Origin of the sequence: Psychroserpens damuponensis (assembly GCF_000826655.1) — a bacterium.
GTDB lineage: Bacteria > Bacteroidota > Bacteroidia > Flavobacteriales > Flavobacteriaceae > Psychroserpens > Psychroserpens damuponensis.
The window spans coordinates 57,672-115,342 of sequence record NZ_JXJO01000011.1 but is presented as its reverse complement, the minus strand read 5'-3'; the positions used below and the strand labels follow the sequence as shown (position 1 = coordinate 115,342).

At 33.0% G+C, this 57,671-nt stretch carries 44 protein-coding genes (1 of these 44 only partly in view); 20 read left to right on the top strand and 24 right to left on the bottom strand.

Annotated features, from left to right (window positions below):
• Positions 1-102 precede the first annotated feature (102 nt).
• From pdxA to TD29_RS05725, 9 genes are all read left to right on the top strand, one after another.
• On the top strand, positions 103-1,158 hold the full coding sequence (gene pdxA, locus TD29_RS05765) for a 4-hydroxythreonine-4-phosphate dehydrogenase PdxA (RefSeq protein ID WP_040279533.1): 1,056 nt from the start codon (positions 103-105) through the stop codon (positions 1,156-1,158).
• 91 nt (positions 1,159-1,249) lie between these two features.
• Complete coding sequence (locus TD29_RS05760) at positions 1,250-1,792, top strand: YceD family protein (protein ID WP_040279532.1); 543 nt, start codon at positions 1,250-1,252, stop codon at positions 1,790-1,792.
• 8 nt (positions 1,793-1,800) lie between these two features.
• Positions 1,801-2,004: a 50S ribosomal protein L32 gene (rpmF, locus tag TD29_RS05755; RefSeq protein ID WP_040279531.1), complete on the top strand. Its 204-nt coding sequence runs from the start codon at positions 1,801-1,803 to the stop codon at positions 2,002-2,004.
• Between the two features lie 179 nt (positions 2,005-2,183).
• The gene (locus TD29_RS05750; RefSeq protein WP_040279530.1) at positions 2,184-3,179 is read left to right on the top strand and encodes a beta-ketoacyl-ACP synthase III; all 996 of its coding nucleotides are present in this window, start codon (positions 2,184-2,186) and stop codon (positions 3,177-3,179) included.
• A 40-nt stretch (positions 3,180-3,219) separates the two neighbouring features.
• A complete protein-coding gene (gene accB / locus TD29_RS05745) occupies positions 3,220-3,702 on the top strand; it encodes an acetyl-CoA carboxylase biotin carboxyl carrier protein (protein WP_040279529.1) in 483 nt (160 codons plus the stop codon).
• 91 nt (positions 3,703-3,793) lie between these two features.
• Positions 3,794-5,149 (top strand): acetyl-CoA carboxylase biotin carboxylase subunit, encoded by a 1,356-nt coding sequence (gene accC / locus TD29_RS05740; RefSeq protein ID WP_040279528.1) that lies wholly within the window; start codon positions 3,794-3,796, stop codon positions 5,147-5,149.
• 264 nt (positions 5,150-5,413) lie between these two features.
• Entirely contained in the window at positions 5,414-6,520 is a 1,107-nt protein-coding gene (locus TD29_RS05735; RefSeq protein ID WP_040279527.1) for an NAD(P)/FAD-dependent oxidoreductase, read from the top strand.
• A gap of 7 nt (positions 6,521-6,527) precedes the next feature.
• A complete protein-coding gene (gene mtgA / locus TD29_RS05730) occupies positions 6,528-7,232 on the top strand; it encodes a monofunctional biosynthetic peptidoglycan transglycosylase (protein ID WP_040279526.1) in 705 nt (234 codons plus the stop codon).
• Between the two features lie 58 nt (positions 7,233-7,290).
• Positions 7,291-7,740: a 3-oxoacyl-ACP synthase gene (locus TD29_RS05725; RefSeq protein ID WP_040279684.1), complete on the top strand. Its 450-nt coding sequence runs from the start codon at positions 7,291-7,293 to the stop codon at positions 7,738-7,740.
• 251 nt (positions 7,741-7,991) lie between these two features.
• On the opposite strand, the gene TD29_RS05720 is transcribed toward TD29_RS05725, so the two are convergent.
• The 11 genes from TD29_RS05720 to TD29_RS05670 all read right to left on the bottom strand — a co-directional run bounded on the left by TD29_RS05720 (position 7,992) and on the right by TD29_RS05670 (position 22,474).
• Positions 7,992-8,558, bottom strand: coding sequence for a metallophosphoesterase family protein (locus TD29_RS05720; RefSeq protein ID WP_040279525.1), 567 nt, complete (start codon positions 8,556-8,558; stop codon positions 7,992-7,994).
• A 92-nt stretch (positions 8,559-8,650) separates the two neighbouring features.
• The gene (locus TD29_RS05715; protein WP_040279524.1) at positions 8,651-9,199 is read right to left on the bottom strand and encodes a tetratricopeptide repeat protein; all 549 of its coding nucleotides are present in this window, start codon (positions 9,197-9,199) and stop codon (positions 8,651-8,653) included.
• 525 nt (positions 9,200-9,724) lie between these two features.
• The gene (locus TD29_RS05710) at positions 9,725-10,639 is read right to left on the bottom strand and encodes an ABC transporter ATP-binding protein (protein WP_040279523.1); all 915 of its coding nucleotides are present in this window, start codon (positions 10,637-10,639) and stop codon (positions 9,725-9,727) included.
• Positions 10,640-10,708: 69 nt separating this feature from the next.
• Positions 10,709-12,877, bottom strand: coding sequence for a prolyl oligopeptidase family serine peptidase (locus TD29_RS05705; protein WP_040279522.1), 2,169 nt, complete (start codon positions 12,875-12,877; stop codon positions 10,709-10,711).
• Positions 12,878-12,969: 92 nt separating this feature from the next.
• Positions 12,970-15,384 (bottom strand): FG-GAP-like repeat-containing protein, encoded by a 2,415-nt coding sequence (locus tag TD29_RS05700; RefSeq protein WP_040279521.1) that lies wholly within the window; start codon positions 15,382-15,384, stop codon positions 12,970-12,972.
• A gap of 69 nt (positions 15,385-15,453) precedes the next feature.
• A complete protein-coding gene (locus TD29_RS05695; protein ID WP_052466987.1) occupies positions 15,454-17,475 on the bottom strand; it encodes an FG-GAP-like repeat-containing protein in 2,022 nt (673 codons plus the stop codon).
• An 18-nt stretch (positions 17,476-17,493) separates the two neighbouring features.
• The gene (locus TD29_RS05690; RefSeq protein ID WP_040279520.1) at positions 17,494-18,858 is read right to left on the bottom strand and encodes an Ig-like domain-containing protein; all 1,365 of its coding nucleotides are present in this window, start codon (positions 18,856-18,858) and stop codon (positions 17,494-17,496) included.
• Positions 18,859-19,047: 189 nt separating this feature from the next.
• Positions 19,048-20,037: an aspartate-semialdehyde dehydrogenase gene (locus tag TD29_RS05685; protein ID WP_040279519.1), complete on the bottom strand. Its 990-nt coding sequence runs from the start codon at positions 20,035-20,037 to the stop codon at positions 19,048-19,050.
• Between the two features lie 207 nt (positions 20,038-20,244).
• Complete coding sequence (mscL, locus tag TD29_RS05680) at positions 20,245-20,646, bottom strand: large conductance mechanosensitive channel protein MscL (RefSeq protein WP_040279518.1); 402 nt, start codon at positions 20,644-20,646, stop codon at positions 20,245-20,247.
• Positions 20,647-20,724: 78 nt separating this feature from the next.
• Positions 20,725-21,834 carry an alanine racemase gene (gene alr, locus TD29_RS05675; protein WP_040279517.1) on the bottom strand — a complete coding sequence of 370 codons (1,110 nt, stop codon included), beginning with the start codon at positions 21,832-21,834 and terminating at the stop codon, positions 20,725-20,727.
• Positions 21,827-22,474, bottom strand: a complete 648-nt coding sequence (locus TD29_RS05670) for a thymidine kinase (protein WP_040279516.1) — start codon at positions 22,472-22,474, stop codon at positions 21,827-21,829. The genes alr and TD29_RS05670 overlap by 8 nt, the downstream gene beginning before the upstream one ends.
• 104 nt (positions 22,475-22,578) lie before the next feature.
• On the opposite strand from TD29_RS05670, the gene TD29_RS05665 reads away from it, so the two are divergent.
• On the top strand, positions 22,579-23,313 hold the full coding sequence (locus TD29_RS05665; RefSeq protein ID WP_040279515.1) for a hypothetical protein: 735 nt from the start codon (positions 22,579-22,581) through the stop codon (positions 23,311-23,313).
• A gap of 56 nt (positions 23,314-23,369) precedes the next feature.
• Here the strand turns inward: TD29_RS05665 and TD29_RS17810 are convergent, their stop codons facing one another.
• A complete protein-coding gene (locus TD29_RS17810; protein WP_052466986.1) occupies positions 23,370-26,765 on the bottom strand; it encodes a DUF7933 domain-containing protein in 3,396 nt (1,131 codons plus the stop codon).
• Positions 26,766-26,859: 94 nt separating this feature from the next.
• Here TD29_RS17810 and rsmI point away from each other — a divergent pair, with 94 nt between their 5' ends.
• The 3 genes from rsmI to TD29_RS05645 all read left to right on the top strand — a co-directional run bounded on the left by rsmI (position 26,860) and on the right by TD29_RS05645 (position 29,550).
• Positions 26,860-27,531 (top strand): 16S rRNA (cytidine(1402)-2'-O)-methyltransferase, encoded by a 672-nt coding sequence (gene rsmI, locus TD29_RS05655; RefSeq protein ID WP_040279514.1) that lies wholly within the window; start codon positions 26,860-26,862, stop codon positions 27,529-27,531.
• 81 nt (positions 27,532-27,612) lie between these two features.
• Positions 27,613-28,974 carry a dihydrolipoyl dehydrogenase family protein gene (locus tag TD29_RS05650; protein WP_040279512.1) on the top strand — a complete coding sequence of 454 codons (1,362 nt, stop codon included), beginning with the start codon at positions 27,613-27,615 and terminating at the stop codon, positions 28,972-28,974.
• Positions 28,975-28,980: 6 nt separating this feature from the next.
• Positions 28,981-29,550, top strand: a complete 570-nt coding sequence (locus TD29_RS05645) for a uracil-DNA glycosylase family protein (protein ID WP_040279511.1) — start codon at positions 28,981-28,983, stop codon at positions 29,548-29,550.
• Positions 29,551-30,032: 482 nt separating this feature from the next.
• Here TD29_RS05645 and TD29_RS05640 read toward each other — a convergent pair whose 3' ends face one another.
• From TD29_RS05640 to TD29_RS05630, 3 genes are all read right to left on the bottom strand, one after another.
• Positions 30,033-34,616 carry a TonB-dependent receptor plug domain-containing protein gene (locus tag TD29_RS05640; RefSeq protein WP_040279510.1) on the bottom strand — a complete coding sequence of 1,528 codons (4,584 nt, stop codon included), beginning with the start codon at positions 34,614-34,616 and terminating at the stop codon, positions 30,033-30,035.
• A 4-nt stretch (positions 34,617-34,620) separates the two neighbouring features.
• Complete coding sequence (locus TD29_RS05635; protein ID WP_040279509.1) at positions 34,621-37,467, bottom strand: carboxypeptidase-like regulatory domain-containing protein; 2,847 nt, start codon at positions 37,465-37,467, stop codon at positions 34,621-34,623.
• Between the two features lie 223 nt (positions 37,468-37,690).
• Positions 37,691-38,293, bottom strand: a complete 603-nt coding sequence (locus tag TD29_RS05630) for a carboxymuconolactone decarboxylase family protein (protein ID WP_040279681.1) — start codon at positions 38,291-38,293, stop codon at positions 37,691-37,693.
• Positions 38,294-38,372: 79 nt separating this feature from the next.
• Between TD29_RS05630 and TD29_RS05625 the strand changes: the two genes are divergently transcribed.
• The 4 genes from TD29_RS05625 to TD29_RS05610 all read left to right on the top strand — a co-directional run bounded on the left by TD29_RS05625 (position 38,373) and on the right by TD29_RS05610 (position 43,000).
• Positions 38,373-38,792, top strand: a complete 420-nt coding sequence (locus tag TD29_RS05625) for an OsmC family protein (RefSeq protein ID WP_040279508.1) — start codon at positions 38,373-38,375, stop codon at positions 38,790-38,792.
• 25 nt (positions 38,793-38,817) lie between these two features.
• Complete coding sequence (gene recJ / locus TD29_RS05620) at positions 38,818-40,506, top strand: single-stranded-DNA-specific exonuclease RecJ (RefSeq protein ID WP_040279507.1); 1,689 nt, start codon at positions 38,818-38,820, stop codon at positions 40,504-40,506.
• Between the two features lie 77 nt (positions 40,507-40,583).
• The gene (locus TD29_RS17805) at positions 40,584-41,639 is read left to right on the top strand and encodes an OmpA family protein (protein WP_052466985.1); all 1,056 of its coding nucleotides are present in this window, start codon (positions 40,584-40,586) and stop codon (positions 41,637-41,639) included.
• Positions 41,640-41,728: 89 nt separating this feature from the next.
• Positions 41,729-43,000: an MFS transporter gene (locus tag TD29_RS05610; RefSeq protein ID WP_040279505.1), complete on the top strand. Its 1,272-nt coding sequence runs from the start codon at positions 41,729-41,731 to the stop codon at positions 42,998-43,000.
• A gap of 1 nt (position 43,001) precedes the next feature.
• Here the strand turns inward: TD29_RS05610 and TD29_RS05605 are convergent, their stop codons facing one another.
• Positions 43,002-43,757, bottom strand: coding sequence for a UDP-2,3-diacylglucosamine diphosphatase (locus tag TD29_RS05605; RefSeq protein WP_040279679.1), 756 nt, complete (start codon positions 43,755-43,757; stop codon positions 43,002-43,004).
• Between the two features lie 10 nt (positions 43,758-43,767).
• On the bottom strand, positions 43,768-44,220 hold the full coding sequence (locus TD29_RS05600; protein ID WP_040279504.1) for a 6-pyruvoyl trahydropterin synthase family protein: 453 nt from the start codon (positions 44,218-44,220) through the stop codon (positions 43,768-43,770).
• A gap of 111 nt (positions 44,221-44,331) precedes the next feature.
• Between TD29_RS05600 and TD29_RS05595 the strand changes: the two genes are divergently transcribed.
• Positions 44,332-44,988: a 2OG-Fe(II) oxygenase gene (locus TD29_RS05595; protein ID WP_040279503.1), complete on the top strand. Its 657-nt coding sequence runs from the start codon at positions 44,332-44,334 to the stop codon at positions 44,986-44,988.
• 278 nt (positions 44,989-45,266) lie between these two features.
• Here TD29_RS05595 and TD29_RS05590 read toward each other — a convergent pair whose 3' ends face one another.
• Together TD29_RS05590 and TD29_RS05585 are read right to left on the bottom strand one after the other, a co-directional pair.
• Positions 45,267-46,601, bottom strand: coding sequence for an MATE family efflux transporter (locus tag TD29_RS05590; RefSeq protein WP_040279501.1), 1,335 nt, complete (start codon positions 46,599-46,601; stop codon positions 45,267-45,269).
• Positions 46,598-47,098 (bottom strand): GNAT family N-acetyltransferase, encoded by a 501-nt coding sequence (locus TD29_RS05585; RefSeq protein ID WP_040279500.1) that lies wholly within the window; start codon positions 47,096-47,098, stop codon positions 46,598-46,600. The genes TD29_RS05590 and TD29_RS05585 overlap by 4 nt, the downstream gene beginning before the upstream one ends.
• 58 nt (positions 47,099-47,156) lie before the next feature.
• On the opposite strand from TD29_RS05585, the gene TD29_RS05580 reads away from it, so the two are divergent.
• Positions 47,157-47,954 (top strand): universal stress protein, encoded by a 798-nt coding sequence (locus TD29_RS05580; protein ID WP_040279499.1) that lies wholly within the window; start codon positions 47,157-47,159, stop codon positions 47,952-47,954.
• 8 nt (positions 47,955-47,962) lie between these two features.
• Here the strand turns inward: TD29_RS05580 and TD29_RS05575 are convergent, their stop codons facing one another.
• The 5 genes from TD29_RS05575 to TD29_RS05555 form a co-directional block, all read right to left on the bottom strand.
• Positions 47,963-48,814: an alpha/beta hydrolase family protein gene (locus TD29_RS05575; protein WP_040279498.1), complete on the bottom strand. Its 852-nt coding sequence runs from the start codon at positions 48,812-48,814 to the stop codon at positions 47,963-47,965.
• 1 nt (position 48,815) lies between these two features.
• Positions 48,816-51,578: a PD-(D/E)XK nuclease family protein gene (locus TD29_RS05570; RefSeq protein ID WP_040279497.1), complete on the bottom strand. Its 2,763-nt coding sequence runs from the start codon at positions 51,576-51,578 to the stop codon at positions 48,816-48,818.
• Positions 51,579-51,647: 69 nt separating this feature from the next.
• Entirely contained in the window at positions 51,648-53,006 is a 1,359-nt protein-coding gene (locus TD29_RS05565; RefSeq protein ID WP_040279496.1) for an OmpA family protein, read from the bottom strand.
• 124 nt (positions 53,007-53,130) lie between these two features.
• A complete protein-coding gene (gene kbl, locus TD29_RS05560; RefSeq protein WP_040279495.1) occupies positions 53,131-54,324 on the bottom strand; it encodes a glycine C-acetyltransferase in 1,194 nt (397 codons plus the stop codon).
• Positions 54,325-54,347: 23 nt separating this feature from the next.
• Entirely contained in the window at positions 54,348-57,509 is a 3,162-nt protein-coding gene (locus TD29_RS05555; protein WP_040279494.1) for a UvrD-helicase domain-containing protein, read from the bottom strand.
• A gap of 114 nt (positions 57,510-57,623) precedes the next feature.
• Between TD29_RS05555 and TD29_RS05550 the strand changes: the two genes are divergently transcribed.
• Positions 57,624-57,671, top strand: partial view of a superoxide dismutase gene (locus TD29_RS05550; protein ID WP_040279493.1) — the 5' end (the start) only. The gene runs 561 nt beyond the window's last position; only the first 48 of its 609 coding nucleotides appear in the window; the start codon lies at positions 57,624-57,626; its stop codon lies beyond the right edge, outside the window.

Sequence of the window (57,671 nt, the reverse complement as noted above, 5' to 3'; positions counted from 1 at the left end):
AACGACTTATTTTGTAGAAATTTTAATTTGTAATAAATTTTCTAATGCGTATTTTGGATTAGATTTGTAAATACAAATTTACGCACATTAGAAAACATCTTAATGGAAAAAGATAAAAAAATAAAACTAGGGATTTCAATAGGAGACCTCAATGGAATTGGATCTGAAATTATAATCAAAACTTTTGAAGACAATAGAATGTTAGAGTTTTGTACACCAGTAATTTTTGGTTCAATTAAAACCATGTCTTTTTTTAAAAAACATTTTAAAAGCAACATTAACTTTCATGGTATCAATCATACCGATCAAATTGTAGATGGTAAAATAAATGTTGTTAACGTATGGAAAGACAATGTCAATATTAATTTTGGTGAAGAAGACCTTAAGATTGGAGAATTTTCGGTTAAATCTTTAGAAGCAGCCACAAAAGCATTAAAAAACAATGCTATAGATGTCTTGGTAACCGCTCCAATTCACAAACATAATATTCAGTCTGAAAGTTTTAAATTTCCAGGACACACCAATTATTTAGCCGAAAAATTAGGCGGAAAAAGTTTGATGTTCATGATAACCGATATATTAAAAGTAGGCCTTCTTACAGATCATGTACCTGTAAAAGATGTATCAAGTTATATAACTGCAGAGCTAATTAATGAAAAAATAAATACGGTTTATAAATCGTTAGTTGAAGATTTTCAAATTAGAAAACCTAAAATTGCCGTATTAGGTATTAATCCACATGCAGGAGATAATGGCGTTATTGGAGAAGAAGATGATGCTGTTTTGAGACCAACACTAGAAGCAATTAAAGATAAATTGGTGTATGGACCATATTCGGCAGATAGTTTTTTCGGTTCAGGTAATTATAAAAACTTTGATGCTATAATAGCATCTTATCACGACCAAGGTTTAATTCCGTTTAAAACAATAGCTTTTGGTCATGGTGTAAATTATACAGCTGGATTAAGTAAAGTAAGAACATCACCAGATCATGGCACAGCATTTGAAATTGCTGGACAAGGAGAAGCAGATCATGGTTCATTTAAAGAAGCTGTGTTTAAAGCTATTGAGATTTTTAATAATAGACAAGAATATAATGAGTATTCAAAAAATCCATTAAAAAAAGCGCCTAAACGTCTAGGAAAACCGTCAAGATAGCAAGTTAAAAATGTTATAAACATTTTTTGTTTATAACCCTAGTTTAATTAATTAATATTTATATCTTTGCAGGCTCAAAATGAATGCGATGATGAAGCCTTTAAAGGAATATACTATACCATTTATTGGTCTTAAAGTAGGAAAGCACCATTTTGATTATCAAATTGATAATAAGTTCTTTGAGTGTTTTGAGTATGATGATTTTAATGCTGTAGATGTAAAAGCAAATTTGGTTTTTGAAAAAAAATCAACGTTTTTAGAATTATATTTTGAAATCACTGGCACTGTAAACGTAAACTGTGACCTTACTAATGAACCTTATAACCAAGCTGTTGAGGGTGAATTTAAACTAGTCGTAAAGTTTGGTGAAGAATATAATGACGAATTTGAAGATATACTAATCATCCCACATGGAGAATATGAAATTAATGTGGCACAATATATATATGAGTTAATTATATTATCAATGCCAGCTAAACGTGTTCATCCAGGAGTTGAAGACGGTACATTAGATTCAGACATACTTAAAAAATTAGAAGAATTAAGCCCTAAAAGCTTAAGCGAAAAAGAAGAAACATCTGAGGAAATTGATCCTCGTTGGAATACATTAAAAAAACTATTAACGGATAAATAACATATAAAATGGCACATCCTAAGAGAAAAATATCGAAAACAAGAAGAGATAAAAGAAGAACACACTACAAAGCGTCTGTTCCTACTATAGCTACTTGTCCTACAACAGGAGAAGCACACCTTTACCACAGAGCTCACTGGCACGAAGGTAAATTATATTATAGAGGTCAAGTTTTAATTGACAACTCAGAAAAAGAAGAAAACTTAGCATAAGTATTATGCATGCATATAATAAAACGCTCATTGTTGAGCGTTTTTTTTATGTTTAATTTTTCAGAGTCTAAAAAAACCTTAATTTGCGTGTTAATCACTCAAAAATTAGTAAATTCATTAAAGATTTATCTTTTTTTTACAAATTTCTGCTTTTTTTGAGTTGATATTAAAAATTTAATATGAGTAAAATCACAGCTGCGATTACAGGAGTAGGAGCTTATCTTCCTGAGTATAAACTAACCAACCAGATATTAGAAACTATGGTTGATACCAATGACGAATGGATTACCACTCGTACAGGTATTAAAGAACGACGTATTCTTAAAGAAGAAGGTAAAGGAACCTCCTTTTTAGCGATTAAAGCTGCTCAAAACCTTATTGATAAAAAAGGTATTGACCCTAAAGATATAGAACTAGTAATTGTTGCCACTGCAACACCAGATATGAAAGCTGCCTCAACCGCAGCTTTTACTGCTACAGAGATCGGAGCAACTAATGCATTTTCTTTTGATTTAGAAGCTGCATGCTCTAGTTTTCTCTTCGGAATGTCAGTTGCCTCAAGTTATATTGAGTCAGGTAAATATAAAAACGTCTTACTAATTGGTGCAGATAAAAACTCTTCATTTATAAATTATAAAGATCGAGCAACATGTATCATTTTTGGTGATGGTGCTGGAGCGGTTCTATTTGAACCAAACCATGAAGGTTTAGGTTTGCAAGATGAACTATTACGAAGTAATGGAGAAGGACGAGAGTTTTTACAAGCCACTTATGGAGGATCTTCATACCCAATTACAGAAGATACATTTAACCAAGGTAAACATTATATATTTCAAGAAGGAAAAACCGTATTTAAAAATGCAGTTTTTAACATGGCAGATGTTACAGAACGCATCATGAAACGAAATGACTTAACAAATGATGACATTTCATGGTTAGCGGCTCATCAAGCTAATAAAAGAATTATTGAAGCAACTGCAAATAGAGTATCTCTAGACTCTGCAAAGGTAATGATGAATATTCATAAATATGGAAATACAACATCAGCAACATTACCATTACTATTACACGATTACGAATCACAATTAAAAAAAGATGACAAGATAATTTTCGCTGCCTTTGGTGGTGGATTTACTTGGGGCTCTATTTATTTTAAATGGGCTTATAATTCATAAACAACTTTTTAAACTAACTATTTTAAAACGACTATTAATTATGGATATTAAAGAAATTCAGAACTTAATCAAGTTTGTAGCTAAATCTGGCGCAAGTGAGGTTAAATTAGAAATGGATGATATTAAAATTACCATTAGAACAGGTTCAGATGATAAAGGAGAAACAACAACTTACGTTCAGCAAATACCTGTAAACCAACCAGTAGCTCAAGCATTGCCAACGGCTCCTGCACCAGCTGCAGCACCAGTTGCAGAAGCTCCAGCAGCTTCAGAAGACTCAAAATATATCACAATTAAATCTCCAATTATTGGTACATTTTACCGTAAACCATCTCCAGATAAACCAATGTTTGTTGAGGTTGGTACTTCAATAGGAGAAGGTGATGTACTTTGTGTTATTGAAGCAATGAAATTATTTAATGAAATCGAATCTGAAGTATCAGGTAAAATTGTTAAAGTTTTAGTGGATGATGCTTCTCCTGTAGAGTTTGATCAACCATTGTTTTTAGTAGATCCTTCATAATTTTAAGTTTAGAAGTTTAAAGTTTAAAGTTTAAATCCAAGTCATTTAAACTTATAAACAGCTAAACCAAAAACTCTTAAACTAAAAAAATATGTTTAAAAAAATATTAATAGCCAATAGAGGAGAAATCGCACTACGTGTGATTAGAACCTGTAAAGAAATGGGTATCAAAACTGTAGCTGTATATTCTACAGCAGATGCAGAAAGCTTACACGTTAAGTTTGCAGACGAAGCAGTTTGTATTGGCCCACCATCAAGTAGCGAATCTTACCTTAAAGTATCAAATATCATCGCAGCAGCAGAAATTACAAATGCTGATGCCATTCACCCTGGATATGGGTTTTTGTCAGAAAATGCTAAATTTTCAAAAATTTGTGAAGAGCATGATATCAAATTTATTGGAGCCTCTCCAGAAATGATTGATAGAATGGGAGACAAAGCCAATGCTAAAGCAACAATGCTAGAAGCAGGTGTGCCTTGTGTACCAGGAAGTGAAGGTGTTATAAAAGATTTTGAAGACTGTAAAAAAGTAGCAAAAGAAACCGGTTATCCAGTAATGCTTAAAGCATCTGCAGGTGGTGGTGGAAAAGGGATGCGTGCAGTTTGGAAACCCGAAGACTTACAAAATGCATGGGAATCTGCAAGAGCAGAATCTAAAGCAGCCTTTGGAAATGACGATATGTACATGGAAAAACTCATTGAAGAGCCACGTCATATCGAGATACAAATTGTTGGTGATTCTACTGGTAAAGCTTGTCATTTATCAGAACGTGATTGCTCAGTACAACGTCGTCACCAAAAATTAACCGAAGAAGTACCGTCACCATTTATGACGACTGCTTTGCGTAAAAAAATGGGTGAAGCCGCAGTTAAAGCCGCCGAATATATTAAATATGAAGGTGCAGGAACTGTCGAGTTTTTAGTAGATAAACATCGTAATTTCTACTTCATGGAAATGAATACACGTATTCAAGTAGAACATCCAATTACAGAGCAAGTTATTGATTTTGACCTTATTAGAGAGCAAATATTAGTAGCTGCAGGTGTGCCAATTTCTGGTAAAAACTATACGCCAAACTTACATTCAATTGAGTGTCGTATTAATGCCGAAGATCCATTTAACGATTTTAGACCTTCACCAGGTCGCATCACAACACTTCATGCACCAGGAGGTCATGGTGTGCGTTTAGACACACACGTTTATGCAGGTTATGTGATTCCGCCAAACTACGATTCTATGATTGCAAAGTTGATTACCACTGCGCAAACTCGTGAAGAAGCCATCAATAAAATGAAACGTGCTTTAGACGAATTCGTCATTGAAGGTATAAAAACTACAATTCCTTTTCATAGGCAATTGATGGATCATCCAGATTATTTAGCAGGTAATTATACCACTAAATTCATGGAAGATTTCACCATGCAACCTATCCAAGAAGAAGATTAAATATAGACTCCGAAATTAACGTTTCGGAGTTTTTTTTTATATCACATAATTTTCGCAAAGTGTAATCAATAGAATTTGGCTGTTACCCTTTTCCGCAGAAAGCTTCAAAGCGTCAGGCTATTCGCTAAATCTTTTTTGAAAAAGCAAAAAAGGATATCGCTTCTATCCTTAACAGAGACGACTGCCACAAGACAGATTCTAAATTTTAAGACCTAGCAATCCAAAAATCACTATTTTTACTCAATAACCTAACTAACAACGCTATTGAATTTAAGTTACTGGGAAATACAATCATGGCTCACCAATATTGATTACACAATCGTTGGAAGTGGAATTGTTGGACTCAATTGTGCCCTACAACTTAAAAAACGCTTTCCTAAATCTAAAATTCTAATTCTAGAAAAAGGCATGTTGCCACAAGGAGCGAGTACAAAAAATGCTGGATTTGCATGTTTTGGAAGTTTAAGTGAAATGGTTGATGACCTTAAAACACATACCAACCAAGAGGTTTTTAATTTGGTGAAAAACCGTATTGAAGGCTTGCAACTATTACGAGAAACTTTAGGCGACACTACTATAGACTATCAAGAACTTGGCGGTTACGAGTTGTTTACGAATACAGATTTATTACAGCTATGTCAAGATAAAAAGCAAGATATTAATACACTATTAAAACCATTATTTAAACAAGAAGTATTTAGTTTTAAGTCTAATCCATTTGGATTTAAAAAGTGCAATCCTATCTTGGGTTTTAATCAATTTGAAGGTCAAATTGACACTGGTAAAATGATGATGTCGTTAACACAGTTGGCACTGCAACAAGGTATCATAATACTTAATAATATAACTGTAGAAAATGTTTCTGAGACGAACCAATTAGTACATATTAAAACAAATCAGTTTGAATGTACTACCTCCAAGCTACTCATTGCAACAAATGGCTTTGCTTCTACATTAAACATTTCCGAAGTCAAACCAGCAAGAGCTCAAGTACTCATCACTAAACCTATAAATAATTTGCATATCAAAGGCACGTTTCATTTAGATCAAGGCTATTATTATTTTAGAAACATTGACAATAGGATACTATTTGGAGGTGGTCGAAATCTAGATTTTAAAGGAGAAGAAACGACATCTTTATCTCAAACAGATCTCATACAAAATAAACTAGAAGACTTATTAAAACACACCATTTTACCAAATACACCCTTTGAAATTGATCATAGATGGAGTGGGATTATGGGAGTTGGTCCGCAAAAAAAACCAATAGTAAAACAACTTTCAAATAATGTATACTGTGGAGTTAGATTAGGAGGAATGGGAGTTGCCATTGGGAGTTTAATAGGAAAAGAATTAGCAGATCTATTGTAGTATATTTATGAAATTCATCAAGCGTTTTTTCAAATTTATAGTCAAAACTCTATTGTGGTTGTTTGTGTTCTCTATACTAATTGTGGTTGTTTTTAAATGGGTTCCTGTGCCAATAACGCCTTTAATGGTGATTAAAAATATTGAACAAACCGATGCTAGTAAAAAAGGTTGGGAGCATGACTGGGTGTCCATTAATGAGATTTCTAAACACGTTCAACTCGCTGTAATTTGCAGTGAAGATCAACACTTTTTAGTACATCATGGATTTGATGTAAAGGCTATAGAAAAAGCTTACGAACACAATAAAAAAGGAAAAAAATTAAAAGGAGCAAGTTCCATTAGTCAGCAAACCGCTAAAAACGTTTTTCTTTGGCCTCAACGCAGTTGGTTGCGTAAAGGTTTAGAAACCTACTTTACGTTTTTAATTGAGTTAATTTGGAGTAAAGAACGCATTATAGAAGTCTATCTCAACAGTATTGAAATGGGTCCAGGGATTTACGGTATTGAAGCGGCATCTCAATATTGGTTTAAAAAAACAGCTTCTAGTTTATCTAAAAGGGAAGCTGCTGCAATTGCTTCTATTTTGCCAAACCCAATGCGATATAAAGCAAATCCAGCAACCGCTTATATTGAAAGTCGCAAAACATGGATAATCAAACAAATGAATTATTTCGGACCATTAAAGTACCCAAATCAAGATGATAAAAATTAATTTTATCCTGCAAGGTTTTTGATACCTCGTAGGTATAATGACCATTTTAAATATTCAAATGAAATTAAAAGAACTATTATATAATCACTGTCAATTATTTATTGATAACCGTTTTAAAACAATTCAAAACACTATTAATGAAATTCAAGACTCATTAACTACCGAAACCAAAAGCTCAGCAGGTGATAAGCATGAAACAGGTCGTGCGATGTTGCAATTAGAGCGTGAAAAAGCCGGACAGCAATTAGCCGAAATTCAAAAAGTAAACCACATATTATCAAAAATTGACATTTCTAAATCTTCGGAAATTGTAACTCTAGGAAGCATCGTCTATACAACACAAGCTAATTATTTTGTAGCCATAAGTGCAGGAGAAGTTACGGTTGAGAATGAAAAGTTTTATGCGATTTCTGCGATTACACCAATTGCACAATTGATTATTGGAAAACAAAAAGGTGAGCTAATTTCTTTTAGAAATTTAGAATTTGAGATTACAAAGGTCGTGTGACAATATAAAAAGCAGACCAACCGAAGTTAGCCCACTTTTTTCCTTTCTAAGGTTGCATTTTTATTTTATATATGCTTTGCTTTAGTCTCGCTTTACTCTCGTTTTTACAGTTTCAAGAGGTGAAATACCTTTCAGGATAAAATTAAATTTATCGATCTCGCGTAAGCGATTGAAGCATTGTTGGAGCTCCTCAAAGAGAGCGACTGCGAAAAGCGCGACCCAAACGTTTTGGTTTGGGTTACGCCCAAATATTACTTGTTTTTAAATGGTGGTTCCCAAATTTTTTTACTCATAATAGTTTTGACTTCATGGTAAGTTAACGGGTAAAAATCGTGACAATCTACACCTACATCAAAACTGTTCATGGTAGGATCATCTTGCAATGTACCATGTGAATGACCGTAGAGATGCCATGTGCCTCTAAAGCTGGATCGCCAAACTCGCATTGCGTAATGCAAGAGGATGATTTTTTGCTTGCCATTTGGAGCATGTGCATCATTGACATTAAGCTCGAAGTAATCTTTAATCCATTCAAACCGGTTAGGATTGGCTAAGGCAGCACCTTCGTGATTGCCTCGTATTAAAAATATTTTTCCGTTTAATTGCTCCAGGACTTCTCGCATTCGCTCTGCTTTACAGAGTCCGAAATCTCCTAAATGGTAAACCTTATCATGTTTATTGACACGACTGTTCCATCGTTTTATGAGCTCTTGATCCATTTCTTCTACACTACCAAATGGACGATTGGTGAATTTTATAATATTCTCATGACCAAAGTGATGATCTGAAGTGAAATATGTGTTTCTTGTTTTATTCATGTTTTCTATTTCCCATGAAAGTGGGAATCTCTTTATTTAAACTTACAAGGTTTTTGCTTTGACTTGGTTTAGCAACTAATCTCGTAGGTTGATTATTTTTTCTTCTTTTTATGCTTCCTTTTTTTCTTCTTTTTAGATTTGGAAGCCTTTGTTTTATTTGGTTTTAATTTGTGGTTTATGCGTTCTATTTCAGAATCTATAAACGAACTAAAACTGTTATTGTAAACAAACAACTTTGCTTTTTTAAAAGTTTTTAATGCTTTTTTATACGTTTCTTGGCATTCAAAAAGTTGCGCTTGTAAAACTAAAAGTTCTCCTTTTTGTACGGCTTTGACGGTAAGTGCAAAATCTATTAGTTTTTGCGCTTCGTTGAAATCGTGGTTCCAGATTAAGACCAAAATATACGTTGGATAGACTTTTATAAAATCCATTTTATTTGCTAATGCCTCAGCAAAATAGTATTTGGCTTTCTCGTAATCTCCAAACTGCTCTGCTTGTAATCGTCCCATGAGGTATAAGGCATAAACGTTATTACTCTCGTATGACAGTGCGTAGTTTAGATTTTCTACGGTTTCTTCTAATTCGTATGGATAAGCATCTATGGCTTTTAACACGTAGTTGTTTAACAAATTCGTGTCCATTATATTTTATTTTTTTTATCCTGAAATTATTTTCAGGAGATAATTAATTTTAAAGAATGTGAAACCTCTCAACTTTGCTCGAGGTGACAAATTCACTCAACTTTGTAATACCTGTTTTGGAGGAGGTTGAACCGGTGTGGTTAAGGATGAGATCCTGAAATACATTCAGGATTTAAAAAAAAATCCGAAACAGTTTTTAAGTGGCTTCGGATTTTTCATTTATAATTTTATAAAGTTTATCTAACGATAATCGCGAAGCATCACAAAAGGCGATATTCCTTTTGGATTGTTTTGATATGTTACAAATAAACTCATGTGTTTTAATTTTTAATTCTACTTCTTTTACTGTGTTTTGGTTGCACTCTAACTACACTTAGTGACCAATTGTTTTTATGTTGCTGCGTTGCAAAGATTTACATTTATTTTTGACTTTTCAAAATTTATTTTTTGTTTTTTAGAAAATCAGCTTACATAATACGAAGTATTATATTTTTTTTAAAAAAGCAAATATTAGTGTTTTAAATTTTACTTTTTACGTATTTCTAGGTATACATTCTCATCTTTTTCGAGACGATTTTCACTTTCAAAAAGTACTTTTTGTTCATTTAAAATGGCTTCAACTAAATGATAATTTCCTTTAAAATAACTTTTAATTACAGTTGCGTTTAAATTTGAATTATCAACAACTTGTAATTGATTTGCATATACAATGTTGTTATTTATAATATTAAATTCTCCAAAAAATGATGCAATTAAGGGTGTTTTTGGATTGTTGTATAGCGCTTGAGGTGTATTATAAATTTCTATTTTATTTTCATTGAGAAGTATCATATTATCTGCAAAGCCAAGAACGTCATTATTGTCATGAGTGGCGACGATACACGTGATGTTTTTGTCTTTAAGATATTTAAAAACATTACGTCTAAGCGATTGTTTTTTAAAATTATCAATATGACTAAAAGGTTCGTCTAATAATATAATTTCGGGTTGTTTGGCTAAAGCTCTCGCTAATGCTACACGTTGTTTTTGTCCGCCAGAAAGCGTTTTAACTTTTGTTTTTGCAAAAGGTGTGAGTTCTACAACATCTAATAATTCTGCTGTTCGTTTTTTCTTTTCGTTGGGAAAAAAATTGGAGAGGAACTTGCCGATATTTTCTTCTACCGAAATAAATGGCATGAGATCAAATTCTTGAGCCACGTATTTCATAAAATCGTAACCTACTACAAGATTATGTTTTGGACCAAGGATTTCAGTATCTTTCCAGTAGATATTTCCGAAGTTAAGATCAAATTCACCATACAACACTTTTAAAAGCGTGCTTTTACCCGAACCGCTTTCGCCAATAATTGCTAGGTTTTCACCTTGAGCTACATTAAAAGTTAAGGCTTTTAAAATGGTGGTTTTATTATAAGAAAATGTGAGGTTTTTTACGTTAAGCATAGTGTTGTAAAAATACTATAAAAAAAGTCGCTCTTTAATAGAGCGACTTTAAAATATATATAGTGAATTTTAGCCTTTTACTTTTTCTTTAGTATCACTTGGGAGTACTTCAAACCCCATATTGAAAAGCGTGAATCCAAAAATATCGGCATATTGCTCGATAGTTTTAGATACAGGAGTTCCTGCTCCATGACCTGCATCTGTTTCAATACGAATTAGTGTTGGGTTGTTACCTGTTTGCTTGTCTTGTAACTCTGCTGCAAATTTAAAACTATGCGCTGGTACAACACGATCATCATGATCTCCTGTAGTGACTAAGGTTGCAGGATATTGCACACCTTCTTTTACATTATGTACTGGAGAATAGCCTTTGAGGTATTCAAACATTTCTTTATTATCATCTGCAGTACCATAGTCGTAAGCCCATCCTGCACCAGCTGTAAATGTATGGTAACGTAGCATGTCTAAAACACCAACTGCCGGTATGGCTACCTTCATCAAATCTGGACGTTGTGTCATTGTAGCACCAACTAATAGACCTCCATTTGATCCACCTCTAATGGCTAAATAATCACTAGATGTGTAGTTTTTAGCAATTAAATATTCGGCGGCTGCAATGAAATCATCAAAAACGTTTTGTTTTTTTAATTGTGTTCCTGCATCATGCCAAGCTTTACCATATTCTCCACCACCTCTTAGGTTTGGAACTGCATAAATACCACCTTGCTCCATCCAAACCGCATTTGCGATGCTAAACGACGGTGTTAAACTCACATTGAAACCACCATATCCATATAGTATGGTTGGGTTTTTACCATCAAGTTCTAATCCCTTTTTATGCGTTATAATCATTGGTACTTTTGTACCGTCTTTAGAGGCATAGAATACTTGTTTACTTTCATAATCTTCAGGATTGAAATCTATTTCTGGTTTTACAAATACCTTTGAAGCTCCAGTTTTAATATCATATTTATAAATACTACCAGGAGTTACATAGTTTGTAAATGAATAAAATAATTCTGTATCTTCTTTTTTAGCACCAAAACCTCCAGCGCTACCCACACCAGGAAGTTCTACTTCTCTTACTAATTTTCCGTCGTAATCATATTGCATAACCTTAGAAACTGCATCTACCATATATTCTGCAAAGAAATAGCCACCACCTGTTGATGGACTTAGTACATTTTTAGTTTCTGGGATGAAATCTACCCAGTTTTCTGGAGTTGGATTGGAGGCGTCTACCGTTACAATTTTTTTATTAGGAGCATTGAGATTGGTTACTAAATATAGTTTGCTACCAACATTTTCAATTGGATATGTGTCACTATTGGTGTGATCTACTACTGTTATTAAAGAACTATTTGGTTTTTCAAGGTCCTTAATAAACAGCTTGTTTCCAGATGTTGAAACACTAGCAGTTATCACGAGGTATTTATTATCTTCGGAAACTCTACCGCCTACATAACGGTGTTTTTGAGCAGCTGTACCGCCAAAAATGACAGGATCATCTTTTTGAGATGTTCCTAATTTATGGTAGTATAATTTGTGTTGATCTGTTTTAGCAGATAGTTCGCTGCCTTTTGGTTTGTCATAACTAGAGTAGTAAAACCCTTCATTTTTATACCATGACATACCACTAAATTTAACATCGATTAAGGTGTCTTCTACAATCTTTTTAGTTTCGGTATCCATGATGAGAATTTTTCTCCAATCACTTCCTCCTTCGGAAATAGCATACGCCAAGGTTTTGCCATCTTTTGAAAAACTTGCGCCTCCAAGAGAGATGGTGCCTTCATCGTTAAAGGTGTTTGGATCTAAGAAAACTTCGGCTGTTTTAGGATCTTCTCCTGTTTTATAGCGATAAATAACATATTGGTTTTGTAAACCATCATTTTTGTAGAAATAGGTATAGTCTCCTTCTTTAAATGGTGAACCTACTTTTTCGTAATTCCAGAGTTTTGATAAACGTTCTTTTAATTCTTCACGGTATGGAATATTATCTAAATAGCCATAGGTAGACACGTTTTGAGCTTTAACCCAATCTTCAGTTTCGCTACTTTTATCGTCTTCAAGCCAACGGTAAGGATCTTTAACTTCTGTTCCGAAGTAATTGGTAATTGTATCTACTTTTTTAGTTTCAGGATAATTGACCACAATATCTTGTTTTTGTTCTTTAGCTTCTTCTTTACAGGCACTAAGCGCTAGAATGGCTAGTATTACTAATGAAATGTTTTTCATAATGTATGGTATGATTAGTTGTTCTACCAAAAATAAACAAAAAAGCCTCTACTAGTTCATGTAGAGGCTTTTTTAGGATATTGTTAAGAAGTTTACTTTTTTATAAACTTCTGACTTTTAATTTTGTTTCCTGATACGATTCTTATAATATAATGACCTGTATTAAGAGCACTTACATCAATTGTATTTTGGTTTAATTTAGAATTCATGATTCGTCTACCATTGATGTCAAAAATTGTATAGATTGCATCTTGTAAGTCTTCAGTACTTGAGATATTTAATTCATTTACTGTAGGATTAGGATAAATTACAAGGTCATTTACAAAAGAGTTTTCTAAAGTAAGGGTTGCACCTTCAACAACTTCAAGAGGTGTGTTAATGGCAGGATCTGTAATAATGTCTATTACACCAGATGGCCAATAAATTGTGATATGATCAATTTCTGTTTCAGTGCCAATTCCGAAGTGTGTATTTAAAGTACTCATGAATTCAAAACCTTCTCCACTTCTAACATCTCTAATTTGTGTACCGTTGCTTGTAGTAAGTTCTACACGAGCTCCAATACCATCAATATTACTAATGACACCTACAGTATTAATTGTAATCCAATTATTAGGTGTGGTAAGGTTCCAATAAATTGTACCGTTGTAATAGGCATCTATAAAACCATCACTATTTAAATCACCAAAAGATCCGTTTTTATAGTTTAATTGATTGTCATCAGAATCTTCAAATGTTAAATCACCTTTTCCGTAGAGAATAGTACCATTACAAAGAATGTCTAGGTAGCCATCATTATCGATGTCATAGCTTACATTTTCATGACCTGTTGGTGCTCCACTAACACCTGCACCAGCTGTTACATCAAAGAATACACCATTGCCATCATTTCTCATTAATTTATGATTACCAGAACTTGCACCTACAAATAAATCCATGTCGCCATCATTATCATAATCTCCCCAAGATGAAGACCACGTTTGCATTGGGTCATCTAACTGTAAAATTGCTGAATTTTCTGTATAGGTGCCATCGCCATTATTGGTAAGCATAATATTTCTTCTCCTGTTTGTTTCACCACCACATTTAGCAATAAACATATCCATATCTCTATCATTGTCATAATCAATCCAAATAGATCCATAATTTCCACCAGACGCATAATCTCCTAAATTTACAGGAGCGTTTGGTGTAACGCTAGATTGGTAGTATGTTAAATCACCATTACCATCATTTATGAAGTAAACATTTGGTGCAACATCATGGCAAACAAAAGCATCTAAATGACCATCATTGTTAATGTCTATAAAGTTTGAGCGTTGAGAAAACACATATTCTGTTGTAGATGATTGAGTAAAACCAGTTCCATCACTGTTTGATTTCATGAAAGTAACTCCACTACCAGCACCATATAATAAATCGGTTTGACCATTTCTGTCATAATCTGCTGCAGCCATACTCCATCCAGGTAAATAATCTGCGTTTGGTGTAGGGATATTAACTTCATTAAAACCTCCAGTTGCTAGTTGATAGTGTACATTAACATTAGTTGAAGATGCAGAAACAATATCATCTAAATGGTCACCATTCATATCTACAACTGTTAAATCGTAATTTCCAATTGACATGTTTTGTGTTGAAAAGTTAACACGTGCATCTACTAATGTTGTAAAAGTTAATGGTCCAATCCAGTTACTGTAATCTGTACCACCACAATAACCTCTTACATACACCTCATAAGCTGTAGATGAATTTAAACCAGAAAGCAAATAAGGATTATTAGAAGATGTAGGAGTTCCCGATCCAGAAGGTAATCCAGAACCAGGATTTTGTACAACGATTTCCCAGCTCGTTTCGGTATCTCCTGGAAGCCAATAAACATTGGCAGCATTTGTATTTATATCAGCGACACTAAGGTTTGAGATGTTAGGACACGCAGGTGGAATTTGCGAAGCAATAGTTGGAGAGTTAAAACAAAAACCCCATCCCCAAATATCGTTATCATCGTAAGAAATTCGATATTTAAAATTGCTTAGTTGATTTGATGAAAATGAAGAGATATTTAAAGCTGTTGAATTATAAACGTCATGTAATCCAGAACAAAAATTATTAGTAGGTGGATCTTGCGTACCAGATAATTCATCTCCCCATATTACCCATGATGCGATATCAGCATCCCAATATTGTACGGATAAAGTTTCTCCAATATCATTAAAAACGTAATTAGAACTTACAGAAATCCAGGTTTCATTAGCATTAAAAGCAGCTGTTAAATCTATAATTGGAGATTCTGCGGCAATATCATCATTGTGACCATTTTGTGCATCATCATCATCATATGAAAAATTAGCACTTATTGTAGGATTTGCTTCAAATACATCTGTAGATGTTAAATAATTACCAGTGATTGTCCAATTTGAATTAGGCCAATTTGCTGGTTGATTTAAGGTTTGTGAAAAGCCCCAAAAAGCACTACATAGAAATAGTATAAGTGTAATTTTTTTCATAGTTGATTGATTATAGTTGATAAAAGTAATAAAAAAGCCTCTAAATTGTTAACTTAGAGGCTCTAATATTTAGTATTTGATAAATTTTTGACTTTTTATTGAAGAGCCTGAAACAAATCTAAGGATATAGTTACCTGGAGTTAATTTTGAAATATCAATTGTTGTATCTAATAGTTTAGAATTCATGACTCTTTTTCCCGTGATGTCAAAAATGGTAAACATCATGTTTTCATTTAGCTCTAAAGAACTAAAATTTAAAACATCTTTTGCAGGATTAGGGTATATCACCAAATCATTAGTTAGAGAGTTTTCTAAGCTTAATGTGTCTCCTTCAATAATTTCTAAAGCACCATTAATTGTTGGATTATTAATAGTATCAATTACACCAGATGGCCAATATACTACTACACTGTTAATTGTAGTGTCAGAACCAATACCTACGTGTGTGTTTAGGGAATTCATATATCTAAATCCGTCACCACTTTTAACGTCTCTAATTTTAATACCTGAGGGTGTATGAACTTCAACACGTGCACCAATACCATTAATATTACTAACCGTTCCTATTGTGTGTATTTTGATCCAGTTGTTATTGCTTTCGGCATTGTTAAGATATATTGAACCTGAGTTAAATGAATCAATATAACCATCGTCATTTAAATCTCCATATGAACCAGAACCAGGAAAAACACTAGTATAGACATTAAACGTCATGTCTCCATTTCCAAATAAAATATTATTGCCAGACACTAAATCTAAATGACCGTCATTATCAAAATCAAAAGTTACAGTTTCTGTTGAGTTACTAGTTAATGCACTTACTCCAGATCCTGTTGTTGTATCTACAAATATACCATTATCATTTCTCATAAGTTTATGATCACCAGCACTAGCTCCTACAAAAACGTCCATATCACCATCACTATCAAAATCTCCCCAAGCTGCAGACCAAGTTTGCATTGGATCTGCTAACCCAATTGCGGCAGCGTTTTCAGTATAGTTTCCATTACCATCATTTGTATACATGACATTGGTACGACGAGCGACTTCTCCACCGCATTTAGCTATAAATAAATCTAAATCTCTATCATTATCATAATCTATCCAAATAGAGCCATAATCTCCACCTGAAGAATAATTTCCTAATTCATAAGGAGCACTTGGGTCGTTAGATTGGTAATATGAAAGGTTTCCACTTCCATCATTGATATAGTAAACATTAGGTGCAACATCATGACACACAAAAGCATCAAGATTACCGTCATTATTTATATCTGAAAAGTTTGAACGTTGAGAAAAAATATCTTCAGGACCAGAGATTTCAGTAAAACCAGTACCAGTACTATTCGCTTTCATAAACGTTACACCGCTTCCACCACCATACAATAAATCTGTATAGCCATTTCCATCGTAATCAGCAGCAGCCAAACTCCAAGATGGAAGGTTATTTGCATTTGATGTTGTTATGTTTTTAGTTGTAAAACCACCACCACTATTTTGTTCTCTAATATTCACATTGTTTGAAGATATTGTAACCAAATCATCAAGGAAATCTCCATTCATATCTACAACGGCAATTTTATAACTTCCTGAAGCACCAGAGCTTTGTGCATCAAAGGTCACTGGCAATGGAGGAGGAGGTGAATAGTTAATAGCTTCTAAACAGAATGCGACATCTGAATTTGATGCATAATCATAAATTTGTATGATTAATTCATCACCAATATTCCAACCATATACGTTTTCGGTTACAAAAGTAGTAGAACATGCAATTTCATTTGTTCCTGATGAGTCCCAAACTACAATACCAGGATCTCCTGGGCTTTCAGATGAGAAAAATAAACCTGTATGTGTTGCTGTCCATGTAAAGAATTGATCATTTTCAGATGGAGTACAAGACCCTTGAACTCCACTGTCGGTTGTACCATCTGTAGTAAAAGCTAAGTAGAAACTTGGTGAAGAACACCCAGTTCCTTCTGGAGATGGTGTAATTGGAATTGCACCACTGACAACATCATTTACGGGTTGCCCAAATGATGGAATGCAAAATGCAATTCCTAAAATGGTTAGTAAGAGTAATTTTGATTTCATAATTGTAATAATTTTAATTTATTGACAGTCTCCGCTAAGAGAATTTATCCATTCTTCTATTAATCGAACACCTTCATCGTGTTTGAGTGTTCTTCCTAGTAAGGGCATCCTGTTTTGTTCTTCTATTGATGAAACTCTATATCTTAATACAGATGCTTCTAAATTTCCAGGTGCAATAATATGAGATGTGCCTTCAATTTGCGTGTCTGGTTGTACACATACACCTTTGTTGGTGTCATCTTCATTTTCATGAAAAGCAAAACGCATTGGTCTATATTCACAATAACTTTCTTCTGAGTGACAATGCGCACAATTAATATCTAAATATGAGCGTAATCTTAAGTTTAAATCTAATGTGTCATCTTCCCAGTTAACAGTTGAAACAATTGAAGTTGGAAGATTGTCTTCTAAATAACCAATCTCGATCATTTTTTGAAGTTGATTAGCGGTACTGCCATCAGGATAATTTAAATCTCTGTTTAAATTTTGTGGTTTAGGGCCAATTGGTACAGGAGTTCCAAACTTATTATGGCAAGTAAAACACTCATTTCTTGAAGGAACTCTATAGGTTACGGTATTTGTGATACCATTTTCTATCCATTCTAGATTTTTAAAACTTCCAGCGTTAGTAAATGTTGCTTCTGTTTGTTCGTCATTCCAAACATATTTGGCAAAATCCCAACCTTCAGCAGTCATATACATTAATCGTGTTTCAATAATAAAGGTTGTATTGCTTGGTTGTACATTATCATAATAAAAGTTTTTGATAATTACAGATCCAACAGGGAAATCTAAAGGCGTAAAATCACTATTGTAATTGGCTTTTGTTCCTTCAGGCATCCATATAAAACGTTTTTTATGTGCGTAATCTGTAAATAGTGTAGAGTTTAAATCATATGGCATAACACCATTTACTGGATTTAAATTTTTTAAATCACCATTAAAAAAATTATATTCTGAGAGTGTAGCGTATGGTACTTCTCCTAAATTAAAACTTACAACAGGAGAGACTGTGATATTAACTGTTCCATTTCCGCAGTTATTATTAGAATCACAAATTGTATATTGAAAGGAGTCATTACCAATATAATCTATATTTGGCGTGTATTGAATCACATCATCTGATGGATTATTTGGTGTTGTATTAGGGTCTAAAATTTGCGTTGTACCATTTTGAGGTGCTAGAGCAATTAATGATCCACTGTTAGGGATATTGAAGTCATTTGCTAATACATCAATTGTAATAGCACTATTTTGAGAGACGTCTACAGCATCAGAATTTGCTTCAATTGTTATGGGTACATAATTATCATCATCACTACAAGAAAAAATACTTAGTGTTAATATTATTATGCTTAAGAATTTTAGGTAATTTCTTAACATTTATAGTAAAATTTGGATAGTAAATATAATTACAAACTAATTGTTAATATAATTAATTAGTCGTAATGCACTTTTTATCAGTCAACAAGAGGTAATTTGTTTATAAATCACATCTTTTTATAAACACTTTGTGTTTGTGCTTATAAAACAAGTTGAGCTGTAAAAACCCTACCAAATTAAATGAAGAATTTACAATAAATTTTGTTTTAATAAGTGCTCAGCAATTTGAATGGTATTGGTTGCTGCGCCTTTTCTAAGATTATCACTTACTACCCATAAATTTAAAGTGTTAGGTTGCGATCCATCACGACGAATTCTTCCTACGAAAACATCATCTTTTCCGTTAGCATAAATTGGCATTGGGTAAGTGTTTACATCAATATTGTCTTGAACCGTAATTCCAGAAGCTTCGTTTAAAAGATGTCTTACTTCTACTAAATCAAAATCATTTTCAAATTCAACGTTTATGGCTTCACTATGACCTCCAGCTGTAGGAATTCTAACCGCAGTTGCTGTAACCGCAATAGTACGATCGTCTAATATTTTTTGTGTTTCTCTTACTAATTTCATTTCCTCTTTGGTGTAGCCATTGTCTTCAAACACATCGCAATGAGGAATTGCATTTTGGTGAATAGGATAAGGATATGCCATTTCTCCCTTTATGCCAGCCATTTCATTTTCTAGTTGCTTAACTGCTTTTACACCAGTTCCTGTAATAGATTGGTAGGTTGAGACGACAATACGTTTGATTTTATATTTTTTATGAAGAGGAGCTAAAGCCACCACCATTTGTATGGTAGAACAATTTGGGTTTGCAATAATTTTATCTTCGGAAGTTAATTGATTTGCATTAATTTCTGGCACAACAAGTCGTTTTGATTGATCCATTCGCCAAGCCGAAGAATTATCAATCACTGTAATACCAGCTTCAGCAAATTTTGGAGCCCATTCTAATGAGGTATTACCTCCAGCTGAAAATAATGCTACATTTGGTTTCATGTCAATAGCGGCTTGCATTCCAACCACTTTGTAATCTTTATTTTTAAATGTAATTAGTTTTCCTATTGAGCGCTTTGAAGCAACAGGTATTAATTCTGAAATAGGAAAATTACGTTCTGATAGAACTTTGAGCATGACTTCGCCAACTAAACCAGTGGCACCAACTACGGCTACTTTCATAAGATGAAATTTTAAGGGATAAAATTATAGTTTTTATTAGATTAAACCATTTAAGAAACATACTTTTTTTGTTAAAAAAATAGATGTTAAATTGAAGTTTATTGATTTAAATCTATGGTTTATAAGAATTCAATAAAAAAACCGCTTCACATGTGAAGCGGTTAAAGTTTACTTAAAATATATAATGTAGCGGTTAGCTATCTAGCATTATTTTTTTAGTGAATCTCTGATTTCTTTTAAAATATCAAGTTCAGATGGTCCTGCTGGAGCTGGAGCTTCAACTGGTGCTTTTGTTTTGTTGTATGCTTTAACAATCATAAATAATACAAAACCAACAATGATTAAGTTGATGATTGAGTTCACCCATTTACCATACATTATTGCATTTTCTGGTTTAGTAATTGTACCATCAGCAGCAACTACGGCTGGAGATAAAACATGTTTCATGTCTGCAAAATCAACTCCTCCTGCAAAATTACCTATAATTGGCATCATGATATCGCTCACAAAACCGTTTACTACTAGTCCTACAGCACCAGCAAGTATCACAGCAACTGCTAAATCAATGACATTACCTGTCATTATAAAATTCTTAAATTCTTTAAACATAATCTTTAATATTTATTAGTTAGATAATTATATGACACTAATGTAGTTAAAAAGTCACATAATTTAACATAAAAAAAACTAATCACTTATAATTAAGCGTTTTACACGCTGAGAAATTGCCGTAATAATTTCGTAAGATATCGTGTTTGCAGATTGTGCAAATTGTGAGGCATTTGGTGTGTTTCCAAAGATTATGACCTCGTCGCCTTCGTTACAATTAATACCTGTAATGTCTACCATAATCATATCCATACAAACATTACCAATGATATATGCTTTTTCACCGTTTATAGTTACAAATCCTTTTTTATTACCGTATTGTCGTCCGATACCGTCTGCATGACCAATAGGAATTGTGGCTGTTTTTTGAGAGCCTTCACTTTTATAAGCTCTGTTATAACCAACGGTTTCTCCTGTCTCTATGTTATGAATTTGAGAAATTACAGACTTTAAAGTTGCAATAGGTTTGAGGTTTTTGTTTTCTTCTTCAGAATTACCATAACCATTTAATCCAATACCAGTTCTCACCATATCTAAATGGGCCTCAGGATAATTTAAAATACCAGAAGTATTTGCTAAATGTAATATAGGTTTATAGCCAATACTTTCGGTAAATTTATCGGAAATTTGCTTAAAACGTTCAATTTGTAATCGTGTAAAATCACGCTCTTTTAGATTTTCGCTTTCAGCTAAATGTGAAAAAATAGACGTCACTTTTATGGACGATGTTTCCGAAGTTATTGCAACCACATTATCCACATCATTTTTGTCAAAACCTAATCTATTCAGTCCAGTATTAAATTTAATATGTACGGGATAATTGTTTTGTTTTTCTTGTGTGGCAGCTGCGATAAACTCTTTTAAAATTTTAGTGCTATAAATACTAGGCTCTAAGCAGCGCTCAATTAATGTTTTGAAATTGATCGCCTGAGGGTGAAGTACTAAAATTGGCTTGGTAATGCCTGCATCACGCAATGCAATACCTTCATTAATATAAGCTACAGCAAAATAGTCTACATGTAAGTTTTGTAAAAAAAGAGCCACTTCACTGGCTTCGCTACCATATGCAAATGCTTTAACAACAGCTAATGTTTTGGTGTTGCTGTTGAGTTTGGATTGAATATACTCGTAATTATGTTTTAGCGCTTTTAAATCGATTTCTAAAACAGTTTCTCTGGCTTTAGACATTTGGTTTACCGTCTTTATTTGGGATTTCTTGAGGGTCGTTGACATTCATTTGAGGTAATTTGTCACTTAGCATAGCCTTATAATATGCGGCACGACTAAGCGGTTCATATTCATCAACTTCGCCTAGCAAAACAAGGGCTTCACTAGTGGCTTTTCTATAGCTGTATTGAGCTAAATTTCCTGTTCTTGTACAAACAGCATGTACTTTAGTAACATACTCTGCAGTTGCCATTAAATTGGGCATTGGACCAAATGGATTGCCTTTAAAATCCATATCTAAACCAGCAACAATAACGCGTATTCCTTTATTTGCTAAATCATTACAAACTCTAACAATTTCATCATCAAAAAATTGAGCTTCATCAATGCCAACAACATCGCAGCCATCTGCTAAAATAGGAATATTAGCAGCAGCAGGCACTGGAGTGGATCTAATTTCGTTAGCATCATGAGAGACTACCATCTCTTCATCATAGCGCACATCAACGGCAGGTTTAAAAATTTCAACCCTCTGTTTTGCAAATTGCGCACGTTTTAGCCTGCGAATTAATTCTTCGGTTTTGCCAGAAAACATTGAGCCACAAATGACTTCAATCCATCCAAATTGTTCTTTCTGATTTACTGTATTTTCGAGAAACATTTTGTAATTTTAACACTAAAACCAACTTAGTGTTCGTTTTGTATAAAGGTGAAGCAAATTTATTAAAAATCAAAAACCTAATCGGGAATAAAAAATAAAAAGTTATGAAGAAGAAGCTCGAAGCCGACTTAATAAGCATTGCACATAGAATTTTAAAACTTAAAGGAAAAGAGGATGTCATAAAACTACATGCTGAAGCTGGTGTTTTATATGAAAAATTGAGCGTTTTAAAATTTGCAAACGAAAATTTTGAAGGTCATTTACCCACAATAGGTAACGATTCTTCTTTTTTTGGAATGTTAGATACCGCATTTAATAATAAAGTAAGTGATAACATTGAGCATGAAGATAAAATTTATGTCAATTTAGATGAACACGAAGACGATGGAATTTATGAACCAGTCATGGAGAAAATCAAAGACATGGTTGCGCAAATGCCACAAGACTCTGAGCAAGTTGATGATATAGTTAAAACAACTATCGCAGAAAAAGAAACACCTAAAACTCATATAGACGATATTACTGCTGGGTTTGAGGATATTCCTGTTTTTGAACCCGTAGATCAAGCCAATGAGAATTTTAGAAAATCTTTAAATGATAAACTCAAAAATGGAGGTTTAAATATTGGTCTCAATGATAAACTCGCTTTTATAAAGCATTTATTTAATGGTAAAATTGAAGATTATGAACGAGTTTTATCTCAATTAAATACGACAAGTACATTTAAAGAAGCCTCACATTTACTTAATGATATCGTAAAACCAGATTATAATAACTGGAGTGGTAAGGAAGAGTTTGAAGAGCGTTTTTTAACAATTGTTGAACGTAAATTTCAATAACAAACAATATCTTTTTTCCTGTGCGATGATTAGCAGGACTCAAAAACTTTAGACGTCTAATAATTGAGGTACAACCAACCAATTAATGGTTTTGCTCCAGTATTTAGATCGAGTATGTAAAAATAAGTTCCAACAGGAAGTATTTCTGATGTTGATGGAATTCCCATATTTGGTGTTCCGTCCCAATCGTTTTGATAATTACTACTTTCATAGACTTGAACACCATATCTATTATAAATTTTTATGGTATTGCCTGGGTAATCATTAATACATTCTATATAAAAGGTGTCATTAAGTCCGTCGTTATTTGGTGATAGTCCATCTGTGACATAAAAACAATTATCTACTATAACCTCAGCATCGTCCATATTATTTGTAGCATCTCTATCTGGTTCATTTAAAGTGAGTAATTGTGCCACGTTTAAAAGTTCTGTACTTGAAGTTATTTGAGCAACAATGGTTAAAGTTTCAAATTGATTGCTCGACAATGCATCAATGGTCCAGGTAAAAGTTGTGTTATTAAATTGTCCTTCGGAAACCGTCGCAGACACAATATCCATCCCATTAGGAAACATATCTAAAATTTCAATATCTGTTGCTATGGTTGTACCTAGATTAGTAGCCGTAATTTGAAACGTTACTTGATCACCAATAGAAGCTTCTTGAGGAGAGACATTTTTTAGAATTTCGATATCCACATTAGATTCATCATCTAGAACGGTTAAAGTTGCATTGGTTTGAGACGTGTCTATATTATTTTGATTTTCAAAATTATTGGTGTCGTTGAGGTAAATACCAGGACTGTTTGATGTCACAACAACACTAAACGAACATGAAGTTACACCTTCCGGAAATATCAAATTTGAAACTCCTGCAAAATTATCACCAGTTGTGCCAATAAATGTTGCCGTACAGCCGTTTTGTGAAACCCATTGCGGTTGTGAAGTTATAGTAATTTCCGAAGGGAAAACATCTGTAAATGAAATGTTACTTTGTGATGAATTATCAGGTAAATTATTTACCGTAAAAGTTAATGTACTTTCTTCTCCAATTGTTATTGTTGTAGGATTATAACTTTTTATTAGTGTAGGAGCAACCACTTGAATATTACTAATTGAGGTATTGGTTTCTGGTGAGACTTCGCGATTATCATTTTCATCAGGTGTTGCTACAGCAATATTATTGTAAGCGCCTCCAAAACTTGGTGCAGTAACTGGTATTCTAATTCTTATAGTTGAGCCGGCATCCATATTTGCAATAGTGCCAGTAACATTATTGGTTGCGAAATCTAGATTGGTAATACATGTTGCATTTCCGTTAGTAACCACACAAGTAGGCGTTCCAGTAATATTAAACACCTCATTTATGGTGTCTTCAAAGTCGATGTTTATAGCATTTGAGCTATTTTCACTGTTTGTAATATCGATAATCCAATCAAAATTTTGATTGACGTTGACTTGAGTAAACTCAGGAAACGTTTGAACGACTAAATCTACACAAGGAGCAAAAAAGGTAACGACTTCGGCTTCATTATCATTGAAATCACTATCTACATTGCTATTGGCATTATTAACATTTACAGTATTGGTCACAGGAATTGCACTAACAGAGCAATCTGTATCCCAAAGTATAGTAAGCTCAAAAGTAACAGAGCTGTTTGCAGGCAAACTCCAATTGTCTTCTGGTAAAATTTCCCAAAAGGTATCAGGTTCTCCTCCTTGAGGTATGCCATCAAACTCGATTCCTATATTGGTATTTAAAAGTTCAAAGCAGGATGCTGTTCCTGTTGTTGATACACAATTTAAAGCGACCAATGTTGCTGTAAAAGGAACAGTTCCTGGTCCAGGAATGAATTCTTGTAACTCAATAAATGTATCTAATTCACTTGGGTTGTTTACGGTTATTTCATAAGTTATTTCTCCTTGACCTGTTGGGTTTTGAGGAGTTCCTCCATTGGGTAATACTGGGTTTATTTGTGTTTTAGTAACATTGAGATTTACAGTTTCACAAGCCGAAGTTGCAGGTAATGATACATAATCGTTTTGAGTATTATTTATAATATTAGAATCTAAAATATCAGACTCTAAAACATTTATCCCACTTCTAATAAGTGCTTGATTGGGCTCAGTACTTGGAGAGCAATCTGGTTCTATAAAAACTGCTATTGTTCTCATGGTAACAGTTGCATCTACTGGCATTATAAATACATCGCTTACCCAAAATATGTCATTAATGCTAATATTAATTTCATCACAAGAAATGCTTCCAGTTGTTCCTATGCATTCCACAGATAAAATATTCCATTCTATTGTAGGCGCTAAATTTTGCAGAAAAAATGACACATTAGCATCTAGAGGTCCATTGTTGCAAATGGTAGTTTCAAAAGTGACTTCTTCATTCCAATTGACTGCAGTTAAAGGGTCTGGATCTGTTTGTATTGTGTCTATGCAAGCATCGGTTGTTTGGCATAATTCAGATTCTAAAAGATTTGTAATTACTGGGTTAGAAAGACTATTACCAGAATTGGTATGATCCAAAGTGATTTCTACTCTACTTTGTACATTTATTGGGTTTAATTCTATAGCACAAGATGGGTCTAAAAATTGATATACAACTTCAAAAGTAATAGATCCACCTGCAGTATAAACATGTGGTGTAGAGTATGTTAATAGGTTTGCAGTGGCGCTTAATAAAACCGGGTTTCCTGAAATTCCAGCAACATTAGGACATTGTGTGCCATTGGTTGCTTCTATACATTCTACAGATAAAAGTTGAACATTAGGCCGACCATAATCCAAATCGGTCAATAAGGTTAACCGTGACTCTATGGCTTCTACAGGAAAATCTATATCACTATTATTAGTAATTGTAAACCTATAAGTTGCTTGAGAATTCCATGATGATATAGGAGTGCCAGGAGCAGGAGTTAATTGTTCATGAGTGATAGAGAAATTGATATCTACATCAATAACATCAATAGAAATTAAGGATTGATTATTGCTAATGTTAGTATCTTCTGTTCCATTTGGAGGCGAAATAACTGCATCTATAGCAATACCACCAACCGTTGAAGGTGCAGTGACTTCAATTTTTATTTCTACACTAGAGTCTGTAGGTAAATTTGCAACTGTTCCTGTTAATACATGTAATGTAGATAAATTAAAACCGCTAGCATTAGAAGCGCCTCCAGTATTATTTTGAGAGCTAATATTGGCAAGGCTTAGATTTTGTAAACCTTCATCCATAGTGATTTCAAACGAGGCGTTAGTAACGGCATTACCCGAATTTATAATCGTTACTATGTATTGAAAATCATCAAAAATTTCAATTTGTGAAATATCAGTTCCTGCCGTACTTTGAGCTTGAGTAACAATTGATAAATCTGTGGTTTGTGCAGTTAGTGTAGCACAGCAAAAAAAGACAAATATAAAGCAGGTTAATCTATTAATCATAAAGCGGATAGTTTCTATAAAGATGCTAAAAAAATGTAATGATTGCGTCAAATAATTGAAAACATTGTAAATTTGAATTGAAATTTTCTTACCAATGAGCAAACTTTTTATTGTACCAACACCTATCGGAAATTTAAAAGACATGACTTTTCGTGCTGTTGATGTTTTAAAAGACGTCGATTTAATTTTAGCGGAAGACACACGTACCTCTGGAAAACTTTTGAAACATTACGAGATTACTACACAAATGCAAAGCCATCACATGCACAACGAGCATAAAATGGTAGATAATTTGGTGCAAAAACTAAAAAGCGGAATTGCAATTGCACTCATTAGTGATGCAGGAACTCCAGCAATTTCAGATCCTGGTTTTTTATTAACCAGAGCATGTGTTGAACACCATATTGAAGTCGATTGTTTACCAGGAGCTACGGCTTTTGTTCCTGCGTTAGTAAATTCTGGATTGCCAAACGATAAGTTTGTGTTTGAAGGGTTTTTACCTGTAAAAAAGGGACGACAAACACGATTAAAACTACTTGCCGAAGAAACAAGAACTATTATCTTTTATGAAAGTCCGCATAAATTAATAAAAACACTCACCAACTTTTGTGAGTATTTTGGAGAAGAACGACCAGTATCTGTCTCTCGAGAATTGACAAAATTATACGAAGAAACCATTAGAGGAACTGCAAAAGAAGTATTAGCACATTATACCAATAAACCACCAAAAGGTGAAATTGTGATTATTGTTGGAGGTAATAAATAATAGTATTTGGGCTAACTTTTAAAGTATTTGCAATACGTTTTGGTGCTTTATTTGAGTAATTTTCATGACTAAATAAAAACCATGGAAAAAACACATTACGACGTATTTATAATTGGGAGCGGCATCGCAGGACAAACAGCTGCCAAAACATGTGCACAAGAAGGACTCTCTGTTGCAATTTCAGATAATAGAGCATTTGGAGGTACGTGCGCTATTAGAGGTTGTGATCCCAAAAAAGTAATGATTCAATTTGCAAATGTGCTACAACACACAAAGCAACTTAGTACATTGGGTATTAAAAAACTACCAAAAATTGATTGGGACACTGTACAGAATTTTAAATCTACATTTACAGATAAGGTGCCAAAGTCTACAGAAAAAGACCTTTTAAAGTTAGGGATAGACTTGTATCACCAATCTCCAAAATTTATTAGCGACACAGAGATCATGGTTGAAGGCAAGCGCATTGTAGCAGATACATTTGTGATTGCTACCGGTTTTGTGCCACGAACTTTAACTTTTAAAGGTGCTGAGTTTTTAAAGACTAGTGATGATATATTAAATTTGAAAAAAATCCCGAAGTCGGCAACATTTATAGGTTCAGGATATGTTGGGATGGAGTTTGCTTTTATGTTATCAACCTTGGGTTGTAACGTCACTATTTTAGAACATGGTGATCAAGCTTTAAGTCAATTTGATTCCTTTTTGGTCAATAAGCTGGTTAAAAGCTTAACCAAAAATGGTGTTAACTTTAAGTTTAATGCCGAGACGATTTCCGTAGAAAAATTAAAAAAGAACCATCGTGTCACTTTTACTCATAAAAATAAAACCAAAACTATAACATCTAGAATGATTTTTAATACGTCTGGTCGTGTACCTGCAACTGCACTTTTAGATTTAGATAAAGCAAAAATTAATGCAGACGGTTCTGGTATACTTGTCAATGATTTTTTACAAAGTACAAGTCATAAAAATGTGTATGCATGTGGAGATGTATCTAGTAAATCGTTGCCTTTAACACCACTTTCTGGTTTGCAAGGTTATATTGTTGGTCATAATATTTGCTTCGGAAATGCGAAAGAATTTAAAGATCCGTTAGTACCATCAGTTGTATTTACGCATCCACAAATGGCAATGGTTGGTTATTCGGAAGAGGAGGCTAAAAAACGATATAAAACTGTAAGGGTTTATAAAGGTGATGCGTCAAATTGGTACAATGCAAAAAAGGAAAATGCAGAGGCTTATGCTTATAAAATTTTGGTAAATGAGCGCACAAATAAAATTGTTGGTGCACATGTATTAAGTTCTCAGGCCAACGAAACTATTAATGTTTTAACCACTGCCATGAATAATAACATGACAGTTGATGCTTTTAAAAAGATGATATTTACCTATCCATCTCAAAGCAATGATCTAAAAAGCATGATGAAAAATGATGACTAACTTATGATGAAAGATGTATTGCATGACATAAGGCAATGCCATATTTGCGAAGCGCATTTACCGCTGGGTCCACGACCTATTGCAACAGGTCATCCCGATTCTAAAATTATGATTATTGGTCAAGCACCAGGAACCAAAGTGCATGCTTCGGGAATTCCTTGGGATGATGCAAGTGGTAAACAATTACGTAAATGGTTAAACGTCACAGATGAGGATTTTTATGACGAAACAAAATTTGCCATCATACCTATGGGTTTTTGTTATCCAGGAAAAGGAAAAAGTGGTGATTTACCACCTCGAAAAGAATGTGCACCTCAATGGCATCAACCTTTATTTAATGAAATGCAAAATGTAGAGTTGGTGATTTTAATTGGGATGTACGCACAAAAGTATTATTTAAAAGACCAAGCCAAACGCACATTAACAGAAACGGTTGCTAATTATAAAGACTACTTACCTCAATATTTTACACTACCACACCCTAGCCCAAGAAATCGATTTTGGTTGACTAAGAATCCTTGGTTTGAGGATGAGGTTTTACCTGAGTTGAAAAGAACAGTTCACACGATTTTATAGCTTGAATTTGACTAATGTCATTTAGAGCGTAGCGAAGAATCTATATTTTTATAATAACCAAGGGTTTTAATTTTTGAGTTATCATAACTATTTCCCCAAATTCCATAATAAATCGTTTCGGCTAATCTAAAACCAATCAATCATATTTTTCGTGATATGGTTTAATACAAAAATTGTTTTAGATTTTGTTGAGCAAACATAAATGAAGAAATTTAACCAGAAAAGGACATTGTAAATAGTTGATTTTTAGAAGTATAATTTTTAGTTTATTACAATGAATTTTAACATTTTAGCGTGATTTTAAGGGACACAATTACACTAATTATTTTTTATGATAGTGTTATCAAGTGTTTAGAGAAATTTTATGCCAGAATTAATAGAAAGTGTAATATTAAAAAAGTCATTTTAACCAAAAAAACCTCCCATTTCCGAAGTAACGAAAATGAAGAGGTTTCAAAACACAATTAAAAATCAACCAACCATTAATTCAAAATGTCAATTGTGTTTCCTGTAATCCAGGTTTTAAATTCGTCGCCATAATACGGATACACTGTACTTGCAGGAGCTTTATAAGTGCCAGCAATATCTGCTTTAAGATCTAATCGAATCGTTTTTGTTTCTTTCGCAGCAAATGATCTCCAATACAAAACTAAGTAGTTATCAAAAATTTCATAGTAAGCTACTTTTTCTTGCTCTAAAAGGGTTTTTAGTTGCCAAGGTTGCGCTGTGGTTCCTGAGGGAATTCCAATAATTGATGTGACCATCCCTAATCCGTCATATTTTAAATTAGTGACATCTATAGTCATGCTCACATTATCTCCTACTTTATAATTAGTCTCTGCAATACTTGTTTTTAAATCTAGAAACTTCTCTTTTGCCGAATCTGGTGTGTAACTATCCCAACCAATAACTAAACTATAAGGGAACGTTGTGTTTTCATTATTAAATGTAATGGCTACGTTTTGTGAACCTTGTTTTATGTAAGTGCCTAAACCATCGATTGTAATTTTACCGTTATTCGTCATTTTTAGTTTAGATGTAAATGAAGTACCATTAATGTTTATTTCTACGGAATCATTGTCTGTAATCATCATCTTTTTTTGCTGTTCTGTGTATGCAATTAATGCTTTTAAAGCCATGGCTGTAGACTGTGTAGATCCAAATCGATTATGACTTCTTTTACTAACTATATGGTCTATACCTTTAGCGATTAACGTATGATCTATTTTGTTTTCTCGTAATAAAGCGAGTACTGTAAAAGCTGTAGTTTCAATATTTTTAGCATTTCCGTAGGACCTTGTAATAGTTTGCTCTACAGGAAGGTTCTCGAAATCGAAATTAGAAATCGCTTGTTTAAGTTCTTTTAATAGGAGTTGCGCATTTTTAGTTTTACCCAAATTGTAACTCGCTAAAGTGAGCATTGCCATTTTGTAAGTATCCTTAGTTTTTAAAGCATCTTTAAAAGCTGTTTCATATTCTAAATTGATGTTTGCAGCTACACCAGACTCGCTAATGGCATACACGATATATGCATTGGCAACGTCAACAGGTGAGCTCGCAAAACTATCATAGCCTCTTTTACTTTTTAAAAACCCGCCTTTACTATCTTTTCTGCTCATGAGCCAATCAACGGTTCTATCAATCATTTTTTGGTCAACACCATCATAAACCCTTTTCATTTCTGTGAATTCTAAAACTCCGTAAGCAGTTAAGGTTTCGTGAGGAGGTGTGTTTCCAAACCATTCAAATCCGTTTTTTGCAGTTTCAAAGCTAATAAGACGTTTATAACCTTTTTTAATAAAATCCAGTGCTTTAGCTTCAATTTCCGGATTGCTTTTTCCAGATTCTTTAAGATATTGGAGCACCATAATATTTGGGTATGTTGATGATGAGGTTTGCTCAAAACAACCATGTGGCGCTCTAATTAGAGATTCAATCCCATCCATAACATCACCAACAACATCTGTATAAATATTAAACTCAGCATGAAGACTACCAGCAACAACACTATTAATATCAAATGTTACGGCTTTTGATTTTGATCCTGAAATGGAGGTTTCTGATGGAAAATACGGACTTAATACAGTCACTTCTTTTTTAATTACATCATTATGATTTTTTGAGCTTACTGAAATATCTATTGTGGTCGTCTTGGCCGTTTTAATTGGGATCACACAAATGGGTTTTAATATAGAGCTATGTGCTTCAATACGCACTTTTTTGTCAAAACCTTCGGCAAGTTTTAAATGTTCGGGTAATGACATTTCTAAATCTGCTTCTATAGCTTCTGAAGTTTCATTGGTAATTGTAACCGGAAGACTAACAGTGTCTTCTAACACCATATAATTTGGAGCTTTAAAATCTACATTTAATAATTTTTTGGTAGCGTAAGTTTCCTGTTCGCGTCCTAAATTACCATTATAGCTTATGCCTTCCGCAGAAATTTTAAAAGAGGTAATGGCATCGTTATTATAAAATTCTAGTTCTGCCTTTCCATTTTCATCGGTTTGTACTACAGGATTCCAATAGATGGTTTGTCTAAAATCTGTACGCTCTTGTGGTACATCATTAGCTACATATTTTGGCATATAAAACTGTCTTGGCTCATAGATACCAATAGGAGCTCTATAATAAAAACCTTCAATAGCATAATTGTTGTATTTAGCATTATTGAGTTTTTTCTTGCCATTATTATTAATATAATAACTGTTGTTTGTTGAGATAACAATAACGCCTCCACTTCCTCTATTTCCATAAATTGCAGTAGCTGCAGCATCTTTTATAACAGACATAGATTTAATATTTGATGAGTTTAAGGTTCTAAATGTAGATTGATCTACAGGAACGCCATCAACAATAAACAAAGGCTCTGTATCGCCATTTAGATTATTTCTACCTCTTATAACAATAGTTGCACTTTGTCCTGGTTGTCCAGAACCGTTGGTTACTTGTACACCTGCAACTTGACCTTGTAATAATTGATCTATTGTATGAACAGGTACATTTTGAATACTCTCACTACTAACTGTGACTACAGAGCTTGTTACTCTACTACTATTAACACTGCCAGCATATCCTGTAATGACTACCGATTCTAATTCAGATAAATCCTCTTCCATGTCTATTGAAGCCACAGCTACTTTTTCTTCAACACTTGCTCTAGGTGATTTATCCTTGGTTATAAATGCTTCGGTCTTTTTTATAGTTCTTTTATTTTGAACATTTACTTGTCTTGCTAACTGTCCTTTTTTTAGCGTATTTGTTCTAATGGTAACCGTTTCACCATCATCACGATAAGCCAATAAAATGAGTGAACGTTCATCTCCAAATTTGAATGAAAACGATCCATCATCTTTAGTATCAAATACTAACACTTTATTGCCAGATTGATCCATTAATAAAAGGTGAGCTGTAGTTGGGTTTCCTTTTTTGTCTACAATAACACCAGTTTGGTTATTGTGTTGTTCTGGTGCAAATTGAGCCGTTTTTAAATCTACTTTTTGATATTTTAAATGACTTCTCCAACCATGAGTGAGCATTACATAATCTAAGGCTTGGGCCGATTTTTTGTCGTCAGGATTAAAGTAAAAACTAGGTTTATGAATTTTCCCTTTAAGTTGTGAAGACATTAATAAATATGATAATATATGATCTTGTTTATCATCTGCAAAGGATAGTAGTTTGTTATCTGCCACAGCAATAGATAGATTTGAAGGTAATGGATTTCCGTTTGAATCGGTTGTTGTGATGCTAAGTTTTACCTTTTCTCGGGTTTGATAATTGGTTTTGTCTAAAGCAATATCAATATTTAATTCTTTGTGCGCATTGACAAAAACCAAACGTTCGGCAACTATATCATTTGTTGAATTTTTGATAGAAAATGTTGTGATTCCCATGGGAAAATCTTCGGTGTTTATCTTTAGTAATTTTTTATCTGCTGAAATTTTCTTCTCTAATAAAACCTCTGTTGCATTAGATATTTCTAAAAATAAAGGCTCTTTTTCCGTAGAAAATAATTTTATTTCTGCTTTAGAATCACGCGTTGTTACTAAAAACCGTGTGCCTTTATTTTGAACGTTTGGCAGCTTTACAATTCGTGTAGACACAAAAGGTGTTTTTAATTTGGCGACGTAATGCTCTCCTTTTTCTGCGGAAATATTAATGCTTCCCATACCGTCATGAAAACTAGAGAATTTAGCTACTGTTTGACCTTTTCCATTAACGATATCTCCACTGACGTCTACAGGTTTTCCAAACTCATTAATGGCTTTAAAAGCGACAGTATTGGTGACACCTGCGATTATTTGTCCGCTTTCAGCAAAAAACTGAAGATCAATAGTGTCTAAAACAACAGGAACAGCTCGAGATATAGACTCTGTACTGCCTTTGTACGACATGAGAACATTTAGTACAACATCAGACGACTCTAAATCTTGAGGCAATGTAAATGTAGGTGTTGCTTTTCCGAAGGTATTAGTAGTAAGGTTTTGAGTGCTTATTTTTGTACCTTTTATGGCAACCTCAAATGTGAGATCTTTATTGGATAGCGGATTATTATCTAAATCTTTTGCTTCAAAATTAGCAATCACTTGAGAGTTTTTACCATACCCTTCTTTCTCAAATTTTAGGTTTAGTAGTAAGTTGGGTTTTACTACTTTTTGAATGGTAATTTGTTTTGTAAAAAAAGTATCTTCACCAAAATTTCGCATCCAATTGGTAAATACTTTCAAGGTGTAAATGCCACCAACCCAATTAGGATCAATATTAAAATCTCCATATACATAACCATCTTTTACGGCTAATTTTAAAGAATTAACTACAGTTCCTCTTGGTGAGATGAGCTGTGCATGTACAATGTCACTCATATGAGAAGTCGTATGGTCTTGTAAAACCACATAAGATTTAAACCAAATGGTTTCTCCTGGAAAATAGAAAGGTCTATCGGTTTGCGTATAGATTTTTTCTATTGGAGCAGGAGTCGTTTTTGAACTTTTAAAAGCAGTTAAAGTACTTGTTAAAAGGCATATTAGAATTACAAATAGAAGCTTGTTTTTTATCGTTTTCATAGCATTATATTTTTACGTTAAGTTTAAAACCAACTTCACTTGTAATTGGCATATTAAAAAAGTTTAAAGCTTGACCAGAAGGCGAGTCGTAGAGATTTCTATAAGGTGATGCACCTTCATAAGCTGTCCAAGTGATAAGGTTATTGGCATAGAGGCTCATATCTATTTGCCTAAAAAATGTGTTTTTATTTTTTTGTTTGAATGTATATGAGAGCGACACCGATTTTAAATTGATATAACTACCATCTTCAATAGCATCTTCATCCACACCAGAAAAACCGTAGCGTACAAACCTATTTTGTGAAATATCATTTTCAGGGTTGTAAAAATCTACAGGAATCGTATTTGGATTACCATTTTGATTAACACCTTGAAATATGAAATTTGTGATGTTTCTATCGTTTGCAGATTGTTGAGACGTCCCAAGGTAATTAAGCGTGTTTTGGGTGCCGTTCCAAACATCACCTCCTTTTTGAAAGTCTAAAACAAGGTTTAAATTAAAATTTTTAAACTCGAAATTATTCTCAAAACCTAAGTTGAAATCTGGTGTAGGATCACCAATAATTTTAGATTGAGCATTTACTAAAGGAAATCCTTGATCATCAATAACAATGTTGTTTTGAGCATCTCTAGTATATGCAGATCCTACAATAACACCAGCTCGCTCACCAACTATAAGGTTTTTAGATACAGTTGAAAACCCAGCAATTGGAATGTTTTGAGCATCGTTATATAATTTTTGAACTCTGGTTCTAGATTTTGAAAATACAATACTGGGTTTGTAATATAATTTATCAATGAGGTAAAATCTCGTGTTAAGGCTCATTTCAAAACCTTTGTTACTAATATCTGCAGTGTTTTGAAGTTTAAAGGCATTATTCTCAAGTACAGGAAAAACAGATCCTTGAGTTTCAGAATTAAAATAAGTAGCTTTAAAATTAAATCCTGAATTTAAAAGATAAAACCTCATAGATGCATCAAATTCATAATGTTTTTTTTCTTCAAGTTGTAAATTCTCAGTTAAGAATAAGTCGTTATTTGCAGTGTATGATAAACTTTGCTCAGGAGTTAATAGCAAACTATTATGACTCATATTATTGTAAAATAAATGAGGCTCATTAACATCATACGATGTTGTTGCAGTGACATAGAATTGGTCTAAAAAATCAATGTAAATTAAGTCTGCCACATCTACTTTAAATTCTAAATATGGTAAAAACAATTTATTATCCTGTAGTGATGATATGTAAGCGTTATTGGCTGCAATAATATCAATACTTTCTTCACTAAAATTAAAAGTCCAAGAGTTGAGCAATCTTAAACTAGTACGATTTAATTGCGTTTTAACAGTATTATTAGATTCAGGGTTTTCAAATGAAAAAGGCATAAACCCATTAGCTTCATTAAAATCATATTGCATATGCTCTGATGAAAAATCAAACTGAGACACACCTTTAATTCTTGGACTATAGTTGTTATTATCAAAAGTAAATTTCAACAAGGCATTAAATACATTCGTTTTAATAGCTTTTGAGCTGAGGTAGCCATCTTCAAAACCCACAGTGTTTGTTGGTAATCCAAAGTTTTGACTGTTTTTATTGTAGGTGTAACTCAGGTTGGTTTCTACATTTATGTCTTCGGAAATGTTAATGTCATTTTGAATCGTAGCAATAAAATAGTTTGTCTTGTCAGTATTTTGATGGTGAGCTAAAAGCCAATTAGGATTATTAAAATTAGAATTAAAACTGCGTTGAGAACTATTAGAAAGTAGATTGCCTTGTGCATTGCTAAACGTTGAAGGTGTAGCCCAAGAATTAAGTAAAGCATTATTTAAAAACCCATTGACGTTAGGTTGGTTGTTTTTATAATTTCCGAATGACACATAACCCAACCAATTTAATCCTTTTTGATGATAAGACCTTCTATTTTTAAATGAGAGTTTTAGATCATTACCACTACTTTTTTCGCTATTAAAAACGTCTTTTAAGGTTGTATTTGTGTAATTGAGTTCTATTTTACTTTTTTGTGTAGAGACATTAAAAAACAAATTGTTTGACGTTTTTATAGCTGTTTTTAATACTGAATTGTCGTAATTAACAGCAGGATTTCCGTTGCCTTCTCCCACAGAAACTAATTGTCCGTTATTATCGTAAGCATAGTTGCTGCCATCAAACTCTAGATTACTAATTTTTGGGCCATATGAAAATAGATTTCCGGTTTCAGCACCTTGAAAGGTTAAATTTCCATTTAGAGTTCCACCTTGTGCATAGGTGTTTTGAAGTTGAGGTAAATTTTTGTCTTTAAAATACTGAATACCAAAAATCGTATTATAGCCAACCTCAAAGAAAATATCTGGATCAAAATAAGTAATATCAACCTTGTCTTTTTTGATATCAATATGTTTTATTCTTTCATATTGAAAATAGTTGTCTTTATTATAGGTAAGGTTTGATTGTTCTAAATTTGGAATATATAAGGTGTTATCATGTTTTTTTTGGATGGCTTTTTTATACGCTTCATTTTCTATAGGTTTTACAGGCACTTCTTCAACCATGTTGTCATGAGATTGACTATCAAATAATTGAGGAGTGACTCTAACTTCGCGAGCTTTCATGCCTACAAAACTGTAAACTAAAGTCTGTCCAACACGACATGGTATTTGATAATAGCCATCAAAATCTGTTTGCACACCTGTTTTGGTTCCTTTTATAATGATGCTCACTCCAGGAAGTGGTAAGCCATCGGTTTGTGATTTTAATGTTCCAGAAACAATGCCTTCTTGAGAAAATAGGCTCGCTGTGATTAGAACAAAGAAGAGTAAAAGATAATTTTTGTGTAGAAGTTGTGTCATGATATAGATGGTTTGATGATTCAAATCTATATCAGGACAACAATTTTAAAAACCAATAATGAGTGAACTGGTGTTTTTAGTTAGGGAAGTATGAAAAACTCCAATTTCCGAAGAAAAAAATAAAAGCTACATAATAAAACACCTACAAGGTTAATAAAAACCTTGCAGGTTAATTATATACATCACATTGAGACAGTGCTAATTGAAGGTCTAGAACTGTGTATTAATATTTAGATCCATCATGTTTGCCAACTTCAAAACCATGCTTACCTAAATATTGATTACCGCTTTCTACAGCACCTTCTTCAATATCTGTTCCCATAGAGTCGTTCCAGCGGTTGAGGTAACCAAAAAGAGAAATGACACCTAACATTTCAACAATTTCACCTTCATCCCAATGCTCATATAAACGCTTTTTAATGTCTGCATTTACAGCATTTGGAACTTGAGAAGCGGCCAAACTAAAATCGAGTGCAGCACGTTCAGCATCAGAAAAAGCACTGTGAGTTCTATACTCCCAAATATTATCTAATTGCTCTTGCTCAGCACCATAACGCTCTGCAGCGCGAATGGCATGTGCTTGGCAATAACGACAACCTGTTGAGTTGCTAGATACCCAAGCAATCATGCGTTTTAAGGCAGAGGTTACGCGACCTTCATTTGCCATAACCGCTTTGTTAAGGTTTATAAATGCCTTTGAAATGGCAGGACGACGTTGCATTGTTAATACCGAATTTGGGCAAAAGCCAAGGGTTTCATTAAAAAATTCTGCTAGCTTTTTTGTTTCAGGATCATGTTCTGCAGATAAAGGAGTGACTAATGCCATAGTTTTGTTTTTTTTAGTAGTATTTTTGAGTATAAAAGTACTCATAACTTCATAAAATCTCAACTTAAAACATATAAAGATGTCACATAAAGTCGTAACACATTGGAAAGGAAATTTACAATTTGAATCTGATAATCCAAGCGGGAAACTCCTCACCATGGATACCTCTCCAGAAAATGGAGGTCATAATTCTGGGTATGCGCCAAAGGCAATGATGTTGTCATCTTTAGCTGGTTGTTCTGGGTTAGATGTAGTGTCGATTCTCAAAAAAATGAAGGTGCCTTTTTCAGATTTTAGAATTGATACCTATGGAGAATTAACCAACGAGCATCCTAAATATTATCATACGGTTGCAGTTGAATATCATTTCTACGGAAATGAGCTAGACCATAACAAAATAGAAAAAGCAGTAAACCTCTCTATCGAGACCTATTGTGGTGTGATGGAAATGTTCCGAAGGTTTGCTGAAGTAAAAACATCGATTCATTACCATAATTAACAGCGATTATTTTCTATATTAGTACATGCGTTGGACACTTAAACCAAAACCAGATTCTAAAACCGTTGAAGATTTACAAAAAGCACTTCAGGTAGATCAATCTGTAGCAAACTTACTCGTACAAAGAGGTATTGAAACGTACGATGAAGCCAAGCGTTTTTTTAGACCCAGTTTTGAAGAATTGCACGATCCATTTTTAATGAAAGATATGGATAAGGCAGTTGCTAGAATTGAAACAGCACTTCTTAACAATGAAAATATTTTAGTGTATGGTGATTATGATGTTGACGGTACAACCTCTGTGGCTTTGATGTCATCATACTTAAAAACAAAATCTGAACAAATTGCGACCTACATTCCAGATCGCTATGACGAAGGTTATGGGATTTCATACAAAGGTATTGACTTTGCTCAGGATAATGAATTTTCATTAATTATTGCATTAGATTGTGGTGTAAAAGCTATTGATAAAGTTAATTACGCTCTAGAAAAAGGTATCGATTTTATTATTTGTGATCACCATAGACCTGGTTTAGAATTACCAAAAGCAGTTGCGGTTTTAGATCCTAAAAGAGACGATTGCAAATACCCATTTAAGGAATTATGTGGTTGTGGAGTAGGGTTTAAATTGATACAAGCATTAGCCTCAAAAGATGGAAAAACAATTGAAGATTTAGGAGAATATCTAGATTTGGTAGCAACTGCAATTGGAGCAGATATTGTACCAATTGTTGGAGAAAATCGTGCGTTGGCCACCTTTGGCTTAGGTATTATAAATACGCAACCAAGACCAGGAATTAAAGCAATTATAGAGCAAGTTAAAAAAGACGTGCTCACCATAACAGATGTGGTGTTTATTGTAGCACCAAGAATAAATGCAGCTGGTCGTATGAAACATGGTAACTATGCTGTGACCTTGCTAACAGAAACTGATGAAGAATTAGCCAAAGCATACGCGAATGAAATTAACGAATTTAATCTCGATAGACGAGAAACAGATCGACGTATTACCGAAGAAGCACTCGTTCAAATTACAGAAAACAAAGAAGAAGATAAATTAACAACCGTTGTTTATGATGAGACTTGGCACAAAGGTGTTATTGGTATTGTAGCCTCTAGATTAATTGAAACGCATTACAGGCCAACCTTAGTGTTTACAAAAAGTGGTGATAAACTCGCAGCATCAGCACGATCTGTAAAAGGTTTTGACGTGTATAACGCTTTAGAGGCTTGTGCAGAACATATTGAGCAATTTGGAGGTCATAAATACGCAGCAGGTTTAACCCTTGATCCTAAAAACTACGACGCGTTCAAACAAGCCTTTGAAGATGTGGTTTCAAATACTATAGATAGAGCTTTACTGACACCAGAAATTAAGGTAGATATGCAAATTAAGTTGCAGGATATTACACCTAAATTTCACCGTATTATAAGTCAGTTTGCACCTTTCGGACCAGGAAATATGACACCAATTTTTATGACTGAGAATTTAAGAGATACAGGTTATGGAAAATGTGTTGGAGAAGACGATAAACATTTGCGATTAACTGCAACTCAAGGTACAGATAAAATAGTCTGTATTGGATTTAATTTAGGAAATAAGTGTGATTTAATAACACATAATAAACCTTTTGATGCTGTGTATTCTATTGATGAAAATCATTGGCAAGGTAATGTGAGTTTGCAATTAAAATTGAAAGATATTAAAGCATAATATTCAGTTTAGCTTTTCGTTTTACACTTATGAAATTAATAATTACTATTATTTTTTGTTGTATTCTGAAATTTTCGTTGGCACAAAATCTAGTTCTAAATCCTAGTTTTGAAGCGCATTCATCCTATAAATGTCTTGTTAATTTAGGAGGTTTTGATCAATCTATTCTAAAATGGTCTATTCCAAATTATGGTTCTACCGATTTTTTTGATTCTTGTAGTCAAGTCATGGGAATTAATAACTACAATGGTTTTCAAAAACCTAAATCAGGTACATCTTATGCTGGGATGTATTTATATACTAATGATAATTATAGAGAATATGTTCAAGGTCAGCTATCAAAAACACTGATAAAAGGTGAAAAATATAAAATGACATTTTATTTAAGCTTAGCAGATAAATCATCATATGTATTAACAGATATTAATGTTTTAATTACAGAAGAAAAGTTAAAACCCTGTTACCATTCTAATCGTTGTGAAAAAGTTATAAAACCATCAAAAGCAACAGAAGGTAAGTTTAAAATGTATTCACATTCCGAAGAAATCTATTTCGCAAACAAAGAAACTTGGATGGAATATTCATTTGAATTTATTGCAGATGGTTATGAGAATTATTTTTCAATTGGAAATTTTTATAGAAACACAAAAACTAAAAAACAAACAGTATTATCAACGAGTGAGTTCTACTTTTCATATTATTATATAGACGATGTTTCTTTAAAATCTTTAGAAAAAGCACAAAAAGAAGCGATTATAGTTGAAGATAAACCTATAATAGAAAACAATACAATTTACACGTTTAAAAATGTGTTGTTTGAGTTTGATAAGTCTAAATTATTACCAAACTCAATTACTGAAATAGAAGATTTATACCAACACCTATTGGTTCATCCAAACCTCAAAGTAGAAATATATGGTCATACAGATGCTGTTGGTTTAGCTACACGAAATGAAAAGTTATCTAATTTAAGAGCTAAAGCGGTTTCAGATTATTTGATAACCTTAGGGCTCAAAAAAAGCAGAATTAAATTTTTTGGCTTCGGAAGTTCAAAACCAGTTGCAACTAATAACACGAAAGAAGGACAAGAATTAAATAGACGTGTGGAGTTTAAATTAATTGATTCAAATTAGTTCCTTTTTAATCTCACAAATTATGAGATTCATCACTTCGCTCGCAATGACATTTTATCTACCTTTGATTAACCTTTAATTATTTAAAATTGTCTAAAAAAGATCCTTACGCAGCATTGCGATACAGAGAGTTTAACATGTTTTTATTAGTACGTTTTGCACTAATTTTTGGTTGGTCTATGCAGTTTATAGTCATAGAGTGGCAGGTTTATGCACTAACAAAAGATCCATTAAGTTTAGGTATTATAGGATTGTGTGAGTTTGCTCCTGCATTTGTAATGGCTTTATTTGCAGGTCATATTGTAGATCAACGAGAAAAACGAAATCTTTTAGCCTTATGTATTGGTGCGTTTTCATTAATTAGTTTTGGCTTATTTTGGTTGACATCGCAAACTGTAATTGAGTCTTGGTCAAAAAATAGTATGTTATATTCAATTTATGCATTAGTATTTTTTGGTGGCTTTTTAAGAGCATTTTTTGGTCCTACTATTTTTTCTTTAGTAGCGCTTATTGTTCCGAAGAAAATATATCCAAACGCAGCAACCTGGAATAGTTCTACGTGGCAAATGGCTCGTGTTTTAGGTGTTGCTTTCGCAGGCTTTTCTATTAGCTGGATTGGTGTACATTGGTCGTTATGTATTGTTTTTGGTTTGGTATTGTTTTCATTTGTTATGATATTTCAAATACCAAGAAAACCCATACTTAATCCAAAAATTGGTGAGAGTATCTCGTCTAGTTTGTCTGAAGGCTTATCTTTTGTTTTTAATACCAAAGCCATTTTAGGAGCTATTACTTTAGATATGGTTTCTGTTTTATTTGGAGGAGCTATAGCTTTAGCAGCAGTATTTGCACAAGATATTTTAAAAGTAGGACCACAAGGTTTTGGAGTTTTGGTCGCTGCACCTTCAGTTGGAGCATTTTTGACGATGTTGGTAACTGCATATATACCAATTAGTAAAAATGCAGGTATGAAATTGCTCGTTGCTATTTTTGGTTTTGGTGTTTGTATTATTGTGTTTGGATTATCATCTATTTTCTGGGTATCAGTTGTAGCATTATTTTTTAGTGGAGTTACAGATGGTGTGTCCATGGTAATTAGACAAACCATTCTTCAAATTAAAACACCAGATCATATGCGTGGTCGTGTATCTTCGGTAAACTCTATGTTTGTTGGTTCTTCTAATGAATTAGGTGCTTTAGAAAGTGGACTTACAGCAAAATATATGGGAACCGTTACAGCAGTCGTTTTTGGAGGTACAATGACTTTGATTACCGTGGTGACTACAGCTTTAGTATCTCCTACCTTTAGGAAATTGGATTTAACTAAGGATATTGAGGAGCATGAGAAGGAAGAAGCTTAACCTACCTATAAGTTTTCAATTCAAATTCTTCACCATCAAAAACACCATAAGTGAAATAGGTAATCCAATCACCTAGATTTACATATTTTGAATTTTGACCTAAATCCAGATCCATTGGCAAATGACGATGACCATACACAAAGAAATCACGATGTTGTTTTTGTAATTCTGATTTACTGTATTGAATAAGCCATTCGTTATCTTCACCTAAATAGGTGGCATCATCATCACCAGAAATGAGCTTATTTTTTACCGATAAATATTGAGCAACTTTCATCCCAATATCAGGATGTAACCATTTAAACAGAAATTTAAACACTGGGTTGGTAAATACCTTTTTCATACGTTTATAACCTTTGTCAAACGGTCCTAAACCGTCACCATGAGCAATATAAAATGTAGTGTTGTTAAATGTGAATTCTTTTGGTTTGTGATATACTGGTATATTGAGTTCTTTTTCAAAATAGCCATTCATCCATAAATCATGGTTACCAACAAAAAAGTAAATAGGAATACCTGAGTCGCTAATTTCTGCTAATTTCCCTAAAGTTCTAACAAATCCTTTAGGTACAACTGTACCATATTCAAACCAAAAGTCGAACAAATCACCTAATAAAAAAATAGCAGCAGCATCTTGTTTTATGTCATCTAACCAAGCCACAAATTTCTTTTCACGAGGTAAAGATGCCTCATGGGTTGGAGCACCTAGATGATTATCACTTGAGAAATAAATTTTCTTTCCTTTAGGAATTGTTATGTTAGTAGGTTTAGTCATTATCTGATGCAAACCACTGCGCATATGAGCTTGCTGTTTCCTGAAGTTTTAAAGAATGTAATACGATATTATTTGGTAAACGTTTTTTAATTTTTGATGCAAAATCAATTACCATCATTTCGCTTGTAGGTTGATAATCAACTAAAAGTACATTGTGATCTCTTGCTTGCAATTCTTTAGCCAATTCTACATGAGGCGTGTTTTTATTAAACACTGTGGCATGATCAAATACGTCTACAATTTCTTCTTTCACAATTTTTTTTAAATCACCAAAATCAATCACCATCCCAAATTTCACATTGGTTTGATCTGATATTGGTTGTCCAATAACTGTGACATCCAAGCGATAACTGTGACCATGAACGTTTTTACATTTTCCGTCGTAACCGTATAAGGCGTGACCTGTTTCAAAAGAAAATTGTTTTGTAATGCGAATGTTACTCATTTAATTGTGTGTTTTCAATGCAAAGATATTCATTTTGTCAAAGTAATTGGTTTTTAGATTACATTTGCGCGCTTTTAACGATAGAAGCTCAAATATTTTTAGATAAAAGTTATGATAGATGTTGCACATGATCAGCTTTTTGCAGAGATTCCTTTTGTTGAAAATCCAGTCTATGAAAAGATAATTCACGACATAGCATTTCAGCAATATAGTATTATTGATGATTTTTTTTCTTCGGAAATCGTCTCACATTTAAGACAGTCTCTTGTAGCTAAACATGAAGATGATCGTTTTAAAAAAGCAGCCATTGGTAATCGTGTTAATGAACATATTATTAAATCTATAAGAGGCGATCAAATTTTATGGATTGATGAAAAAAAAGCCAATCTAGCCGAAGCATTGTTTTTCACACAAATAAACGACTTAGTCTCCTATTTAAACAAAACCTGTTTCATGGGAATATTGCATAAAGAATTTCATTATGCTTTATATCCAAAAGGTACGTTTTATAAACGTCATATAGATACATTTCAAAATGATGACAGACGCAAACTTTCCTTTGTATGTTATTTAAATGACCAAGATTGGACACCTGAAAATGGAGGAGAACTTGTTTTATATTTGGATGATAATGGAGTAGATACCGAAAAAGTGATCTATCCATTTCCTGGACGCATCGTTATATTTGAAAGTCAAATTATTGAGCACGAAGTTAAAGTTGTAGAAACCGAGCGCTTGAGTATAACAGGATGGTTAAAAACAAGATAATTAACGTCTCTTATTACGGTTGTAGAAATATACAATCACTAAAACGATTCCTAAAATTAGAAAGAGTCCGTTTCCGCTAATAAATGACATGAAATCCATAAGGTTATTTTTTAGGTTTATTTTTAAAATATCTGAATAGAAAAAATGCAATAACAACAAGAATCACAAAAGGTAAATACCTACCAATAGTGTAACCAACATTATATCCAGCATCGTAAGCAGATGAATCTTGAACAAGAGTTATTAACAACATAATTTAATTTGATTATAGACCAAAGTTACGTCTTTTGTGAAAGTGACAAAAATAGTTGCCTAAATTTTATGATTAACGGGAAGCCTCTGGCCATGATCCAAACTGTTAATGCAATAAAAACAGCATATAATTTAAGGTCAAAATAATCTAGTAAAAATAATAACGGAATAAATACAAGACCAGTAGAAAGTAAAAGTAAATTTCTTAAAAACTTCATTTTACCTAGGCCTTTAAACATGCCATCAAAAATAAAAGCAAGCGCACATAAAGGTTGCATGGCTAAAACAATCCAAAACACGTTATAAAATTGTTCGAGTACTTTGGGATCTTTAGTGAAAATGAGACCAACAAAATTATAAGCTATTAAGCCTAAAATTGTAAGCAATATACCAACAGCAATTCCGCACTTAATTAAAAAATTACTAAGCTCCACCAGTTTTTTATAATTTTTCTCGCCTAGCAATTTTCCGGAGAGAATATTACCAGCACTTGCATAGCCATCAATTATAAAGGCACCTAAAAACCATAAATTAATAGCAATGGTGTAAGCTGCAATATATTCTGTACCATATGAGGTGGCAAATCTAGTAGCAAAATATAGTGTAGCATTTAAAGCCAAAGTACGTACAAAAAGATTGAGAATCATTAAGGCAAAATGTTTCATTTTTGGGTTTAGCGGAAACGTAACACGCAATGAAATATCTGTCTTTTTAAGTAAAAAGTAAGCTGAGCAAAGCGCCATAATAATTTGAGCAATCACACTTGCATAAGCAGCACCTTCAATATGCATAGGCTTGATGATGCCTTCAATACCATATACAAAAGCAAAATCTAACACAATATTTATAATAGTACCAATAATAGCAATAATCATTGGGTAATACGTATTTTGAAGACCTCTAAAAGTGCCAAAAATGGCAATTGTGAATAAGGTAAACGGAAATCCAAAAACACGAATATTATAATAGGCAACGCTATAATTTAAAATGGTACCAGACGCATTGTAGAGTTTAAAAATTTCCGAAGAAAAAGGTAGCGTCGTAATTATAATGAGAATACTTATAGAGGTAATAATCAATATGGCTTGCGCAGGAAGATTTTTAACATCGTCTAATTTATTGGCTCCAACATGTTGAGAAACGATAGATGAAATGGCACTTCGTGTTTGCCCTAATACCCATATGAGCATAGAAATAAACGTACCAACAACACCAACAGCTGCTAGAGATTCGGCAGCATTGTAATCTACATTACCAATAATTGCAGTATCGGTTAGTGATAAGATAGGCTCTGCAACTCCAGAGATTAATGCAGGAATAGCGAGTTTGTTAATGTTTTTTAAAGTAATATCAGTTTTCACAATACGAGTTCATAACAGTGAAAAGGCAATTCACTTTGTTTAGGAAAAAAAATAGCACCTCGTTTTTGATAGCCACGATGTTCATAAAATTTTTGGTTTCGGTGGTTTTGAGAGAACGTATCTAATCGCACAGACGTATAATGATTGTTTTTTGAGTATGTTTCAGCGTAATTCATTAATTTTTGTGCAAAACCTTGTCTTTGATGTTTTGGGTGTATCGCTAAACGATGAATATAAATATTATTAGTGTTAGGTGTAAGCCAGGTAATGGGTTGGTATTCATTATCCATGTGTGTTGAAATTACTACACAACCTACAATGGTATTTTTTAGTTCTAAAACATAGAGTTCTTGTCTGTCAATATCATTTTTGAAGGCTTCTTTATTTGGGTAATGTGCATTCCATTGAAAAATATTGTTTGTTATCATATGTTTCGCACATGCTTTGGTGATCTCTAGGATAGCCTCAATATCTTTTGGTGTTGCTTTACGTATCATTTTTAATAATTACCTTTACGAAATAGTAAATTACAAAGTTACTTTTAAAAATTTGATTATGAAGTCTATTCTTATTCCTGTTGGGTCCTCTAAAAATGCAGAAAGTCATTTACAATATGCCGTAGATTTTGCACGAGCGTTTGGTGCCAAATTATATGTAGTACAAATTTATAATGTCTATACTAAATCTGGTACAATGATTAAAATAGATCATATTTTAGAACGCGAAAGCATTTCGTTTTTACAAGGACATGTGGCTAAAATAGATACCAAAGGTGTTGAGGTTGTAATAAAAACGTTTAAAGGGAAATTAGTAGATACTTTAGAATTGGCCTGTAAAGCATTAGATGTGGATCTCATTTTGTTAGAACCTAGAACCAATTCTATAAAAGACGAAGTGTACTTAGGTAAAACTTCTGGGAAGATTGTTAAGCAAACAAATATTCCTGCGTTAATTATACCAGAAGGTTATACGTATAGACCAATAATTTATATTCTAATGGCTTTAAAATCGGCGCAAATTAAAAAGCAAGAAGCCTTAAAGCCTCTAAAAGATATTAAGCATCAATTTAAATCTATTGTTAACCTATTACTCGTAAAAACGACGTTTTATAATGAAGGTGATTTTAATGTTAACGAAGATTTAGCAGCTTTGATTACTAAAACAACACATTCTGAAAATCCAACAACATTTCAAGGTGTGTTAGAACATCACCAGGCAAATAAACCAGATTTACTTTGTGTGGTGAGACGTAAACGAGGATTCTTTACCAAGTTATGGGAAAGTAATACTGTGCTAAAAAAGGATTTTCATAGTTCTAGTTTGCCTGTGTTAGTTTTAAGCGGATTGAAATAACATAATCTCTAAACCCCTTTATTTTTTATAAAACCGATGCTTTTTTCAACAACAGTTTGTAGAGCTATAGGTAATTGGTCCTTTTCCCAAGGATGACTCGAGCCAAATACATGATTAGAATCGTCTATGGCAATGAGTAGATTTTTAGTATTCCAAGATTGTAGTGCTTTGGCTTCATCAAAGGGTACTGATGGATCGTCCTTGGCATGAATAATTAATAGAGGAACTTTAATTTCTCTTATAGCAGTTTCAATATGCAAACGCTCTTCATGAGCTTTAAAGTCTTCATAAAATTGATAATTATGTGGCATTTGCTGTTTTGTTCTTCCGTTTAAAACATACTTTACGCCATTTTTTCTCCATTGCTCTAATGCTCCAGTAGTAGCGGTTCTTTTTCCAAAATCACAAATACTAGCCCAAGTGATGAGCTTTGTAATACGTTTATCTTCATGAGTTTTTATGATTGAAATTCCGCCACCTCTAGAATGACCAATTAATGTAATATTTGAGATATCAATCTCATTTTTATGTTCAAATGCTTCGGAAATGAGATGATTTAAAAGGTCGTCTAAATCATGAAGCTCTTTAGTGTAATTATTTTCGGCGAAGGCGTCTAGGTCTGGAAAATCTATTGGGTTATTAACAGTACCACCATTATGAGAAAAATTAAATTTAATAAAAAATAATTCTTGTTTACTAAAATACTCAGCGACTAAATTCCAACTTCCCCAATCTTTAAACCCTTTATATCCATGACAAAAGATAACAATTGGTTTAGGTGTTTTATTAGAATTATAAAATGCATCCCAAACGATTGGCTTTTTATGACCTCTTCGTAAAATTTGATTTTTTTGTATCATCTTACACTTCTTTTTCTATAAAGTTTATGGTCTCGTTGAAGATCTCAGATATTAATTTTTTAAGCTCAATTTCAAATGCATCTAAAGTTTCCGAAGTAATCGAATAATCCTTTGTTTTGCTATTTAAAGAAGGTTTAGTTGCAAATTTTAATAGTCCAAGATTTAAACTTTTAAATGAAATGATGCCTGCCTCAACAGGTAAATTTATTTTATTGTCCTTATACATCATATAAGCATACATAAGGATTTGAAAGCTTTTACTGTATTTATCGTAATCTGTAGTTATATCTTCCCAATCTATAATGTTTACCTGTCCTGGTGCGACCTTACCTGTTTTATAGTCAATTATTCTCAACGTGCCATTGTACTCATCAACACGATCTACTTTACCTGTTAGGTTTACAGTTTTTGATAAGCTTTCTATATAAATTGGGACATCGTTTTTGGTTTCAATCGCTATGATCTTGATGGTGTTTCCCTCTTTAATCGTGTTCAATTCAATATCCAAAAAATTAGAGATATAGCGTTTTGAAATTTCATAAATGATGAGGTTTTTACCACTAGCAATATCACCTTCTTTAAATTCTTGTTTGAAATGATGTGTTACTGTGTCGTCGATTTTTGATCTCATGGTCTTAATGTCATTAGTTTTAAGACTATGACCAACAAGGGGTTTGTAAAAATCTTCTAATGTATTATGAATTACGGTACCTAGAGTATTAAATGCGACACTCTCTTCAACCTCTTCGTATCTTTTAATGCCTAAAACCTTTTCATAATAAAAATCAATTGGGTTTCTCATGTAGTTAGTCAATGAAGAGGGAGAAAACCCTTTAGCAGCAACTTTATTAAGTGTTGCAATCACTTTTGGTGTCTTTTTTACCTGTTGTAATCTGTTTTCTAATGATGGTACTTGTGCAGATACTATATGATGTTTTATAGGGTGTTTCTTTTCAATTTCTAGTTGTGTGATAAACCTACTTTTTTCACCTCCATTTAGTACATCTGGTTCTGTATTATATAAAATGTATGCGGTTTTAGCACGTTGCAGTAAGCGATAGAAATGATAAGTATATACCGCATCCTTCTCTTTATAAGTGGGTAATTGATTTTCTATTTTAACATCAAAGGGAATAAATGAATTATTGCTTTTGCCTGCAGGTAATATGCCTTCGTTTACCGAAGTTATAATGACCGTTTCAAAATCTAAAACTCTAGATTCTAACATACCCATAATTTGTAATCCTTTTAAAGGTTCGCCTTTAAAATCTAAGGTTTCACTTTTTATAAGTTCTCTATACAAACTGAAAAGTGTAGCAATAGAATTAATATGAGTAAAGGAGGTATTTAAAGTATCTAGCGAATTAAATACCTGATTAAATCGGAACAAATATTCTAATGGGAGACGATTACTCGTTTTGTCGTCTTCTAGATTTGATTTAATGTAATAAATGAGTTTAGAGCAGTTTTTAAGCGCTTTTTTAGGTTGATCTTCCCAATTATCAAATAGAATATCAATAAGTTCGTGATGCGTGTTTATTATCTCTTTAATCTCACCAACAGTTAAGTAAACTTTATTATTAAATTGTATATGGTTAATTAATGTTTCTGCGCTATTAGATGTTTCATGTTCAAATAGCGGGTTTACAAAAGGATTAGATAATAGATTGATAATATCCTTGTAATAGAGCTGGCGAGATGTTGTTTTATGAATATTGAAAAGGCTTTCAAATAATGATGCTAACGGAATAGCCTTTAGCGGTAATCCCATTGTAATATTTATGGCTTTTATAGCTTTTGGGATAGAATTAAGTAAGGGGATGAGCAAAGTTTCATCACCAAGGATAACAGCAACATTTTGAAGCGTCTGCTTTTGGTTATAAATAGTTTCTAGTAATTCTCCAACATACTTAATCTGACTTATATTTTTTGGAGCTCCAATAATTTCGATATCTTTTTCTTCGGAATAATGATTTTGAATCCAATTAAAATCATGAGTGTTAAAATAAGGCCATGTTCTTTTATGTGCTCTTGTAAATAATCCTGCATCATGAATTGGGTTTGTAATAAAGGCATCATCAATATCCCAATATATTGTAGCGAGTTCTTGTTCTAACAATTGTTGTATGATGAGTTCTTCGGCTTTATTTAATGCATTAAAACCAACGAATACAAATTTTTTATTTGGGCTAATTGATATGTAATGTTCAATATTGTTTACTGCTTCTTTATAAATTAAACCTTGATATCCCTTTTTTTTAGCACGAAGCTGATTTTGAAATGCGGTATAATATGTTTTTAAGCGATTCCAAAACTGAAGGTAATTTTTAATGTATTGTGTAGGCTCTTCATCTAGAGACCAATGATGGTTTTCAATTTCTTTTATGGCAGCTAAATAATCAAAGATTTTATTCTTTTCGATTAAGTATCGATCTAATTCATTAAAATCTTGAAGTAGAATTTGAGCCCATTTAGAGAACTTATCAAAAGGTTCTATGTGCTCTTTAGGTGTGTGTGTTAAATAAACCTCGTAGAATTCAAAAAGTAACTCAGCATTTGTCGCATACTGAAAATTCGAAAGTGTTTCAACAAACTCTTCTATGGATACAATTTGAGGGGAAAATATAGTTTTTTTAACGTGGCTAGAAATGGCTTGTTTTAAAAATGTCCCAGCACGTTTACTGGGTAACACAAACGTTAGCTGAGAAATATCATCACCTTTGTCTAATAAATCTGTAATAACGTCGTCTATGAATGTTCTCATAGTATAAAAATAAAAAACGCTCCGAATATCGGAGCGTTTTTTCTATAATTTATGTTGTTAATGTGAAACTTATTTAAGTTTTACTTCAACACGTCTGTTTTCTTTTCTACCGTTTCTAGTTTTGTTATTAGCGATAGGGTAATCTTCACCGTAACCATTTGCAGTTAATCTTGCTGCATCGATTCCGTTTGCAATTAAGTAATCTCTTACTGAGTTCGCTCTTCTTTCAGATAATAACTGGTTAGTAGATTTAGAACCTACACTATCAGTATGACCATCGATAGAGAAATCAGCTCTTGGATACTCTTTGAAAATTGCTGTCATTGCAGCTAATACTTCATTAGATTCAGATTTGATAGAAGCTTTACCAGTATCAAATAAGATTGTTCTAGCGTAATCGTTTAAAGTTTTGATAACTTCTGGAGTTGGATCAACTTCTGGGCAACCATTGTTAGCAACAGTACCAGCTTCGTTAGGACATTGATCATCTTTATCTAAGATTCCGTCACCATCAGTATCAGGCCAAGGACATCCTTTGTTAGCAGAAGGACCTTTTTCGTTAGGACATTCATCAACATTATCAGCAACACCATCGCTATCAGCATCAGGACAACCGTTTAAAGCTTTTAAACCTGCAACTGTAGGACAGTCATCATCTTTATCAGCAACACCATCGCTATCTCCATCAGGACAACCGTTAAACTCAGCTAAACCAGCTTGGTTAGGACAATCATCTTTAGAGTCTTCGATACCATCGTTATCAGAATCTGGACATCCGTTGAATGCTTCTAAACCAGGAACATCTGGACAAGCATCATCTTTGTCGTATACACCATCACCATCAGTATCTTTACCACCAAATTTGATAGCAAGACCTACAGTATGTTGCCAGTGACTAGGAAGGTAATCTTCAAAAGCATGTTTGTATGAAGTTTGAGTATTAATACCTACGTTATCTGAGAACCAGAAGTTGATACCAAATGTACCGTTTACAGTACCAGCACCAATATCATCTACCCATGTGTAACCACCACCTGCTCCTAAGTAAGGATCAAGCCAATCTTTATTAATAAGGTTTTTGAAGCTGTAAGATACAGCACCATCTAATGCGTAGTAAGATAAATCGTCAGCTGAAGAATCTCCAATTTTACTAATTTCATTAATAGAACCAGCTGCAGTAAATGTAAAACCACTATCTAAATATCTAGATACAGATAAAGTTGATAATGATGGTAAAATATTCCAGTGATCTTCAGCATTGAAGAATTCATCAAAATACTCACCACGTGGTGCGTCTTCTCCTACAGGATAAAGATCAACTGCATTAGCGCCAAGAACGATTTTCCAAGGATTGTCGCTATCTTGTGCATTTGCATTGAAGCTTAATACTAGCAACAAAGCGAAAAATAATCTGCTAAGATTTTTCATATTCAAAATAATTTAATTTTTAAGTGTTAATTAAAGACAAAAGTAAGTTGTTAAATTTTATTAACAAAACAAATATAAAAAAATATTGGTTAATTGTACTATAAATAGGGAGTTTGGAATTATTTTAAATAATTTCTAAAGCTTTACCTACCTTAATGAATGCAGTAATTGCCTTGTCTAAATGCGCTTTTGTATGTGCTGCTGATAATTGAACGCGAATTCTAGCTTTATCTCTAGGTACAACTGGGAAGAAGAAGCCAATAACATAAATGCCTTCGTCTAACAACATTTTGGCCATCGTTTGTGATAATTTTGCATCATAAAGCATTACTGGTACAATTGCAGAGTCTCCATCAATAACATCAAATCCAGCTTCTATCATTCCTTTTTTGAAATAACTTGTGTTGTTTTCTAGAATGTCTCTCAATGACGTATCGTTAGAAAGCATATCAAACACTTTTATCGAAGCGCCTACGATGGCTGGAGCTAATGAGTTTGAGAATAAATACGGTCTAGAGCGTTGGCGTAAAATTTCAATCACTTCTTTTTTAGCAGTTGTATAGCCACCCATTGCTCCACCCATTGCTTTACCAAGGGTTCCAGTAATAATATCAATTCTACCTAAAACACCTTTTTCTTCAAGGGTTCCTCTACCAGTTTCTCCTATAAAACCTGTGGCATGACATTCATCAATCATCACCAATGCGTCATACTTATCTGCTAGGTCACAAATTTCATCTAGTGGTGCAACTAAACCATCCATAGAAAACACGCCATCTGTGACTATAATCTTAAACCTTGCACCATTTTCATTAGCTGCTATAAGTTGTTGTTCTAGATCTTGCATGTTATTATTTGCATAACGATAACGCGCTGCTTTACATAAACGAACACCATCAATGATTGAAGCGTGATTTAAAGAGTCTGAAATTATAGCATCTTCTTTTCCTAACAAAGGTTCAAAAACACCACCATTAGCGTCAAATGCTGCAGCGTATAAAATCGTGTCTTCGGTGCCGTAGAAATCGGCAATCTTTTGTTCTAATTCTTTATGAATATCTTGTGTTCCGCAGATAAAACGAACAGAAGACATTCCAAAACCATGAGTATCCATGGCATCTTTTGCCGCTTGTATAACATCTGGATGTGAGGATAAACCTAAGTAGTTATTGGCACAAAAATTTAATACTGTTTGCCCTGTAGATAAGGTGATTTCTGCACCTTGAGGTGATGTAATAATGCGCTCTTCTTTAAAAAGACCATCGTTTTTTATAGATTCTATTTCGTTTTGTAAGTGCTCTTGGATTTTTCCGTACATAATTGATTTGATTTTTTACAAATTTAAAATTCTTTTATAACAATTTCGTCGTTAATATAAATAAGAATTTTTTTTATAACTTCAAAATTCATATCCTCTAAAATGTATTGATAATCAAATAGTTGCTCTTTGTGTTTTGCATCTTGTAGTCCAGTTTTGTAATCAATAATTGTAGCTTGATTGTAAGAATTAACAACAACTCTATCTGGTCTAAATAATTTACCAGTTTTAGAGATAATATCTTGTTCATTATAAACCGTATTGGTGGCATCAAAATACGATCGTAATTGTTCATGATTTATAATGCGTGTCATAAGGTTCTCTAGTTCGTCATATTGATCTGTATTAATGATACCTAAACTCAAAAAATGTTCAAGAGCAAAACCAACATCGGCAGCTGTTTTTACATGCGCCATGATGTTGTGAACTAAATCACCACGATTAATGGCCTTTTCTTGTGCAGTATCCCATAAGTAGCCAGAATTTGTAATTATATTAAGGTTGTGGTCTTCTTTTCTAGTAGAAATTAATTGACCTTGCACAATGGTAGTATGTTCCTCTTCTTTTACTTTTTCTTCGGAAGTTTTCCTAGCCTCACCAAAGCTATACTCCAATTGATGATCCTGCCATGCGCCAATAGATTTAAGGTAATTAATTAATAAGCCTGAATAATGCGCTAATTTTTCTCCACTTGTTTTTTTATCGATATCATATTCAGAAATGATATATAATTGCTCAACAGCTCGAGTTAAAACAACATATAAAAGATTTAAGCTATCTAATTCTAATTGCGAACGATAATTGGTGTAAATCTCGGCGCCTAATTCATTAAAAGATTCTAAATCCTCATTCATATTAATATATAAATGTGAGAACCCATTAAAATCATCCTCATTTACACGAAACCATAATTTAGGATTTATATTAAAATAGATGTTTTGATTGGCATACGGAAAAATAACCACAGGAAATTCTAATCCTTTAGATTTATGAATGGTCATAATTTGTATAGCATCCTGTCCAGAAGGTGATACAATACTCAAGCTATCTTTTTTGCGTTCCCAATACTCTAAGAAGCCTTGAAAACTAGCATTGTACTTTTGAGAGTAATCAAAAACTTCATCTAAATAAAACTGTAAATACGCGTTTGAAGTAGTATTCAGTGCAAAACCCCTAATGATACTTTCTATAGCTTCATAAATAGGAAGTTGTAAAAACTCACTAAAGTTAAATTCAAAACCAAAGGTGTTTAGTTTTTCAAAAAAAGAATCATTTTTTAAATGAACAAGATCGTCATAAAATTCATGTGTGTCATCTAATTGTAACTTAGTTTCAGCAATAAAATGTAAGAGCGTAGTTTTTATTGTGTCGTTTTGAGGTTGTAAACTCAATGTGATTATTTTGCTAATAAACTGTACCTCTGGAGAGTTTTTGAGTAATAAACTTTCCGAAGAGATTATATCAATTTTTAGGTCACTTAAATATTCTGCAATTGCAAAACCTTCATTCTTTTTTCTAACAATAATACAAATGTCTTTGAGCTTAAAGCCGTTACTTTGGGCTTTTTTTATAGTGTTTAAAACAGCTTCACATTGTAGGTCATTATTATCTTCATTTTCGGTGTTTAAAAATGAAATATCTACATAACCTGTTTTATTAATTATGACATTTTGATAGGCATTTTTATAAATATGTTGGTGATTTTCATTTGTAAATGCTACATCAGCAATATGATTAAAAAACGCGTTGTTAAATTCGACAATCGTTTTATGACTACGGTAATTATCGGGTAAGTTTTTAACTATTTGTTGTACAGCAAGAGGATGTTCGCTCTCGTTGTAAAGATTGATAAACTGTTCTGCTCGTCCGCCACGCCATCTATAAATAGCTTGTTTTGCATCACCAACCAGCATGGCTGATCCAGTTTCCCCTTTTAAATTTTCACCAGAAACGACATTATTAATTAACGGTATTAAATTTTCCCACTGTAATTGCGAAGTATCCTGAAATTCATCAATAAAATAATGTTTAAATTTTTCTCCAATACGCTCATAAATATATGGAGCTGGTTGTTGGTTTATTTCCGTGTTGATGATGTCATTAAATTCTGAAATTAATAAAATGTCATCTTCATCTTTAATATCTTGAAGCGTTTTACCAATTGCACTTAAAACCGATAAAGGCGTAATGTTTTTTAAGGCGTTTTTTAAGAATTTAATTTGAAATACGGCTGTTTTAGTATCTAAAAAGGCATCGATTAATTGAGGTCGTAACCCTTCAATAGTGTCTCCAACTTGCGCTGATACTCTTTTAGGATATATTGAGCCACCTTCAATTAAATCAACTTGCCACTTTGGTTTAAAAGAAACATTAAAATTTTCTTCAGATAGTTTAATAAAATGTTTTGGTAAATAACTGCTAGAAAAATCATTATGTTCTAATCCTGATTGGTCAATTAAAGATAGTACACCTTGAGCAACCTCAGTTATTTGAGACGTTAATACAGTGCGCTGTTTTTGTATATTCTTTTTCAGTAATTTAAAATCACTTAAAGATTTATCCTTAATTTCATTTAAATACACAATATCGTTTTCTGTAACTAATAGTTTTGCAATGGCATTAAAATCGTACGAAATGTCCCAACTTTTATCATCATCAGTTTTTTCAATTGCAAAATCGACCAAGACTTTTGTGAGTTCGTTATCACTACCAGCTTTATCAATGAGCTTATCAACAGCTTTAGCTAATATAGATGTGGTGTCTAATTCAACTTCAAAATTAACAGGTAGTTTAAGGTCAAATGCAAAAGTTCTAATAAGTTTATGGTTAAACTTATCAATGGTAGAAATATCAAAAGCCGCATAGTTATGCACTATAATTTCTAATAATTCTTTTGATTTTTCTTGAAGGTCTTTTGGAGATATTTGAAGATCTTTACTTAAGTCGGTAAACATCTCGTTAGGACTGTCAATTATTTTTTCTTCGGAAAACGCTCTAAGCATATCAATTATACGCTCCTTCATTTCACCAACAGCCTTATTAGTAAATGTGAGCGCTAGAATATGCCTAAAAGAGAGCTTACTTTTAGATTGAAATAAAAGCCTTAGATAATCCTTAACAAGTGTATAGGTTTTTCCACTTCCTGCCGAAGCATTGTAAATTGTAAATTGAGATTTATTTTGCACGCTTAAAATTATAAAAACTATCTATGAACTCATAGATATTTAATATTTTTAATTGCGCTGTATTATGCTTAAATTTGAATGAATTAAATATTAATTATAAAAACCGATAATATTATGGCTTTCGAATTACCGAAATTAAAATATGCATACGATGCTCTAGAA

Bases quoted from the DNA above. Each gene is read 5' to 3' on its own strand.
- TD29_RS05695 (WP_052466987.1), bottom strand. From the start codon at position 17,475: ATGAAATCAAAATTACTCTTACTAACCATTTTAGGAATTGCATTTTGC.
- TD29_RS05645 (WP_040279511.1), top strand. From the start codon at position 28,981: ATGAAAGATGTATTGCATGACATAAGGCAATGCCATATTTGCGAAGCG.
- recJ (WP_040279507.1), top strand. From the start codon at position 38,818: ATGCGTTGGACACTTAAACCAAAACCAGATTCTAAAACCGTTGAAGAT.
- TD29_RS05565 (WP_040279496.1), bottom strand. From the start codon at position 53,006: ATGAAAAATCTTAGCAGATTATTTTTCGCTTTGTTGCTAGTATTAAGC.
- TD29_RS05640 (WP_040279510.1), bottom strand. From the start codon at position 34,616: ATGAAAACGATAAAAAACAAGCTTCTATTTGTAATTCTAATATGCCTT.
- TD29_RS05600 (WP_040279504.1), bottom strand. From the start codon at position 44,220: ATGAGTAACATTCGCATTACAAAACAATTTTCTTTTGAAACAGGTCAC.
- TD29_RS05570 (WP_040279497.1), bottom strand. From the start codon at position 51,578: ATGAGAACATTCATAGACGACGTTATTACAGATTTATTAGACAAAGGT.
- TD29_RS05630 (WP_040279681.1), bottom strand. From the start codon at position 38,293: ATGGCATTAGTCACTCCTTTATCTGCAGAACATGATCCTGAAACAAAA.
- TD29_RS05635 (WP_040279509.1), bottom strand. From the start codon at position 37,467: ATGACACAACTTCTACACAAAAATTATCTTTTACTCTTCTTTGTTCTA.
- accC (WP_040279528.1), top strand. From the start codon at position 3,794: ATGTTTAAAAAAATATTAATAGCCAATAGAGGAGAAATCGCACTACGT.
- TD29_RS05705 (WP_040279522.1), bottom strand. From the start codon at position 12,877: ATGAAAAACATTTCATTAGTAATACTAGCCATTCTAGCGCTTAGTGCC.
- TD29_RS05750 (WP_040279530.1), top strand. From the start codon at position 2,184: ATGAGTAAAATCACAGCTGCGATTACAGGAGTAGGAGCTTATCTTCCT.
- TD29_RS05725 (WP_040279684.1), top strand. From the start codon at position 7,291: ATGAAATTAAAAGAACTATTATATAATCACTGTCAATTATTTATTGAT.
- accB (WP_040279529.1), top strand. From the start codon at position 3,220: ATGGATATTAAAGAAATTCAGAACTTAATCAAGTTTGTAGCTAAATCT.
- rsmI (WP_040279514.1), top strand. From the start codon at position 26,860: ATGAGCAAACTTTTTATTGTACCAACACCTATCGGAAATTTAAAAGAC.
- mtgA (WP_040279526.1), top strand. From the start codon at position 6,528: ATGAAATTCATCAAGCGTTTTTTCAAATTTATAGTCAAAACTCTATTG.
- TD29_RS05760 (WP_040279532.1), top strand. From the start codon at position 1,250: ATGAAGCCTTTAAAGGAATATACTATACCATTTATTGGTCTTAAAGTA.
- TD29_RS05670 (WP_040279516.1), bottom strand. From the start codon at position 22,474: ATGTTTCTCGAAAATACAGTAAATCAGAAAGAACAATTTGGATGGATT.
- kbl (WP_040279495.1), bottom strand. From the start codon at position 54,324: ATGTACGGAAAAATCCAAGAGCACTTACAAAACGAAATAGAATCTATA.
- TD29_RS05715 (WP_040279524.1), bottom strand. From the start codon at position 9,199: ATGGACACGAATTTGTTAAACAACTACGTGTTAAAAGCCATAGATGCT.
- TD29_RS17810 (WP_052466986.1), bottom strand. From the start codon at position 26,765: ATGATTAATAGATTAACCTGCTTTATATTTGTCTTTTTTTGCTGTGCT.
- TD29_RS05710 (WP_040279523.1), bottom strand. From the start codon at position 10,639: ATGCTTAACGTAAAAAACCTCACATTTTCTTATAATAAAACCACCATT.
- mscL (WP_040279518.1), bottom strand. From the start codon at position 20,646: ATGTTTAAAGAATTTAAGAATTTTATAATGACAGGTAATGTCATTGAT.
- TD29_RS05575 (WP_040279498.1), bottom strand. From the start codon at position 48,814: ATGATACAAAAAAATCAAATTTTACGAAGAGGTCATAAAAAGCCAATC.
- TD29_RS05580 (WP_040279499.1), top strand. From the start codon at position 47,157: ATGAAGTCTATTCTTATTCCTGTTGGGTCCTCTAAAAATGCAGAAAGT.
- pdxA (WP_040279533.1), top strand. From the start codon at position 103: ATGGAAAAAGATAAAAAAATAAAACTAGGGATTTCAATAGGAGACCTC.
- TD29_RS05625 (WP_040279508.1), top strand. From the start codon at position 38,373: ATGTCACATAAAGTCGTAACACATTGGAAAGGAAATTTACAATTTGAA.
- TD29_RS05690 (WP_040279520.1), bottom strand. From the start codon at position 18,858: ATGTTAAGAAATTACCTAAAATTCTTAAGCATAATAATATTAACACTA.
- TD29_RS05685 (WP_040279519.1), bottom strand. From the start codon at position 20,037: ATGAAAGTAGCCGTAGTTGGTGCCACTGGTTTAGTTGGCGAAGTCATG.
- TD29_RS05700 (WP_040279521.1), bottom strand. From the start codon at position 15,384: ATGAAAAAAATTACACTTATACTATTTCTATGTAGTGCTTTTTGGGGC.
- TD29_RS05595 (WP_040279503.1), top strand. From the start codon at position 44,332: ATGATAGATGTTGCACATGATCAGCTTTTTGCAGAGATTCCTTTTGTT.
- TD29_RS05665 (WP_040279515.1), top strand. From the start codon at position 22,579: ATGAAGAAGAAGCTCGAAGCCGACTTAATAAGCATTGCACATAGAATT.
- TD29_RS05720 (WP_040279525.1), bottom strand. From the start codon at position 8,558: ATGAATAAAACAAGAAACACATATTTCACTTCAGATCATCACTTTGGT.
- TD29_RS05650 (WP_040279512.1), top strand. From the start codon at position 27,613: ATGGAAAAAACACATTACGACGTATTTATAATTGGGAGCGGCATCGCA.
- TD29_RS05585 (WP_040279500.1), bottom strand. From the start codon at position 47,098: ATGATACGTAAAGCAACACCAAAAGATATTGAGGCTATCCTAGAGATC.
- alr (WP_040279517.1), bottom strand. From the start codon at position 21,834: ATGTCTAAAGCCAGAGAAACTGTTTTAGAAATCGATTTAAAAGCGCTA.
- rpmF (WP_040279531.1), top strand. From the start codon at position 1,801: ATGGCACATCCTAAGAGAAAAATATCGAAAACAAGAAGAGATAAAAGA.